Origin of the sequence: Devosia sp. SL43 (genome assembly GCF_021729885.1) — a bacterium.
Classification (GTDB): domain Bacteria; phylum Pseudomonadota; class Alphaproteobacteria; order Rhizobiales; family Devosiaceae; genus Devosia.
The window spans coordinates 685,682-738,409 of record NZ_CP063401.1; the positions used below are offsets into that span (position 1 = coordinate 685,682).

The 52,728-nt window shown below is 61.7% G+C and carries 70 protein-coding genes and 1 tRNA gene (1 of these 71 running past the window's edge); 18 read left to right on the forward strand and 53 right to left on the reverse strand.

The annotated features are described in order from the left end of the window. The 4 genes from IM737_RS03330 to maiA all read right to left on the reverse strand — a co-directional run. On the reverse strand, positions 1-521 hold the start of the coding sequence (locus IM737_RS03330; protein WP_236898322.1) for a DMT family transporter. It extends 544 nt beyond the left edge of the window; 521 of the gene's 1,065 nt are visible here — the first part of the coding sequence; it begins with the start codon at positions 519-521; the stop codon falls past the left edge of the window. A gap of 181 nt (positions 522-702) precedes the next feature. Then, a complete protein-coding gene (gene clpA, locus IM737_RS03335; protein ID WP_236898324.1) occupies positions 703-3,042 on the reverse strand; it encodes an ATP-dependent Clp protease ATP-binding subunit ClpA in 2,340 nt (779 codons plus the stop codon). A 9-nt stretch (positions 3,043-3,051) separates the two neighbouring features. Beyond that, on the reverse strand, positions 3,052-3,474 hold the full coding sequence (gene clpS, locus IM737_RS03340) for an ATP-dependent Clp protease adapter ClpS (RefSeq protein ID WP_442874168.1): 423 nt from the start codon (positions 3,472-3,474) through the stop codon (positions 3,052-3,054). 264 nt (positions 3,475-3,738) lie between these two features. Beyond that, a complete protein-coding gene (maiA, locus tag IM737_RS03345; RefSeq protein WP_236898326.1) occupies positions 3,739-4,365 on the reverse strand; it encodes a maleylacetoacetate isomerase in 627 nt (208 codons plus the stop codon). A gap of 197 nt (positions 4,366-4,562) precedes the next feature. Here maiA and IM737_RS03350 point away from each other — a divergent pair, with 197 nt between their 5' ends. The 3 genes from IM737_RS03350 (at position 4,563) to IM737_RS03360 (ending at position 7,228) form a co-directional block, all read left to right on the forward strand. Continuing rightward, entirely contained in the window at positions 4,563-6,161 is a 1,599-nt protein-coding gene (locus IM737_RS03350) for a serine hydrolase (RefSeq protein WP_236898328.1), read from the forward strand. An 83-nt stretch (positions 6,162-6,244) separates the two neighbouring features. Continuing rightward, a complete protein-coding gene (locus IM737_RS03355; protein ID WP_236898330.1) occupies positions 6,245-6,514 on the forward strand; it encodes a hypothetical protein in 270 nt (89 codons plus the stop codon). Positions 6,515-6,568: 54 nt separating this feature from the next. Then, positions 6,569-7,228, forward strand: coding sequence for a hypothetical protein (locus IM737_RS03360; protein ID WP_236898332.1), 660 nt, complete (start codon positions 6,569-6,571; stop codon positions 7,226-7,228). Here IM737_RS03360 and IM737_RS03365 read toward each other — a convergent pair. The 4 genes from IM737_RS03365 to IM737_RS03380 form a co-directional block, all read right to left on the reverse strand. Further along, a complete protein-coding gene (locus IM737_RS03365; protein WP_236898334.1) occupies positions 7,225-8,127 on the reverse strand; it encodes a division plane positioning ATPase MipZ in 903 nt (300 codons plus the stop codon). The genes IM737_RS03360 and IM737_RS03365 overlap by 4 nt on opposite strands. Positions 8,128-8,362: 235 nt before the next feature. Next, positions 8,363-9,205 (reverse strand): division plane positioning ATPase MipZ, encoded by an 843-nt coding sequence (locus IM737_RS03370; RefSeq protein ID WP_236898336.1) that lies wholly within the window; start codon positions 9,203-9,205, stop codon positions 8,363-8,365. A gap of 101 nt (positions 9,206-9,306) precedes the next feature. Next, the gene (locus IM737_RS03375) at positions 9,307-9,732 is read right to left on the reverse strand and encodes a DUF1489 family protein (protein ID WP_236898338.1); all 426 of its coding nucleotides are present in this window, start codon (positions 9,730-9,732) and stop codon (positions 9,307-9,309) included. Continuing rightward, positions 9,729-10,406, reverse strand: a complete 678-nt coding sequence (locus IM737_RS03380; RefSeq protein WP_236898340.1) for a glutathione S-transferase family protein — start codon at positions 10,404-10,406, stop codon at positions 9,729-9,731. Before IM737_RS03380 ends, IM737_RS03375 begins: the two co-directional genes overlap by 4 nt. Positions 10,407-10,858: 452 nt before the next feature. Here IM737_RS03380 and IM737_RS03385 point away from each other — a divergent pair, with 452 nt between their 5' ends. Further along, a complete protein-coding gene (locus IM737_RS03385) occupies positions 10,859-11,476 on the forward strand; it encodes a shikimate kinase (RefSeq protein ID WP_236898342.1) in 618 nt (205 codons plus the stop codon). On the opposite strand, the gene IM737_RS03390 is transcribed toward IM737_RS03385, so the two are convergent. Further along, entirely contained in the window at positions 11,409-11,963 is a 555-nt protein-coding gene (locus IM737_RS03390) for a chloramphenicol phosphotransferase CPT family protein (RefSeq protein WP_236898344.1), read from the reverse strand. The genes IM737_RS03385 and IM737_RS03390 overlap by 68 nt on opposite strands. Position 11,964: 1 nt before the next feature. Beyond that, positions 11,965-13,380: a magnesium transporter gene (gene mgtE, locus IM737_RS03395; protein ID WP_236898346.1), complete on the reverse strand. Its 1,416-nt coding sequence runs from the start codon at positions 13,378-13,380 to the stop codon at positions 11,965-11,967. 135 nt (positions 13,381-13,515) lie between these two features. On the opposite strand from mgtE, the gene IM737_RS03400 reads away from it, so the two are divergent. The 3 genes from IM737_RS03400 to IM737_RS03410 all read left to right on the forward strand — a co-directional run bounded on the left by IM737_RS03400 (position 13,516) and on the right by IM737_RS03410 (position 15,039). Then, a complete protein-coding gene (locus IM737_RS03400; RefSeq protein ID WP_236898348.1) occupies positions 13,516-13,893 on the forward strand; it encodes an MmcQ/YjbR family DNA-binding protein in 378 nt (125 codons plus the stop codon). 3 nt (positions 13,894-13,896) lie between these two features. Further along, positions 13,897-14,739 carry a hypothetical protein gene (locus tag IM737_RS03405; RefSeq protein WP_236898349.1) on the forward strand — a complete coding sequence of 281 codons (843 nt, stop codon included), beginning with the start codon at positions 13,897-13,899 and terminating at the stop codon, positions 14,737-14,739. Between the two features lie 90 nt (positions 14,740-14,829). After that, on the forward strand, positions 14,830-15,039 hold the full coding sequence (locus tag IM737_RS03410; RefSeq protein WP_236898350.1) for a hypothetical protein: 210 nt from the start codon (positions 14,830-14,832) through the stop codon (positions 15,037-15,039). A 56-nt stretch (positions 15,040-15,095) separates the two neighbouring features. Here IM737_RS03410 and IM737_RS03415 read toward each other — a convergent pair. After that, positions 15,096-15,180 (reverse strand) — tRNA-Leu (locus IM737_RS03415). Positions 15,181-15,431: 251 nt separating this feature from the next. Then, positions 15,432-15,665, reverse strand: a complete 234-nt coding sequence (locus IM737_RS03420) for a FliM/FliN family flagellar motor switch protein (protein WP_236898351.1) — start codon at positions 15,663-15,665, stop codon at positions 15,432-15,434. Positions 15,666-15,745: 80 nt separating this feature from the next. On the opposite strand from IM737_RS03420, the gene lipB reads away from it, so the two are divergent. Both lipB and IM737_RS03430 read left to right on the forward strand, forming a co-directional pair. Further along, positions 15,746-16,507: a lipoyl(octanoyl) transferase LipB gene (gene lipB, locus IM737_RS03425; RefSeq protein ID WP_236899850.1), complete on the forward strand. Its 762-nt coding sequence runs from the start codon at positions 15,746-15,748 to the stop codon at positions 16,505-16,507. Between the two features lie 27 nt (positions 16,508-16,534). Beyond that, positions 16,535-17,065 (forward strand): DUF4282 domain-containing protein, encoded by a 531-nt coding sequence (locus IM737_RS03430; protein WP_236898352.1) that lies wholly within the window; start codon positions 16,535-16,537, stop codon positions 17,063-17,065. 77 nt (positions 17,066-17,142) lie between these two features. Here IM737_RS03430 and IM737_RS03435 read toward each other — a convergent pair whose 3' ends face one another. Then, the gene (locus IM737_RS03435) at positions 17,143-17,526 is read right to left on the reverse strand and encodes a DoxX family protein (protein WP_236898353.1); all 384 of its coding nucleotides are present in this window, start codon (positions 17,524-17,526) and stop codon (positions 17,143-17,145) included. Between the two features lie 255 nt (positions 17,527-17,781). On the opposite strand from IM737_RS03435, the gene rimO reads away from it, so the two are divergent. Both rimO and IM737_RS03445 read left to right on the forward strand, forming a co-directional pair. After that, positions 17,782-19,113, forward strand: coding sequence for a 30S ribosomal protein S12 methylthiotransferase RimO (gene rimO / locus IM737_RS03440; RefSeq protein WP_236898355.1), 1,332 nt, complete (start codon positions 17,782-17,784; stop codon positions 19,111-19,113). A gap of 89 nt (positions 19,114-19,202) precedes the next feature. Then, positions 19,203-20,342: a DUF2235 domain-containing protein gene (locus IM737_RS03445; protein WP_236898357.1), complete on the forward strand. Its 1,140-nt coding sequence runs from the start codon at positions 19,203-19,205 to the stop codon at positions 20,340-20,342. Positions 20,343-20,593: 251 nt separating this feature from the next. Here the strand turns inward: IM737_RS03445 and IM737_RS03450 are convergent, their stop codons facing one another. Further along, positions 20,594-21,532: a phytanoyl-CoA dioxygenase family protein gene (locus IM737_RS03450; protein ID WP_236898359.1), complete on the reverse strand. Its 939-nt coding sequence runs from the start codon at positions 21,530-21,532 to the stop codon at positions 20,594-20,596. A gap of 131 nt (positions 21,533-21,663) precedes the next feature. On the opposite strand from IM737_RS03450, the gene IM737_RS03455 reads away from it, so the two are divergent. Then, positions 21,664-22,515, forward strand: a complete 852-nt coding sequence (locus IM737_RS03455; protein WP_236898361.1) for a helix-turn-helix domain-containing protein — start codon at positions 21,664-21,666, stop codon at positions 22,513-22,515. A 146-nt stretch (positions 22,516-22,661) separates the two neighbouring features. On the opposite strand, the gene IM737_RS03460 is transcribed toward IM737_RS03455, so the two are convergent. Then, positions 22,662-23,576, reverse strand: coding sequence for a phosphotriesterase family protein (locus IM737_RS03460; RefSeq protein WP_236898363.1), 915 nt, complete (start codon positions 23,574-23,576; stop codon positions 22,662-22,664). A gap of 146 nt (positions 23,577-23,722) precedes the next feature. On the opposite strand from IM737_RS03460, the gene folP reads away from it, so the two are divergent. The 3 genes from folP to folK are packed head-to-tail and all read left to right on the forward strand — an operon-like array spanning position 23,723 to position 25,401. Beyond that, positions 23,723-24,574 (forward strand): dihydropteroate synthase, encoded by an 852-nt coding sequence (gene folP, locus IM737_RS03465; RefSeq protein ID WP_236898365.1) that lies wholly within the window; start codon positions 23,723-23,725, stop codon positions 24,572-24,574. 3 nt (positions 24,575-24,577) lie between these two features. Next, positions 24,578-24,958 carry a dihydroneopterin aldolase gene (folB, locus tag IM737_RS03470; protein ID WP_236898367.1) on the forward strand — a complete coding sequence of 127 codons (381 nt, stop codon included), beginning with the start codon at positions 24,578-24,580 and terminating at the stop codon, positions 24,956-24,958. Further along, positions 24,955-25,401, forward strand: coding sequence for a 2-amino-4-hydroxy-6-hydroxymethyldihydropteridine diphosphokinase (gene folK, locus IM737_RS03475; protein WP_236898369.1), 447 nt, complete (start codon positions 24,955-24,957; stop codon positions 25,399-25,401). The genes folB and folK overlap by 4 nt, the downstream gene beginning before the upstream one ends. On the opposite strand, the gene IM737_RS03480 is transcribed toward folK, so the two are convergent. The 5 genes from IM737_RS03480 to IM737_RS03500 all read right to left on the reverse strand — a co-directional run bounded on the left by IM737_RS03480 (position 25,398) and on the right by IM737_RS03500 (position 29,741). Beyond that, a complete protein-coding gene (locus IM737_RS03480) occupies positions 25,398-26,177 on the reverse strand; it encodes an ATP12 family chaperone protein (RefSeq protein ID WP_236898371.1) in 780 nt (259 codons plus the stop codon). The two genes, folK and IM737_RS03480, sit on opposite strands and share 4 nt — an antisense overlap. Next, entirely contained in the window at positions 26,170-26,838 is a 669-nt protein-coding gene (locus tag IM737_RS03485) for an HAD family hydrolase (protein WP_236898373.1), read from the reverse strand. Before IM737_RS03485 ends, IM737_RS03480 begins: the two co-directional genes overlap by 8 nt. Next, positions 26,835-27,821, reverse strand: a complete 987-nt coding sequence (locus IM737_RS03490; protein WP_236898375.1) for an RluA family pseudouridine synthase — start codon at positions 27,819-27,821, stop codon at positions 26,835-26,837. The genes IM737_RS03485 and IM737_RS03490 overlap by 4 nt, the downstream gene beginning before the upstream one ends. After that, entirely contained in the window at positions 27,818-28,198 is a 381-nt protein-coding gene (crcB, locus tag IM737_RS03495) for a fluoride efflux transporter CrcB (RefSeq protein ID WP_236898377.1), read from the reverse strand. The genes IM737_RS03490 and crcB overlap by 4 nt, the downstream gene beginning before the upstream one ends. Positions 28,199-28,421: 223 nt before the next feature. Beyond that, positions 28,422-29,741, reverse strand: coding sequence for a replication-associated recombination protein A (locus IM737_RS03500; protein WP_236898378.1), 1,320 nt, complete (start codon positions 29,739-29,741; stop codon positions 28,422-28,424). 146 nt (positions 29,742-29,887) lie between these two features. On the opposite strand from IM737_RS03500, the gene IM737_RS03505 reads away from it, so the two are divergent. Beyond that, a complete protein-coding gene (locus IM737_RS03505) occupies positions 29,888-30,481 on the forward strand; it encodes a hypothetical protein (protein ID WP_236898379.1) in 594 nt (197 codons plus the stop codon). On the opposite strand, the gene IM737_RS03510 is transcribed toward IM737_RS03505, so the two are convergent. Further along, complete coding sequence (locus IM737_RS03510) at positions 30,482-30,877, reverse strand: hypothetical protein (protein ID WP_236898380.1); 396 nt, start codon at positions 30,875-30,877, stop codon at positions 30,482-30,484. Between the two features lie 308 nt (positions 30,878-31,185). On the opposite strand from IM737_RS03510, the gene IM737_RS03515 reads away from it, so the two are divergent. Then, positions 31,186-32,367 (forward strand): hypothetical protein, encoded by a 1,182-nt coding sequence (locus IM737_RS03515; protein ID WP_236898381.1) that lies wholly within the window; start codon positions 31,186-31,188, stop codon positions 32,365-32,367. A 104-nt stretch (positions 32,368-32,471) separates the two neighbouring features. Further along, positions 32,472-33,008 carry an AAA family ATPase gene (locus tag IM737_RS03520; RefSeq protein ID WP_236898382.1) on the forward strand — a complete coding sequence of 179 codons (537 nt, stop codon included), beginning with the start codon at positions 32,472-32,474 and terminating at the stop codon, positions 33,006-33,008. Between the two features lie 8 nt (positions 33,009-33,016). On the opposite strand, the gene IM737_RS03525 is transcribed toward IM737_RS03520, so the two are convergent. The 32 genes from IM737_RS03525 to rpsL form a co-directional block, all read right to left on the reverse strand. Then, positions 33,017-34,057, reverse strand: a complete 1,041-nt coding sequence (locus tag IM737_RS03525) for an NAD-dependent epimerase/dehydratase family protein (RefSeq protein ID WP_236898383.1) — start codon at positions 34,055-34,057, stop codon at positions 33,017-33,019. An 85-nt stretch (positions 34,058-34,142) separates the two neighbouring features. Next, complete coding sequence (gene rplQ, locus IM737_RS03530; RefSeq protein WP_236898384.1) at positions 34,143-34,568, reverse strand: 50S ribosomal protein L17; 426 nt, start codon at positions 34,566-34,568, stop codon at positions 34,143-34,145. A gap of 32 nt (positions 34,569-34,600) precedes the next feature. Next, positions 34,601-35,626 (reverse strand): DNA-directed RNA polymerase subunit alpha, encoded by a 1,026-nt coding sequence (locus IM737_RS03535; protein ID WP_236899851.1) that lies wholly within the window; start codon positions 35,624-35,626, stop codon positions 34,601-34,603. A 101-nt stretch (positions 35,627-35,727) separates the two neighbouring features. Further along, positions 35,728-36,120, reverse strand: coding sequence for a 30S ribosomal protein S11 (gene rpsK / locus IM737_RS03540; protein WP_201653410.1), 393 nt, complete (start codon positions 36,118-36,120; stop codon positions 35,728-35,730). Positions 36,121-36,198: 78 nt separating this feature from the next. Next, positions 36,199-36,567: a 30S ribosomal protein S13 gene (gene rpsM, locus IM737_RS03545; protein WP_236898385.1), complete on the reverse strand. Its 369-nt coding sequence runs from the start codon at positions 36,565-36,567 to the stop codon at positions 36,199-36,201. Between the two features lie 178 nt (positions 36,568-36,745). After that, a complete protein-coding gene (locus IM737_RS03550; RefSeq protein ID WP_236898387.1) occupies positions 36,746-37,309 on the reverse strand; it encodes an adenylate kinase in 564 nt (187 codons plus the stop codon). Further along, complete coding sequence (secY, locus tag IM737_RS03555; protein WP_236898389.1) at positions 37,306-38,643, reverse strand: preprotein translocase subunit SecY; 1,338 nt, start codon at positions 38,641-38,643, stop codon at positions 37,306-37,308. The genes IM737_RS03550 and secY overlap by 4 nt, the downstream gene beginning before the upstream one ends. Positions 38,644-38,771: 128 nt before the next feature. Continuing rightward, entirely contained in the window at positions 38,772-39,272 is a 501-nt protein-coding gene (rplO, locus tag IM737_RS03560) for a 50S ribosomal protein L15 (protein ID WP_236898391.1), read from the reverse strand. 16 nt (positions 39,273-39,288) lie between these two features. Next, positions 39,289-39,477 carry a 50S ribosomal protein L30 gene (gene rpmD, locus IM737_RS03565; RefSeq protein ID WP_236898393.1) on the reverse strand — a complete coding sequence of 63 codons (189 nt, stop codon included), beginning with the start codon at positions 39,475-39,477 and terminating at the stop codon, positions 39,289-39,291. Between the two features lie 23 nt (positions 39,478-39,500). Continuing rightward, positions 39,501-40,034 (reverse strand): 30S ribosomal protein S5, encoded by a 534-nt coding sequence (gene rpsE, locus IM737_RS03570; protein WP_236898395.1) that lies wholly within the window; start codon positions 40,032-40,034, stop codon positions 39,501-39,503. Between the two features lie 23 nt (positions 40,035-40,057). After that, positions 40,058-40,420: a 50S ribosomal protein L18 gene (gene rplR, locus IM737_RS03575; RefSeq protein ID WP_236898397.1), complete on the reverse strand. Its 363-nt coding sequence runs from the start codon at positions 40,418-40,420 to the stop codon at positions 40,058-40,060. 12 nt (positions 40,421-40,432) lie between these two features. Continuing rightward, on the reverse strand, positions 40,433-40,966 hold the full coding sequence (gene rplF, locus IM737_RS03580; RefSeq protein WP_236898399.1) for a 50S ribosomal protein L6: 534 nt from the start codon (positions 40,964-40,966) through the stop codon (positions 40,433-40,435). Between the two features lie 50 nt (positions 40,967-41,016). Beyond that, the gene (gene rpsH / locus IM737_RS03585) at positions 41,017-41,415 is read right to left on the reverse strand and encodes a 30S ribosomal protein S8 (protein WP_201653384.1); all 399 of its coding nucleotides are present in this window, start codon (positions 41,413-41,415) and stop codon (positions 41,017-41,019) included. A 12-nt stretch (positions 41,416-41,427) separates the two neighbouring features. After that, positions 41,428-41,733 (reverse strand): 30S ribosomal protein S14, encoded by a 306-nt coding sequence (gene rpsN, locus IM737_RS03590; RefSeq protein ID WP_236898401.1) that lies wholly within the window; start codon positions 41,731-41,733, stop codon positions 41,428-41,430. A 30-nt stretch (positions 41,734-41,763) separates the two neighbouring features. Next, entirely contained in the window at positions 41,764-42,321 is a 558-nt protein-coding gene (gene rplE / locus IM737_RS03595) for a 50S ribosomal protein L5 (protein ID WP_236898402.1), read from the reverse strand. Then, complete coding sequence (rplX, locus tag IM737_RS03600; protein ID WP_193335639.1) at positions 42,314-42,625, reverse strand: 50S ribosomal protein L24; 312 nt, start codon at positions 42,623-42,625, stop codon at positions 42,314-42,316. The genes rplE and rplX overlap by 8 nt, the downstream gene beginning before the upstream one ends. Then, complete coding sequence (gene rplN, locus IM737_RS03605; RefSeq protein ID WP_046138380.1) at positions 42,625-42,993, reverse strand: 50S ribosomal protein L14; 369 nt, start codon at positions 42,991-42,993, stop codon at positions 42,625-42,627. Before rplN ends, rplX begins: the two co-directional genes overlap by 1 nt. Next, positions 42,990-43,247 carry a 30S ribosomal protein S17 gene (gene rpsQ, locus IM737_RS03610; protein WP_236898404.1) on the reverse strand — a complete coding sequence of 86 codons (258 nt, stop codon included), beginning with the start codon at positions 43,245-43,247 and terminating at the stop codon, positions 42,990-42,992. The genes rplN and rpsQ overlap by 4 nt, the downstream gene beginning before the upstream one ends. A 12-nt stretch (positions 43,248-43,259) precedes the next feature. Then, positions 43,260-43,454, reverse strand: a complete 195-nt coding sequence (gene rpmC, locus IM737_RS03615; protein ID WP_236898406.1) for a 50S ribosomal protein L29 — start codon at positions 43,452-43,454, stop codon at positions 43,260-43,262. An 11-nt stretch (positions 43,455-43,465) separates the two neighbouring features. Continuing rightward, positions 43,466-43,879, reverse strand: a complete 414-nt coding sequence (rplP, locus tag IM737_RS03620; protein WP_236898409.1) for a 50S ribosomal protein L16 — start codon at positions 43,877-43,879, stop codon at positions 43,466-43,468. Between the two features lie 15 nt (positions 43,880-43,894). Further along, positions 43,895-44,644: a 30S ribosomal protein S3 gene (rpsC, locus tag IM737_RS03625; protein ID WP_236898411.1), complete on the reverse strand. Its 750-nt coding sequence runs from the start codon at positions 44,642-44,644 to the stop codon at positions 43,895-43,897. Further along, positions 44,644-45,024 (reverse strand): 50S ribosomal protein L22, encoded by a 381-nt coding sequence (gene rplV / locus IM737_RS03630; protein WP_236898413.1) that lies wholly within the window; start codon positions 45,022-45,024, stop codon positions 44,644-44,646. Before rplV ends, rpsC begins: the two co-directional genes overlap by 1 nt. A 1-nt stretch (position 45,025) precedes the next feature. After that, positions 45,026-45,304: a 30S ribosomal protein S19 gene (gene rpsS, locus IM737_RS03635; protein WP_236898415.1), complete on the reverse strand. Its 279-nt coding sequence runs from the start codon at positions 45,302-45,304 to the stop codon at positions 45,026-45,028. Between the two features lie 3 nt (positions 45,305-45,307). Beyond that, positions 45,308-46,147, reverse strand: coding sequence for a 50S ribosomal protein L2 (rplB, locus tag IM737_RS03640; RefSeq protein WP_236898417.1), 840 nt, complete (start codon positions 46,145-46,147; stop codon positions 45,308-45,310). An 18-nt stretch (positions 46,148-46,165) separates the two neighbouring features. Continuing rightward, complete coding sequence (locus IM737_RS03645; RefSeq protein WP_236898420.1) at positions 46,166-46,459, reverse strand: 50S ribosomal protein L23; 294 nt, start codon at positions 46,457-46,459, stop codon at positions 46,166-46,168. After that, the gene (rplD, locus tag IM737_RS03650; RefSeq protein WP_236898422.1) at positions 46,456-47,076 is read right to left on the reverse strand and encodes a 50S ribosomal protein L4; all 621 of its coding nucleotides are present in this window, start codon (positions 47,074-47,076) and stop codon (positions 46,456-46,458) included. The genes IM737_RS03645 and rplD overlap by 4 nt, the downstream gene beginning before the upstream one ends. Next, the gene (rplC, locus tag IM737_RS03655; RefSeq protein WP_236898424.1) at positions 47,077-47,778 is read right to left on the reverse strand and encodes a 50S ribosomal protein L3; all 702 of its coding nucleotides are present in this window, start codon (positions 47,776-47,778) and stop codon (positions 47,077-47,079) included. Between the two features lie 84 nt (positions 47,779-47,862). Then, positions 47,863-48,171 (reverse strand): 30S ribosomal protein S10, encoded by a 309-nt coding sequence (rpsJ, locus tag IM737_RS03660; RefSeq protein ID WP_035102617.1) that lies wholly within the window; start codon positions 48,169-48,171, stop codon positions 47,863-47,865. A 68-nt stretch (positions 48,172-48,239) separates the two neighbouring features. Further along, positions 48,240-49,430, reverse strand: a complete 1,191-nt coding sequence (gene tuf / locus IM737_RS03665; RefSeq protein ID WP_236898426.1) for an elongation factor Tu — start codon at positions 49,428-49,430, stop codon at positions 48,240-48,242. Between the two features lie 72 nt (positions 49,431-49,502). After that, on the reverse strand, positions 49,503-51,593 hold the full coding sequence (gene fusA / locus IM737_RS03670) for an elongation factor G (protein WP_236898427.1): 2,091 nt from the start codon (positions 51,591-51,593) through the stop codon (positions 49,503-49,505). 12 nt (positions 51,594-51,605) lie between these two features. After that, positions 51,606-52,076, reverse strand: coding sequence for a 30S ribosomal protein S7 (gene rpsG, locus IM737_RS03675; RefSeq protein WP_236898428.1), 471 nt, complete (start codon positions 52,074-52,076; stop codon positions 51,606-51,608). 12 nt (positions 52,077-52,088) lie between these two features. Beyond that, complete coding sequence (rpsL, locus tag IM737_RS03680) at positions 52,089-52,460, reverse strand: 30S ribosomal protein S12 (RefSeq protein ID WP_046136734.1); 372 nt, start codon at positions 52,458-52,460, stop codon at positions 52,089-52,091. Positions 52,461-52,728: the final 268 nt, after the last annotated feature.

Genomic DNA, 52,728 nt, shown 5'->3' on the forward strand with positions numbered 1-52,728 from the left:
TTGTCGATGCCCCAACTCAGGCAGGCCGCGGCGATGAACATGCTGCCCGTGTCAAAGCTCAGGCCATCGCCGGTCCATGACAGCAGCACCGCTCCAGCAAGAATGGATGCCGCACCCAGGACGAGTTGCCGGTCGACGTTCTCCCTGAACACGATCCAGGCAATAGCCATGGTGGCTAGGCCTTCAAGGTTCAGCAGTAGCGATCCCGATGAGGCGCTGGTCTGCGACAGACCGAGCATCAAGAACAGGGGAGCGACCATGCCACCAAATACGATCACTGCGGCAAGCCATGGCAGGTCGGATCGGCGCAGCGGCGCCTCGAGCGACGGCAGTCGTATCAATGGGCGACCGACATGGATGATGGCCAGTCCGAGGCCAGCTCCGAGGTAGAGAACACCCGCCAGCAGCCACGGATCGACCGAACCGATCAGAAGCTTGGAAAGCGGCGCGGAAGCGCCGAAGAGGACTGCCGAGCCGAGAGCAAGTGGCACTCCAGGCCAAAGAATAGACGCTATAGTCATGCCTCAGACTAGCGGAACGTCGGCAATCTGCCAACGGAGCTGGTTGGCTGTGGGGTGCCAGGGAGATAACCAGAAGGTTGTAAGCTTCAGTACCGATGCGCCGATAAGCTGTCAGTCCGCTAGCGCCCATAAAAGCTTATCGCCAACAAAAAAAGGCCCGGATCGCTCCGGGCCTCTTATCTTAGCTCTTGTCCGCCGTCGCCTTGGGCTTCTTCGGCTTCGGCAGCGCCTTGGGCTTGGCCGGCCGCGGCGGCACCGCGATCAGTTCCAGCTTGGCTTCGCTGCCTTCGCCGACAACCGCCACGGTGACCGTCCCGCCATTGACCAGTTCGCCGAACAGCACCTGATCGGCCAGGGGCTTCTTGATGTATTCCTGGATCACGCGGCCCAAGGGACGCGCACCCATGCGTTCGTCGTAGCCGCGTTCGGCCAGCCAGTCGGCGGCTTCCGGCTGCAGAATGATCGTGACGCCGCGTTCGGCCAGCTGGCCTTCGAGCTGCAGCACGAACTTTTCGACGACGCGACGGACGACTTCCCGCGGCAGCGGCGCGAAGGAGATGATCGCGTCGAGGCGGTTGCGGAATTCCGGTGTGAACAGGCGGTTGATCGCCTCTTCGTCATCGCCCTGCTCGCGCTTGCGGCCGAAGCCGATCGGCGCCTTCTGCAGGTCCATGGCGCCCACATTGGACGTCATGATCAGGATGACATTGCGGAAATCCACCGACTTGCCGGTGTGATCGGTCAGCTTGCCGTGATCCATCACCTGCAACAGGATGTTGTAGAGATCCGGATGCGCCTTCTCGATTTCGTCGAGCAGCACCACGCAATGCGGGTTTTGATCGACGGCGTCGGTCAAAAGACCACCCTGGTCGAACCCGACATAGCCCGGCGGGGCACCGATCAGGCGCGACACGGTGTGGCGCTCCATATATTCGGACATGTCGAAGCGCTTGAGCTCGACGCCCAGCGTATCCGCCAATTGCTTGGCCGCCTCGGTCTTGCCGACGCCGGTCGGGCCGGTGAACAGGTACGAGCCGATCGGCTTTTCCGGTTCACGCAGCCCGGCACGGGCCAGCTTGATGGCCGACGAGAGGGCGGTGATGGCCGCATCCTGGCCGAACACTACGGTCTTGAGATTGCGCTCGAGACCGCTGAGCAACTCGGCATCGGACTTGGAGACCGACTTGGGCGGGATGCGGGCGATCGTGGCGATAGTCGCCTCGATATCCTCCACATCGATGATCTTCTTGCGCTTGTCCTCGGTCACCAGCATCTGGCTGGCGCCGGTTTCGTCGAGCACGTCGATCGCCTTGTCGGGGAGCTTGCGGTCGTTGATATAGCGCGCGCTCAGCTCTACCGCCGCCTTGAGGGCATCGTCGGTGTACTTGATCTTGTGGAACTCTTCGAAATACGGCCGCAGACCCTTCACGATCTCGATCGCATCGGGGACGGACGGCTCGTTGACGTCGATCTTCTGGAAGCGGCGGACCAAAGCCCGGTCCTTCTCGAAGAACTGACGGTATTCCTTGTAGGTGGTCGAGCCGATGCAGCGGATCGCGCCGGAAGCCAGCGCTGGCTTCAGCAGGTTGGACGCATCGAGCGCACCGCCCGAGGTCGCGCCGGCGCCGATCATGGTGTGGATTTCGTCGATGAACAGCACCGAGTTCGGCAGCTTTTCGAGCTCCTTCATCACGGCCTTAAGGCGTTCCTCGAAGTCGCCGCGATAGCGGGTGCCGGCCAGCAGCGAGCCCATATCGAGCGAGTAGATAACGGCTTCCTTGAGCACCTCGGGCACGTCGCCCTCGATGATCTTGCGAGCCAGCCCTTCGGCAATGGCCGTCTTGCCCACGCCGGCATCGCCGACATAGAGCGGATTGTTCTTGGAGCGGCGGCACAGGATCTGGATGGTCCGGCGCAGTTCGGCGTCGCGACCGATCAGCGGGTCGATCTTGCCGGCGCGCGCCTTCTCGTTGAGGTTGACGCAGAAATCGGCGAGCGCCGAACTCTTCTTGGCTTCGGCTCCGCCTTCGTTATGGCTCTCGCCATCGTCGGCACCACGCACCTTGCGCTCCTCGCTGGGACCGGACTTGGTGATCCCGTGGCTGATGAAATTGACCGCGTCTAGCCGGCTCATGTCCTGCTGTTCGAGGAAATAGGCGGCATGGCTCTCGCGCTCGGCAAAGATGGCCACGAGCACATTGGCCCCGGTCACTTCTTCGCGGCCCGATGACTGGACATGGATCACCGCGCGCTGGATGACGCGCTGGAAGGCGGCCGTCGGCCGCGCATCCTGGCCGTTGGCCACGATCAGGCTGTCCAGCTCTTCATTGATGAAATCTTCGAGGTCGCTCTTGAGCGCGTCGACATCGACGTCGCAGCCGGTGAGCACGGCGATCGTTTCACGGTCGTCGGTCAGGGCCAGCAGCAGGTGTTCGAGCGTAGCGAACTCATGGTTGCGCTCACGCGCCAAGTTCATCGCCTGATGCAGAGCCTTTTCAAGTCCGCGGGAAAATGAGGGCATATGATGTTCCTATTGCTTTTCCATCACGCATTGCAGCGGATGCTGGTTCTTGCGTGCCGTATCCATGACGCGGGTCACCTTGGTTTCGGCGACCTCGTATGGATATACGCCGCACTCACCCACCCCCTTTTGGTGAACGTGCAGCATGATCTGCATGGCTTCTTCACGTGGTTTGTTGAAGACGTCCTGCAAGACCAGAATGACGAATTCCATCGGCGTGTAGTCGTCATTGAGGAGCAGCACCCGATAAAGGCTTGGGCGCTTGGTTTTGGGACGGGTTTTCGTAATCGTCCCGGTTTCGGTGCCGCCTTTGCCTTCCCTGCCACCCTTGCCGGGATCGTCCTCCTTTGGCCCCGCATGGGCAGGCATCGGCTCCAGGCGCAACGCGACTGGGGCCTCATCGGTCAAAGCGAGGAGGTCATTGGCAATCATGGATGGCATTCTGTCGTGAGGAAAACGAAGCAGCATGGTGAGGAGCAGTATGTAAGCAAAAGATGGTCGATGTTAAGGGGTGATGGTTCGCGATTTTGTGACTGGACGGTTTAGTTTGGTTGGACCGCTTGCAGCAGCACTCGATCGTCACCCTCGGGCCTGACCCGAGTGCACTTCACTTAGCCATCTCACCGAAAGTGCAGAGCCCTCGGGTCAAGCCCGAGGGTGACGGCCGTTGGGTGGGGCGTGGACCAACGGCTAACACTAAGGGGAATAGTCAGGCTGCGCCTCGGGGCGAGCCGCCGCGAACGCCGGCAGGTCCGCGCAGCGCGCCTCGACCTCCAACAACAGCGAATACGCCGCAAGTGGCACACTCAACCGTCTTGCCGCAGCCATCTGCGGCACTAGGTGCAGGTCGGCCCAGCCAGGCGCCTCGCCATAGCAGAACGGAAACGCCGTCTCGCGTCGGGCCAGAAGGGCTTCAAGTGAGGCAAGGCCCAGACCCTGCCAATGCAGAACCCACTCGACCACCCCCTCCTCCGACACGCCCAGTGTTGTCAGTCGCTTGCGAACGCGGTTGACGGTCAAGGCATGCATCTCCGACGCCACGATGGCACCAAAGGCTAGCGACTGTGCACGCAGCACCGGATCGGAGGGCAGGATCGGCCGCTCGGGAAAGCGGTTTTCCAGGAAATCGAGAATGGCAGCCGATTGCGTGATGATCGCCCCGTCGATCTCAAGCGCCGGCATGAGGCCTTGCGGATTGATCCGCGCATACTCGCCGCGAGGCAAGCCACCAATGCCAACATACTCATAATCCAGCGCCTTTAGATTGAGCGCTATCCGCACCCGCTCGCCTGCCGAATTCTGAGCCTTCGTATAAAGCTTCATCGTCACCCCTCACCCATCCGTGACCACCTTTCCACACCCAGGCCAAATTCGTTCGCATTTTACGGAATGGTAACGGCGGGCCGGTATTCTCTCCGCGTTACTGGATCATTCGGGCGCGTGGGGCTCAACCCGGATCATCCATGCTTTGTAGTTGCGTAAGGGCACAGAAGTGCCCGAGAGTAAAATTGGAGTACCGGGTGGCTTCCCAGGCGAAAACCCCATGGCGCGTCGTTTTGATCCGCGCCTTTGCCGCACTTCTCGTTGCCGTAGCAGTGACGGCGCATGCAACAGCGCCCGCTCAAGCCATTGAAAACCTTCGCAGATATGCCGGCATCGTCGTCGATGCCAAGTCCGGCCAGGTGATGTACGAGGAAAATGGGGACAGCAAACGCTACCCCGCCTCCGTCGCCAAGGTGATGACGCTCTATGTTCTGTTCCAGGAGCTGAGCGCTGGCAATCTGCGTCTCTCCACCAAGATGACGGTGTCGCGCCATGCCGCCGCCGCCGTACCCACCAAGCTCGGCCTGCGTGCCGGCGCCGAAATCTCCGTCGAAGACGCCATCAAGTCGCTGGTGACGCTGTCGGCCAACGACATGGCCCGCGTCATTGCCGAGCATATCTCCGGTTCGGAAGAAAAATTCGCCGAGCGCATGACCGCGACGGCCCGCGCGCTGGGCATGCGCAACACCACCTATCGCAACGCCTCGGGCCTGCCCGATGGCGGCCAGCTGACCACGGTGCGCGACCAGGCCATCCTGGGCATCGCCATCTACCAGCACTTCCCCGACTATTACGAGTTCTTCCAGACCCGCAGCTTCAGCTACGGTCGCTCGACCTATGGCAACCACAACCGCGTGCTCGGCTATATGGGCGCCGTCGACGGCATCAAGACCGGCTATATCAACGCCGCCGGTTCCAACCTGCTGACCGCCGCCCGCAAGGATGGCCGCCACATCGTCGTCGTCGCCTTCGGCTTCAATTCGGCCGGCGCCCGCGACGAAAAGGTGCGCCAGCTCGTTGCCAACTACCTGCCCAAGGCCCGCAGCGGCACCTATCTCGCTCAGATCCCGATGCCCGGTCGCCAGGGCGGTGGCAATGTGCAGGTCGCCGTGGCGCAGTCGCCGTCGGCAACGCCGGTCTTTGTCATGCCCATGCCCCTGCCCGGCTTCCGTCTGGCCCAGCTGGTCGCCGCCAATGGCGCGCAGCCACAGGCACCCGCTATCCAGGCCATGCCTGAAGAAGTCGTCGTCGCCACTGCCGCGCCGGTTCCGGCACCAGTGCCAGCCGATCTGGGCCTGCAGCCTGCCGTCGCTGCCGCCAGCGCCCTCGCCGCGCCAAGCCAGGCCCCCGTGCCAGCCTATCCGAGCCAGGACGTTATCGGCGCCTGGCTGAGCGACACCTACAATCTGGGCGCCCCGCCCACTGCTCTCGGCCAGACCGTGCCCTCTGCGCCGCTCGGCTACGTGCCGACCCCACCCGCTGGCCAGGCCCCTCAGCCTGTTGACCTGATGACGTCGGGCTCGGTGCAGACCGCTGATGCCAGCGTCGCACCTGGTGGTTGGGTCGTGCAGATCGGCGCCGGCCCCTCCGAGGAAAGCGCCCGCGCCATGCTGGCCGATGCCGCCGGCAAGGCCGGTAGCCTGGGTGACTTCCGCTCCTATGTGGAGCGGTTCGAAAAGAACGGCCAGGTCTTCTTCCGCGCCCGTTTCGTCGGCTTCGGCGGGCGCGACGACGCGACGGCCATGTGCAACCAGCTCAAGCAGCAGAATCTGAGCTGCCTGGCCATGCAGAGCTAAGTCGAACGAAAAACGAGCCGGGGTCCATGGGACCACCGGCCACCCCGGGGAAGCAAATTGGTGCCTGTGTTTGGAGTAGCCCAATGAGCGAACGTACTGCCCTGACCGAGCTGGCCAATTTTGTCGGCCGCTCGAGTCTGTTGACCGACGACATGGCCGCGCGCAATCGCGTCTTGGCCGGAATGACCGGCCGCATGCTGCCCAAGAAGCGGACAGTGGGCGACCTGCTGGGCGTCGTGCTGGCCCTGTCTGCCCGCACCCGCCGCATGGTGCAGGAGCCGGTCAGCGTCGATATAGACGTCTTCGCCCCCGGCGGCGCCCGCGCCTTGCGCATGAGTTTCGGCCCGCGCTGAGCAGTTTGCTTCGGCACCACAATGAACTAGCCTCCGGTATCTCCGGAGGACAGCATGCGTCTGATATCAGCCACCTCGATCCTTCTGCTGGCCACTGCGCCCGCCTTCGCCGATTGCGACGCCTATGGCGATATCCGCGCGCCGGACTTCGCGCCCGAAGCAGCGACCGTCAGCGAGCTCAGCACCCTGGTGATCCTCGATAGCGGCATGGCGCTGTCGAGTGGAGACCGGGTGATCGTCACCTCGCAGCTCGATGACCAATTCTCCTGCGTCGTCCGGCCCGGATCGACCTCCGGCTACCAACCCGATTCCGGTATGGTGCTCACTACTCTGCTAGAGCCCGACAACCAACGCGGCGACGATTGGTTGGGCGAATGGCAGGGCAATCCCGAGCAGTTCCTGACCATCGAGCAGGCCGAGGACATTCTCGACATATCAGGCAACGCCACCTGGGGCATGTCCGACCCGGAGCGCGTGGAAAGCGGCGGAATCAATGTCGGCGAGTTCGTTGCCTCAGCCAGACCCAAGAAGGGCCGCATCGCCTTCACCCTGGACTATGCCGAGGGACAGACCCTGCCCTATGACCCCGAGAGCGACAGCTGCTCGGTGCGACTATGGCTGGCTGGCGAATTCCTGGTCGCCTCGGACAATGACCGCTGCGGCGGCATGAACGTGACCTTCACCGGCTATTACAGCCGCAAGTCCACCGACTAGACGTCGCTCGCCATGTGGACAAAGCGCTCTGCGTCGCTGGCTTGAACCTTGCTCGATGCCAGCGCCTTGCGTGCCTCGGCACGCTCGCTGGTCGGCAGGTTGAGTGCGGCCACGAGATTGCGATACTCCAGCCGCGCGCTCATATGCGACATCGAGGGCACGCCACCCAGCATCGCGTCGTCGAGCGGATCGAACACTGTCATGCCCATCGGGAACAGCGAGCGGAAAATCACCCGTTCGGCAATGCCATCGGCAACCCGGCAGCCCAGCCGCAGCGCGATGCGTTCGAGCATGGTCTGCACCTGCCGCATATTGCGCGACGACAGCATGGAGATGCGGTTGCGCACCAGTACCCAGTCGATGGTCCTGCCGTCGATTGCCATGCGCTCAGAGCGGGCGCGCTGCACCAGTCTGGCATAGTGGCTCATCTCGCGCGGTTCGCCCGTCACCGGGTCGATATGGGCCATGACGTTGAGGTCGATCAGGCTGTCATTGACCGGCGTCACCAGCGTATCGGCCAACGAATGTGCCAGGCGCGTCAGGTTGGTATCGAAGCCGGGCGTGTCGATCACCAGGAAATCGGCATCGTCCTCGACCTCGGCGATGGCCTGCCGGAACAGGTCGAACTCGACGCGATGATTTTCCCGCAGCGAGTCGCCGCGCGCCACCGGCAGGTGGAAATGCGTGGTATGCGGCATCTGCAGGCCGCGGTTCTTGGCCCAGTCGCGTCGGTTGCGCACATAGTGGGTCAGCGTCTGCTGGCGGCTGTCCACATCGATGGAAGCGACCTTGAAGCCGAGATAGAGCAGGTAAATGGCCAGATGGAAGGCCGTGGTCGACTTGCCCGACCCGCCCTTCTCATTCCCCACCACAATGACATGCACGCCCTGCCCGGCCACAACAAGCTCCATCCCTGGGCTGAATTGTCCGGCTTGTGCGGGTCGCTGGCAAGGCGAGAATGGTGAATAATAGTTAAACGCTTAACGCCGGCGGATCAGTGTGGCACGCCTTCGTGTTTCGAGGCGCTGAAGAGCGCACCTCACCATGAAGGCTACTGGAACATCGCACCAACAGTAGCCCTCATGGTGAGGTGCGAGTTCTTCACGAGCCTCGAACCGCGAGGGCGTGGCAAGATCAGGCCGACAGCCGGATCGGCTCCTGTGCGCTGCGGATCGGCAGGTTGAGCGAGGCCACCAGGTTCCGGTATTCCTGTCGTGCCGCGACATGGGAGACGGTCGACATTTCTCCGCCCTCTTCCTCGAAGGGATCGAACACGGTCATGCCGCTTGGGAACAGCGAGCGGAAGATGACGCGCTCGGCGATCCCGTCGGCCACCCGGCAACCGAAACGGGTGGCGATAGATTCGAGTGTCGTATGCACCTGGCGGGCGTTGCGCGAGCCGAGTACGGAGATGCGATTGCGCACCAGCACCCAATCCACCGCCTCGCCGGTTGCGGCCAACCGCTCGGAGCGGGCGCGCTGCACCAGCCGGGCATAGTGGCTGGTCTCGATCGGCTGGTTGGTCTCGGGGTCGACGCGGGCCAGCACGTTGATATCGATCAGGCTGTCATTGACCGGCGTCACCAGCGTATCGGCCAGCGAATGCGCCAGCCGGGTCAGGTTGGTGTCGAAGCCGGGCGTGTCGATGACCAGAAAATCCACCTGGTCTTCCACTTCCCCAACGGCGCGGCGGAACACGTCGAACTCGGCCTTGTCGTTTTCCCTGACGGAATCGCCCCAGGCCGAGGGCAGATGAAAATGCCGTGGACACGGCAGCTTGACGCCGCGCTCCTGCATCTGGGCGCGGCGGTTGCGGACATAGTGAGTAAAGGTCTGCTGGCGGCTATCGACATCGATCGTCGCCACGCTATGGCCGGCATGCAGCAGATAGACGGCCAGGTGGAACGCCGTGGTCGACTTGCCAGAGCCGCCCTTCTCGTTTCCCACCACAATGACATGCGCACCGCCACGCGCCATCGCCGCCCCCCAAATCAGTGTTGCACCACTGATGTCTAACAACGGCCGGTATGGTTAATGGGGAGTTAAGAGAAGGCCTCCGGGCAGTTGGTGACGCCGCGCTAAATCAGCCCCAGCTTGGCCAAATCTGCCGCCAGCGCCAGCGACTCGGCATTTTCGTTGGCTCCGACATCGGGCGGCGCATCCTCCGGCCGCAGATAGCGCCAGCCCTGAAAGGGGCGCTTGGGATAAGGCACCGTGCGGATCATGTCGCGGGACATGATGATATCGCAGTAATCGATGCCCTCGGCATTGGTGTAGCGCGCCAGCCGCAGGATCGGCTGCCGGCACACCACCTGCCCCGCGATCACCCAGTAGATCGAGGATAGACCCTCCATCTCGGCGGCCCGCTTGGGCATCATGCGGGTGCGATGGACGTGGACATCCTCGCCATAGTCGGCATCCCACCAATGGGCCCGCTCGTCGCGATAGCTCTCCAGCTCTTCGAGGCTCGAAACGCCCACGCAGAGCTTGATCATGTGGATCATGCCAGCGTTCCCGGCTTGACCCGGCCCTGGATCACGTCGATCTCGTCGTCGTCGACAATCCATGGCTCCTTCAGCGCTTGCGCCAGCCAGTCCTGGAAGGCCGGCAGGCCGTAGATCGCCTCGACATAGGCTGCGACGACATCGGACACCGGCAGCGCATAGGTGCGGATGCGCGTCGCCACCGGCGCGAACATGGCATCGGCGGCGGTGAAGGCGCCAAACAGATACGGACCGCCCGAGCGCGCCAGCAGATCGCCCCAGAGCGTTTCCAGCCGATGCAGGTCTCTGGCGATGCTATCGACACTGACCTTGCCTGGATGCGACGCCCGCAGGTTCATCGGCGCATGGCTGCGCAAAGCCGCGAAGCCCGCATGCATTTCGGCGGCCGCCGCGCGCGCCAGCGCCCGCTGCTGGATATCGAGAGGCCATATCGCCTTGCCCGGGTGGAGATCGGCCACGTATTCGATGATGGCAATGGTCTCCGGCACAGCGAGATCACCATCGAATAGCACCGGCACTCGTCCGGTGGGTGAGCGGGTGGCGAGATACTCACGAAACCCTTCGGCCCCAAGTTGCACGACCTCGTCGGAGAACGGAATCTCGAAATGCTTGAGCACCAGCCAGGGCCGCAGCGACCAGCTGGAATAATTGCGATTGCCGATCAACAGCTTCATGACTGCCTCCTGCCAAACAAGAAGGGCGCCCCAGTGGCCCGGGCGCCCTTCTGAACCTTATGAGTGAAAAACTCTAGCGCCTCAAAGCGCGATCAGGAAAAGTTGGAAGACTTTTCCGCTTCGATCGCGTCTTTAGACGCCAGCAACGACGGAGAAAACCAATCCCATCGACAGCAGACAGACCAGGGTCCAAGTCGCTGCCCGCCACAGATTTGTGGCCTTCGGTTGACTTCGCATATATCGCTCCTTGTCAGCCGTTCACTCCGGAAACTGTCTGGTGTTACCCGCACACAGCACCCGGTGATGAATCGTTAACTGCGTCATAAATGCGTTGCAAGCAGCAAAGTTGCCACACTCCACAGGAGCGTGATCGAACGCGGTTAAGACCATGACCGGGTAACCGATGGCATTTTCTGCACCACCTAAATCTCGGGTGGCGCTAGGATTGTCGGGTGAGTCCAACAGCCAAATTCACCGTCAGAAGACGACCAGAACCTGGGGAAAACATCTTCCTCATCGGACCGGGCGGTGTCGGAAAATCGACGCTGGGCGCCAATCTGGCGCGGCTGAGCGGCTATCCGCTCGTCGATCTCGACCTCGAATTCTGCCAGCGCATCGCCATCATCGGCCCGTTCATCGTCGAACACGGCTATGAAGCCTATCGCGCCGCCAATCTTGCATTGGCGCAGGAACTGGTGGGCGGCATCGAGCGGCCTTCGATCTTCGTCACATCTTCGGGGTTCCTGGTCGCGCCGCCGCACTCAAGCGACTACCAGGCCGCCGTGGCGCTTATTGGTACCGGCTACAGCATAGGACTTCTGCCCTCGCTCGGTATCGCTGAGGCCACCGACATCGTCGTCGGCAGGCAACTTGGCCGCGGCTTTGGATTGGAACGCGAAACTGAGGTCACGAAGTTCCAGAAGCGCTTCGCCATCTACAGCGTCCTAGGCGACATGCATGTGGTCTCGGCCGCACCGCCAGACCGGATCACGAAGGCCGTCACTACCGCTCTTTGCTGGCCAGCCGTGCAAACACAGAGTCGCCGGTCCGGGACGTCCAACTGTCAATGATCGCAGCCACGTTCTCTGCTGCATCCCTGTCGGATTGAACCTCGAAGTCATACGACAGGCCGCGGTGGATGGTCTCGAAATCCCTGGCTGCACTGCCGACCGGCCTGTCCCCTCGCAGGGCCTCGCGGCGGATCAACTCGTCGAGTGGGCAATGGACGCCCACGAAGAACACATCGAACGGAGAAAGCAGCTCAACAAGCTGCTCCAGCCAGCCATTGGTATCGAGAATGTGCTCAAGGATCAGATTGTTGCCAGCCGCGACATAGGCCGCCAGCGAGCGGTGGAAACCATCGAAGAACGGCGCCCGCGCGGCTTTCCAGTCGAACTCACCGCTCTTGAAGCGCTGCGTCGGCAACACGCCGGCATCGCGGAGATGGTCAATCGAGATATGCCAGAATGGCAGAGGCAAATTGGCCTGCAAGCCAGCCGCAATGGTCGACTTGCCGCTGCTTGAAGCGCCATGCAGGAAGATGATGCTGGCCGTCATTTCAGAACAGCCCGAACCACAGCCCAGCAATCCCCAGGAACGCGAAGAACCCAACCATGTCGGTGACGGTCGTCACGAAAACGGCGGAAGCGATGGCGGGGTCGGCCTTGAACTTGTCGAGGGTCAGCGGGATCAGGATACCCGCCGTGCCGGCCACGACGAGGTTGATGACCATGGCCAAGGCGATGACCACGCCCAGTTGCAGGTCATTGAACCGCACCCATGTCACCAGGCCGATCAGGATAGCGAAGATGACGCCATTGGCGCAGCCAACCACCATTTCGCGGGTGATGAGACGCCGCAGGCGGCGGCCGTCGAGCTCGCGCATGGCCAGCGCCCGAACGGTCACCGTCATGGTCTGCGTGCCGGCATTGCCGCCCATCGACGCTACGATCGGCATCAGCACGGCCAGCGCCACCATCTGGTCGATGGTCGCTCCGAAGAGGCCAATGACGAATGACACGGCGACGGCCGTGATCAGGTTGATCACCAGCCAAGGCACGCGGCTGCGCACCGTGTCGACGGTGGAGTCCGAAATGTCCTCGTCGCCCACGCCGGCGAGCAGCTTGATATCCTCATCCGCCTCTTCGTGGATGACGTCGACGATATCGTCGATTGTCAGCACGCCCACCAGACGCTTGCTCTCGTCCACCACACCGACCTCGACCAGGTCATAGCGCTCGAAGTCGCGCGCGGCCTCTTCCTGGTCCTCGTTGGCATAGACGAGCACGAAATTGGTGTTCATCAGCTCTTCGATCGGCGTGGCGCGCTGCGCCCGCAGGAACTTGTCGAGCGGCAAAGTTCCGAGCACCTGGTAGGCCGCATCCACCACATAGATCTGATAAAATTCGTCCGGCAGATCAGCCTCGCGCCGCAGATAGTCGATGGTCTGCCCAACCGTCCAGAACGGCGGAATGGCGATGAAATCGGTCTGCATCCGCCGTCCGGCGGATTCTTCCGGGAAATCGAGACTGCGCTTGAGGCTGAGGCGCTCGAAGGTCGGCAGCTTGGCCAGGACTTCGTCCCGGTCCACCTGCTCCATGTCCTCGAGAATGGCCACCGCGTCGTCATTGTCGAGGCCCGAAACGCCGCGCGCGATATCCGCGTTGGGCAATTCCTCCATCAGCTCGACGCGGACGGATTCGTCGACCTCGGTCAGCGCCGAATAGTCGAACCGATCACCCAGAATCCGCACCAGGCCAAGCCGCTCGTCGGCATCGAGCGATTCCAGCACATCGCCCACATCGGCGGCATGCAGCGGCTCCATGACCGTGAAAATGTCCTCGGAGCGGTGCGCAGCCACGAACGCCCGCAGCCGTTCGAGCCACAGAGGACTGATGCGGTCTTCGCTGTCGCGAAGCGCATTGGGATCAATCCCGGCCTCAGGGCCAGGCTCAGTCTCGGTATCTGTGCTCATCGGGAGCCCTTTGTGTGTCAAAGGTTTCGGGGGCGAGCCAAGCTGTAGCCAATCGCCCCGCGATGCGCCAGACTAAGCCGAGGCGATTTGAAGCGGTTAAGCGGAATTCTTCAGAATACTGAGGAGCAGCGGACCATGCCCACCCAACCTGATCTGGACGACGTCTTCACCCGCGTCGAAGCGCTGGCAACAGCGCGCAACCTGCCCGGCATCACCCGCGCCACCAGCTACGGCACGCCCTCGCTCAAGGTGCGCGACAAGAGCTTCGTCCGGCTCAAGGACGCCGCGACGCTGGTGCTGCTCTGCCCATCCGAGCAGAAGACGCTGCTGATGGAAATCTCGCCCGACATCTATTTCGAGACCGACCACTATGTCGGCTATCCGGCCGTGCTCATTCAGCTGGCAGTCATCTCCGATGAGGAATTATCGCTACGGCTGGAAGATGCCTGGCGCTTCAAGGCGCCCAGAACGCTTGCCGCCCAGCGCCCGATGACCATTCCGGAATCCCACTGACCCATGCGCACGCTTACCGCCCTGCTTCTGCTGCCGCTTTTGGCAGCGCCCGCCCTTGCCCAGAGCACCAGCATCGAGCTGACCGACACCGTGCCGGGCTTTGCCGGCCTCACCTACTTTGACCTCGCCCGCACGATTGCGCCCGATCTGGAACAGGTCGACGGCCATTATGAGGGCGTGATCACCACGCCGGTGCGCAACCTTGCCTATGCCGACGAGGCACCGATACCGGCCCTGTCGGTGTCGTTCTACCGCGGCAACGTCGTGAGCTTCAGCAGCGACGGCATCGAGATGCTGGCGCTGATGGTGTCGGCCAACGCCGCGGAAACTGGCACGCCGGGCGCGGCCGTCCTTGCCATCTTCGACCCGGCGCATCCCGGGTCGCCGATCGACATCGCCGACGTCGCATCCGACCAATTCACCGGCTTCGACGATCCAAGCACCGTGTCGCTTGGCAATGAGGAAGACGGCTTGATCGTCTCCAGCTCGCATTTCAATTCCAGCCAGGGCTATCGCATGTCCGCAGTGATCGCCCTGGTGGACGGGAAACTCACCGAAATGACCGAGGTGTTCACCTTGAACGAGAACTATTGCGGCATACGCCGCGAACAATTGCATTCCATCGCCCCGCTGATCAGCGATAGCGACGACCGCTGGCACCCATTTGTCGTGACAGTAACCGAGGTCACCACGGTCGGCGTCACCGACTGCGACCCAATGCCTGTCGCCATGACTGGAACCCGCGCCGTGGCTGCGACGTTCAGTTGGTCTGCCGAGTCCGGCCGCTATGAACCCGATTCGACTGCCCTGGACGATCTGAACGCCGAGACAGAAGCCCGTTTCTAATCGGCCCCATCTTCGCCCTATTGCAGCGATTAGTTCACAGACGTTTGAACACCAAGATCGACAACAAGAATCAAAATCACAGGAGATCCTATGTCCAAGACCCTTCTCGCGCCCATCGCGATCGTCGTTGCGATGGCCCTCGCCGCCTGCGGCGGCAGCGCCCCGGCCGACACTGCTCCGGCTGCCGAACCTGCAGCGCCGGCTGACACAATGGCTCCGGCTGAGCCTGCCGCGCCTGCAGCCGATCCTGCAGCACCCGCTGCTGACCCGGCTGCCGCTCCGGCAACCACCACGCCATAAACGAAAAGGGCCGCCCCGAAGGGCGGCCCTTTTTCTTGCTCATCCAGAGGATGATTTGGTGCGGTCGAGAAGACTCGAACTTCCACGTCTTGCGACACAGCGACCTCAACGCTGCGCGTCTACCAATTCCGCCACGACCGCACGCTTGGTAGAGCTACGCCCGGAGGCGAAGCGAGTGGGGATGTAGCAAAGGTCTACCCCAACCTCAAGCGGTTAAATCGAGATTTGCTCCAGGACTGTGGAGAGGCAAGCCCTGAATTGCCCACCCAGCCTCAGTCGTCACCCTAGGGCTTGACCCGAGGGCCCTTCACTTGCTGCGCGCTTCGTAAGTACAGAGCCCTCGGGTCACGCCCGAGGGTGACGGCCGGTGGGGCTGGACAATCAGCGGATGACTACCCCCGGCGGAACACCTTCTCGGATATCTGCACCCGCAGGTGGCCGTCTTCCACGCTCACCTCGCCATGGGCGATCAGAGTGTTGTTGGCGTAGATGTTGAGCGGATCGTTTTCCGTGGCGTCGAGTTCGATCACCGCACCACGGCCCATGCGCAGCAAATGGTGGATGGGCATGGTCGTCGCGCCGAGTTCGACGGTGATGTCCACTTCAATATTGTCTAATGTGCTCATAGATAGATAGCGAACCCCGGCGCGGCCGAAACGATACGACCGCTGAATCTGTTGTGAGTGATCCTCTGGTACCCATGGTTATGGAAGCGTTAACGGCAAGCGATCCAGCCTGCGAAAGTCGTAACAAACTGGCACGCATCGATGCTCGCCCGGTCGAATGGATCATTTCACCCACACCGGTGCCCTACCCCGTGGCGCTGGAGGCCATGCGCGCCCGTGCCGCAGCCATTGCCGTCGGCGAGGCCGAAGAGGCGGTGTGGCTGCTCGAGCATCCGCCGCTCTACACGTCAGGCACCTCGGCCAAGCCGGATGACCTGCTGTCGGATCGATTCCCCGTCTATGACGCTGGCCGTGGCGGCCAATACACCTATCACGGCCCTGGCCAGCGGGTTGCCTATGTCATGCTCGACCTGACCCAGCGCGGCCGCGACATCCGCTGCCTCGTGCAGGGGCTGGAAGATTGGGTGGTCGATACCCTGGCGGCCCACAATATCGCTGCCGAGAGCAAGCCGGCGCCGCGCATCGGTGTGTGGGTCAAGCGGCCTGACAAGGGCATGCTCAGGGAAGACAAGATTGCCGCCATCGGCGTGCGCGTCTCCAAATGGGTGACCTTTCACGGCGTTTCGCTGAATGTGTCGCCCGATCTCACGCACTACGACGGCATCGTCCCCTGCGGCATCACCGACCAGGGCGTGACCAGCTTTGAGGATCTGGGCCATCTGGTCTCGATGCCGGAGGTCGATTCGGTGCTAAAGAGCTGCTTCGAGCGTCGCTTCGGCCCAACCATTTCTGCATCCGAGGAAAGCCTTGTCAGGGCTATCCCGGCTGGCCAAGTTGCGTAACAGTCGAATCGAGCCTTGGAGAGAGCGATGACCCTGGACGATCTGAAGCGCCTGTTTACCCGCCAGACCCTGTTCCGGCTCGACGCGATCCTCTCACCCCGGCTGGTGCCGATCCTATACGCACTTGGCCTGGCTGGCATCCTGCTCTGGGCGGTCAGCCACCTGTTCTGGAGCTTCGGCTTCGGTTTTGGCAACGGATTGTGGGGCCTGCTCGAAATCGCCGTGTTCGGCCTGCTCTCGCTGGTGGTGCTGCGGATTTCCTGCGAGGCGCTGCTGGTCTGGTTCAAGACGCATGAGCAGAGCGGCGATACGGTCAACCGCTCGCGCTATTCGGCCTCCCTGCTCGATGAAGTCCGCGACGCCATTCGCGACCTGGCCGAAGAAGGCGAGGATGTCGACTATGCCGAGGCCGACGAATACATCACCCCGGCAACCGAGCCGGCGCCCTATGTGTCGCCATCAGGCACGATCGACCGCGAGCCAGCCTCCGCACCTGGCGAGAGCTTCAAGCCCCGCCGCACAGCAAGGCGCACCCCGCCGCCGAAGAATGTGACCTGACGCTGGGCCACGGAAAAACGAAAGGGCCGCCGTGACACTGTCGCGGCGGCCTTCTTCATTCCAGCGGGGCCAGAAACTTACTTCTTGTTGACGCTCCAGGCGCCGGGGCCGACGAAGACCAGATACAGGAACACGAAGCAGAACAGGATCGCAGCGTCGCCGCCATTGTTGGTCGGGATCAGGCCGCCCATGCCGACATGCACCATCCAATAGGCAACGGCCATAGTGCCCGATGCGATGAACGCGGCGGGACGGGTGAAGAAGCCGACGAGGATCAGGATGCCGGTGACGATTTCGATGAGGCCCGCAGCGCCGAACAGCGTCATCAGCGGGGGCGTGCCGCCTTCCATGGCGGGAAAGCCGATGACCTTCTGGGTGCCGTGCAGGATGAACAGCAGGGCAGTAACGATACGCAGCACGGCGAGGGCCTGCGGCGCGTAAGCGGAGAGACGATCGAACATTGTGGCTCCTTTGAGCATTGGGATGCTGCGCCACCCCAATCGGCGCACAGACGAAAGCCCCACTAAAGCAATCGGTTGCATCCCGGTACCGGCCCGATCATGGACGCACTGTTCACCCGCGTGAACGTTCAAGTCCCCGTGTTCGCCATAATGGGAAGGCCAGCCCCGCGTCCGGCGGGAGACAGTCACATTGCGTAACCGTCAAACTTTCTGTATGACGCCGCCAACAAATCCAACATTGGAATTCCCGCTCATATGAGCCAAGCGCCAAAAATTGGCCTCGTCAGCCTCGGCTGCCCCAAAGCCCTCGTCGATAGCGAACGCATCATGTCTACGCTGCGCTCGCAGGGCTATTCGTTCAGCCGCGACTATGCCGGCGCCGACATCGTCCTCGTCAATACCTGCGGCTTCCTCGATTCCGCCAAGCAGGAATCGCTCGAGGCCATCGGCGAAGCCCTCAACGAAAACGGCCGCGTCATTGTCACCGGCTGCCTGGGCGTCGAAGAAGAACTCATCCGCAAGACCCATCCGTCGGTGCTCGCCATTTCGGGCCCGCACCAATACGAGAACGTCGTCGCCGCCGTACACGAGCACCTGCCGCCCGTGCCCAACAAGTTCGTTGACCTAGTACCGGAAGCCGGCCTCAAGCTGACGCCGCGCCACTACGCCTATCTTAAGATTTCCGAGGGCTGCAATAACCGCTGCTCGTTCTGCATCATCCCGCAGATCCGCGGCGACCTGGCCTCGCGTCCTGCGGCAGGCATCCTAGGCGAAGCCGAGGGCTTGATCCGCTCGGGCGTCAAGGAACTGCTGGTGATCAGCCAGGATACCTCAGCCTACGGCATCGACATCAAATATGCCGAGAGCAACTATCGCGGTCGTCCGGTCAAGGCGAAGTTCTATGACCTTGCCAAGGAACTCGGCCAGCTCGGCGCCTGGGTGCGCCTGCACTATGTGTACCCCTACCCGCATGTCGATGCGGTGATGGAGCTGATGGCCGATGGCCTGGTGCTGCCCTATCTCGACATCCCGTTCCAGCATGCGTCTCCCAAGGTGCTCAAGGCGATGCGTCGCCCGGCGCATCAGGAAAAGACCTTGAATCGAATTCTCGACTGGAAGCGTCAAGTCCCTGATCTGACTGTGCGTTCCAACTTCATCGTCGGCTTCCCCGGCGAAACCGAAGACGATTTCGAGATGATGCTCGACTTCATCGAGGAAGCCGAGATCGACCGCGCCGGCTGCTTCAAATACGAGCCCGTCACCGGCGCCCCGGCCAACGAACTCGACGGCATTGTCCCAGACGATGTCGCGCAGGATCGCTGGGAACGGCTGATGGAAGTGGCACAGACCGTCTCGGCCGGCCAGCTCGCCAAGAAGGTCGGCCGCACCATCCAGGTGCTGGTGGACGACGTGCAACCCGAGACCAACAAGGCCATCGCCCGCTCCAAGTGGGATGCCCCCGAGATCGACGGCCAGGTGATCATCGCCAATGCCAATGGCATCAAGCCGGGCGACATGATCGACGTGGTGGTGACCGATAGCGACGAATACGACCTGTTCGCCGAGCCGGCCAAGCCGCTGAACTAAGCGAGTTCGTGACAAGTGCGCAGTTATGCGCAAGTTTACCCGGCATTTGGGGGAGTGCCGGGTAGCGCGAGCTGCCGGGCAAGGTTTCAGTGAAGCGCATTGCCATCTTCTGCGACGGCACATGGAACACTATGGCCTCGCCCGAGCCGACCAACGTCGTCATCGCCGCGCGAGCGGTGCAGTCGGTCGCCGCCGATGGCGTCACCCAGGTTACCTACTACAACGAGGGTGTCGGCACGACCTATCTGATCGCGCCGGGACTTGAGGCGCGCCTCGCGGGTGCCTTCGGCTTCGGCCTGTTCGACAAGATCGCCGATGCCTACCGCTTCCTGGTCCTCAACTATCAGCCCGGCGACGACATCTACATTTTTGGCTTTTCCCGCGGGGCCTATACAGCGCGGTCGCTGGCCGGAATGATCCGCAAATGCGGCGTGCTGCGCAAGGAAAACGCCGCCCAGATCGGCCGCGCCTTCAGCTTCTACAAGAGCCCGGATGTACGGCCCAGCGGCGTCGAAGCCCACCGCTTCCGCAACGAACTCTCTCACCCCGCTGTGCTCAAGGTCCGCAACCGTACCGGCGAGACCGGGCGGGCGGATGATGGCGACTTCTCCATCGCCTATCTCGGCGTATGGGACACCGTCGGTGCCCTGGGTATCCCGAGCTATCTGCCGCTGTCCGGCCGACTGAACGGCGTCAACCGCTACCGTTTCCACGATGCCGAACTCAGCTCACTGATCGGATCGGCGCGCCATGCCCTGGCCATCGACGAAAACCGCCGCCCCTTTGAGGCCACCCAGTGGAGCAATCTCGACCAGCTCAACGCCATGCCCGGCCGCGCCGGAAACTATCAGCAGCTCTGGTTCCCCGGTGATCACGGCTCGGTCGGCGGCGGTGGCGATATCAGAGGGCTGTCCAACGAGGCCCTGATCTGGGTTGTCGAAGGCGCACGCGAAGCAGGGCTCGGTCTTGACGACCGATCCCTTGCGCCGTACGCCGCCACGCGCGATTTCCGTGCACCGACGTCCAATATCAGCACCATCCTCGGCCTGCGCCAAAGGCTGATCCAGCAGGTCATCTACCCCCGCGCGCCCCGGCAGGTCCCCAAGGACAAGAGCGTACTATCCCAAAGCGCCATGCAACGCCTCGCCTATCGCTCCGAGGATGCCAGCTGGAAGCCGTATCGCCCGTTCAGCCTGTCGGCCCTGTTCGCCGATCTGGGCCTCGACTAGCAGCGGAACGAGGCCACGGCGGCTGGTGGTAGGGTGGTAGCCTCTCCCTCGGGCGGAGCTCTCATTCTGGACTCATAATCCATCAACCGGGTCATTCCGGCGAAGGCCGGAATCCATGTCCGTCAGACACCGCAGACTGAGCGTCCTTGGCGACATGCGGACATGGATCCCGGCCTTCGCCAGGATGACGTCCCGAAAATCGCACGATCAAGGCGTCTAGAGCGAACACTCCCCACAAGGAGTAAGAAGGCTCAATGCCAGCTCTTCAGCCCCAGCAGCTTCTCACCCAGCGGCGTCAGCTTGGCCGTCGTCGCATTCTTCTTCTCCCACTCGCGGGGATCGCCGGGAAACGCATCACGTTGCGGGTGGTCAAGCTCGCGCCACAGCCGGATACGCTCGGTGCGCTCGACGACGTTCGCCTCGTCAGCCGGGAACATCGAGATATATTGCGCCATCCGCACCCGGTCCTTGGAGTGGTTCGGCCGCACGCCATGCGCCAGCAGCGTGTTGAAGATCATGAGGTCACCCGGCTCCATCTCGATATTGGTGATCTTGAGCCCCGTGGTGTCGGGATGCATCGGATCGCGGTCGGCCGGCTGGGTCTTCACCCAGTTATCGAAGTCGTAGAACAGCTCGGGGATGCACTGGAAGCCGCCGACATCGCCATCCTGCTTGACTAGGCTTAGCACGCCCTGCACGCCGATGGGCAGCGGGTCGAGCGAGGTATCGCTGTCCCAGTGAATAAAGCCGTTGGGGTTACCATGCACCTTTTTGGGCACATTGAGATTGGCCCGGTCGATGCTGGTCCACAGCTCTTCCATGTCCCAGATGTCGACGAAGGCGTCATAGATGCGCTGCTCTTGTCTGTTGTCCCACAGATACTGGTGGTTGTAGATCTCGACCATGCCGGTGCCATTGAGCTCCTTCATGATGTGGTCGCGGCGCTGCGGCGCGTACCAGGTGGTCTGGTCGCCGGGATCCTTCTCGTCAAACTCCCAGAGCAAAGCCTTGAGCCGCTCGACATTGTCCGGCGGCACCGCACCGCGAACAATCACATAGCCTTTCGTCACCCAATGCTCCCAATCGGCGGGGCTCAGCACCCGCAAGGGCAGCTTCTTGACGATGTCCTTGAGCTGGGTGGTCACCACCTGCGTGGTCGGATGGCTGTCGCGTTTGGTGGTCGGCTGCATGTCTCGCTCCCATTTGCGGTCCCCTTCGGGCTTGCTGATGGGATGAAGTTAGCTGCGTCATGCCAGACTGGCTTGCCCATGGCTGGCCGGTATTGATACTATTCTGGCGTCATTGAGTAATCACGCGCCATATGAAGCCCTATCTGGAGCATCTGACCACTGACGAAGGCGCCTCCTGGGCCACGCTCAACCGTCGCCTCGACGATGGCATTCCCTTCCAGTGGCATCATCACCCTGAATTCGAACTGACGCTGACCCTCAATTCCAGCGGCCAGCGCTTCATCGGCGACCATATCGGCCGCTATGAGCCGGGCGACCTGGTGCTGATCGGCCCTTACCTGCCCCACACCTGGCATTCGCTGGACCGGCCGGACCCGGCCGAGCCACATATCGCGCTGGTCATGTGGTTCCTGCCCGAATGGGCCGAACGGCTCACCGCCAATGCGGAGCTGCGCGCCGTCGCCGCCATGCTGTCGCGCGCCGCCAATGGCCTGCAATTCTCTGCCAATACCGCCCTGGCCGTCCGGCCACAGATCGAGGAACTGTTCGCGCTGCCGCCGGTGGAGCGTTTCCTGCGCCTCGTCACGGTTTTGACGCGCCTGGCCGACGACGAGGCCATGCCGCTCTCCGCAACCGCGCCCGAACTGGCATCGGCTTCGGTTGATCGCGGCCGCATCGACCGCGTCCTCAACCACATCCACAACCACTTCGCCGAGCCGATCACCATCGCCCAACTCGCCGACATCGCAGCCCTGAGCCCTTCCGGCCTGCATCGCACCTTCCTGCGCCATACGCGGCAAACGGTGAGCCAGTATCTGATCCGTCTGCGCATTGGGCGCGCCTGCGCGCTGCTGTCATCGGGCTCGCTGCCGATTGGCACCATCGCTGGCGAGGTGGGCTATGACTCACTGGCCAATTTTAATCGCCAGTTCAAGGCGCTGAAGGGGACGACGCCGCGGGCGTATCGGGCGGCGTTCCTCTGACTGTGTGGGCACTAGCTACCTACCCACCCACCGGCCGTCACCCTCGGGCCTGACCCGAGGGATCTACACTTGCCGGACGGAGGGTAAGTACAACGCCCTCGGGTCAAGCCCGAGGGTGACGATCGAGTTTTCAATGGCGTCGCGTGCTACCGCGCAAACGCCGCGAACGGGTTGTCGTGCGTCAGTCGCACAATCGTCGCCTCATCCACCCCGGCAGCCCGCAGCTTCGGCAGCACGCTCTCCACCAGATGCGTATACGGCTTAGGCACCCCGCCACCCGGCAAGGCCGGGTCAAACCAGCCCATGTCGTGGCTGAGCAGCAATTGCCCGCCCAGCCCGGCCTCCAGAGCCCGCAGGATGCGCGGCACACTCTCTTCGTCGGGTACCCAGCCCAGATTGTCATATTCGACCCACGCACCGCGCCCAGCCACTACCTTGTGCATCTCGAAGTCCGGCTCTGCCTGGGTATGGATCGAGATAAACCGGCTGGCGGTGTAGCCCTCGGCCTCGATGATATCGAGCTGGTCCATCACCACTCGGCCCTTGATCGTATGCGATCCGATCACCGCACCCGTTGCCTTGCCGGCTCGCGCCGCCGCCCGCAGGATACGTGCCTCGATAGGCGTAATGCCATCATCGCCTGCGCTGATCTTGATCCACGCGGCCCTGACGCCGGTATCGCCAACGCCGTCGTTGAGATCGCGCAGCATGGCCGCTTCAAGCTCGGCTTCGCTGGCCTTGCTCACCCACTCCGGAATCCAGGGCTCGCGATAATTGCCCGTCGGCACCACGATCGGAAAATTCGTCGCCTTCGACACGGCCAAGTCGAGATCGACCCGCAACCCCACGCCGCCAGTGGAGCATTCCACCAGCGCCGTGATCCCCTGCGCCTTGATCGCCTCGATCTGCGGCGCCATCAGCGCCACCACCGCTCCCGCGTCGGCCTCTGCATAGCCGGGCTGATCGGGCGTCCGCAGGTCGACGAACACATGCTCGTGCGGCAGGATCATCCCGAGTTGGTCCTTGGTCATTGGCCCAAGGGTGGTGAAAAGCTGCTTCATCAAATCCTCCTACCATTCGACTTTTATACGACTACCTAGCACGGCCTCATGGTGCGACAAGCACCAAGAGGCCTACTCTGGCGCTGGTTGTTCGAGTAGACCTCATTCTGGGCCTGTCGAAAGACGGGGCGTCACCACGAGCTGCCATGCATACCAACCACACCATCGCCCTGCCCGACCGACCACCGTTGATCCTCGGCCAAACAGCCCTGGTCATGGGTATCCTCAACGTCACGCCGGACAGCTTTTCCGATGGCGGGCAGCACAATCTGGTGGCCAGCGCGGTCGCGCATGCTCGGCAAATGATCGCCGAAGGCGCCGACATCATCGATATCGGCGGCGAAAGCACGCGGCCCGGCGCCGAGACGGTCGGCGTGCAGCAGGAGCTCGACCGCGTCATGCCGGTTATCGACGCACTGGTGGCTGCCGGCATCACGGCACCAATCTCGATCGATACCTACAAGCCACTGGTCGCCGACCAGGCCATCCAGGCCGGCGCCTGCATCATCAACGACGTTCACGGCCTGCAGGGGGCACCCGAGATGGCCGACGTCGCGGCGACCTATGGCGTCCCCGTCATCGCCATGCACTGGCAAAAGGACCGCGACCGCTCCGTTCCGCTGGTCGACGACATGCTCCGTTATTTTGCGGCCACGATAGCCCGTGCGGAAGCGGCGGGGATAAGTCGGGCCAGTCTGGTGCTCGATCCCGGCTTTGGCTTCGGCAAGACGCTTCGCGAGAACTACGCGCTGCTGCAAGACCTCCAGCATGCTTGCCCGGAAGGGTTTCCCATCCTCGTCGGCACGTCGCGCAAGTCGATGATCGGTAAGCTGTTGGAAAATCAGCCAGAACAGCGCCTGGCGGGCACAATCGCCACCAATGTGCTCGGCTATGTCAATGGCGGGCATATCTTCCGCGTGCATGACGTCAAGGCGAACCGCGACGCCCTTCGCGTGGCGCAGGCAACGCTGTATGGTCCACCCGCGCAACTGGAATAGCACATGGCCGAGCCGTACACAGGCGACCGTATCATCCTGAAAGACCTAGGCTTTTACGGCTACCACGGCGTCTTCGCCGAGGAAGCCAAGCTCGGGCAGCGATTCTTTATCGATCTCGAACTGGGCACCGACCTCACTGCGCCCGCCGTTACCGATGACCTAGCGACGGGGATATCCTACGCCGACATCTACGACGTGGTGAAAGCCGCTTTCGAAGACCAGCGCATGAAGCTGCTGGAGGCTGTCGCACAGAACGTCGTCGAGGCGATTTTCCAGCGTTTTGATGGGGTTACCTGGGTCGTCATCCGCCTGCGCAAACCAGAAGCGCCGATTGCAATGGTTCGCGGCGAAGCCGCCATCGAACTGCACCGGAAACGTCAATGACCTCAAAGGCTTGGCTCAGCCTCGGCGCCAATATCGGCGATCCCCCGGCTCAACTCGCCGAAGCGATCCGTCGCATAGGCGAAAACCCTGATATTGCCGTCGCCGCACAGTCATCCGTGCTGATCACCAAGCCCTGGGGCAAGACCGATCAGCCCGACTTTGCCAACATGGCCATATCGATCGAGACGACACTCAAACCCATTGATTTGCTTGACGTTTTGCTTGGCATCGAGCTTGCCATGGGCCGCGTCCGCGACGAGGTTTGGGGCCCAAGGCTGATCGATATCGACATCATCGCCTATGACCGTATCGAGCTCAAGACCCCACGCCTGACCCTGCCCCACGCCCATGCCCACGAGCGCAGCTTCGTCCTCGATCCGTTGCGACAGATCGACGAAAATGTGGCCGATTGGGTACTGGAAAGCGCCGCACGACCGCGCTAGGCGCGCAGTGCCTCCAGCACGGCGACGGCGATATCGAACTCGACGCGACGCATGGCGCGACGCTCGGCGGCCTCTTCGTCCTGACCCCATTGCGAGATCTGGTAATCCTCGTCGACATGCGCAGCCGTCCAGACCTGGTCGGGCGAAAACAGCTTGTTCCACAAGCCGATAGTCAGAAGTCCTGAACCGGTAAGTCCGGTAATCGACACAAGTGCGGTCAGCACCAACAGGTTCTCATCAACCAGCGACTCGGCAAGCCGATCCAGCGTCGACTTCGGCTGTGGCTGATGGCGAACACCCGTCGTGGGCTGGAAGCTGACGCCGAAATGGCGGGCCAGAACAACCAGCGCCTTGTCCCAGGCCAGCTCCTGCTCTGATACCAGCTCCTGCGGGCTTTCGGCTCGGTACAGTAGCAGGTCGCCGGCGGCGAATTTTATGATTTCCTCGCGGAAGGCCGGGACGCTGGCTTCGCCGCTCTCGATGGCGGAGTTGATCAGGCGGACCATCGGCATGGTGGCGGGGTTGATGAATTCGCCCTGCGCCGCCCATTCTTCGGCCATGGCGGTAGCAATCGCAGCGGCCGGGACGACTACTGGCAGCTTCTTGCCCGGCGTGCGGACCGGTCTTCCGTCCAGGGTGACGACAAAACCGCCATCAACCGGGCCGGCTGCCACGTCCTTGTAGAAGCGCTTGGGCAGTTCGACCCTGTTGAGGTGCTGGGCCCGGCCGTAGCCGTCATCGAGATGTTTCTGGATATCTTCCAGCTGGTCACGCATGGGCTTTTTCTTCCAGAACGCGTTCGATGGTGTCGTAAAGGTCTTCGAAGCTGTCGACGCTGGCGGTGGCACCGGCGACACGCAGGGCATCGACCGGTTGCAGTCCCCAGGACACGGCAATCGAGCGCACGCCGGCCGCATTGGCCATTTCGATATCGAACACGGCGTCGCCGATCATCACAGTCTCCTCCGCCGCAGCACCCACGGCTTCCATCGCGGAATGCAGCATACCCGGATGCGGCTTGGAGGGGTTGTTATCGGCCGACTGCAAACTGACGAAATAGTGGCCGATGTCGTTCTGCGCCAAGGTCTTGTCGAGCCCAACCTTGCCCTTGCCGGTGGCAATCGCCAGCATTGTCTCCGGCCGCTGGCTCAGCCGATCCAGCAAGGCACGCGCGCCGTCGAACATCGGCATCTTGCCCGGACCGGAAGCGTTGGCAGCGGCGCGGTAGGCGTCGAAGAGCCCCTGGATGATCTGGGGATCATCACTACCCGACACCGCACTCAGATAGATTGGCAACGACAAACCGACATTGGCACGGATCGCCTCCAGCGACGGAGCAGGCAGACCCATGACCGCGAATGCCTTCAGGACGCGCGCTGCAATCTCAGCTCCGCTATCGATCAGCGTTCCGTCCATGTCGAAGACGACCAGACTCATGCACCATCCTCCGGATCGCCGCTGACGTCGTAGCGATCAGGGTCGAAGCCGAGGGTTTCGAAGCTCTGGCGCATATGCGGTGGCAGCGGCGCCGAGATATCGAGCCGCTTGCCGTTGCGCAGCGGGATGGCGATGCGGCGGGCATGCAGATGCAGGCCCTCGGCCAGGCCGGGAGCGCCCTGCCAGTTCTCGATGTTGAAGTAGCGCGGATCGCCGATGATCGGCGTGCCGAGCTGCGCCATGTGGACGCGCAACTGATGCGTGCGCCCGGTGACAGGCTTGAGCGTGACCCAGGCGAAGCGTTTGCTGGCGGTATCGGTGGTCGAATAGTAGCTCAGGGAATGCTGCGCATTGGGCGCACCATTCCTGACCACCACCATCTGCTCACCATCATCAGTGCTCTGGCGGGCGAGGAAGCAGGAGATTTCGCCCTGCTGCGGATGTGGATTGCCGGCGACTATGGCCCAGTAGATTTTCCGCGCCGAGCGCGAGCGGAACACATTGCCGAAATGGCTGGCCGCCTGCTTGGTCTTGGCGACGACAAGGCAACCCGAGGTATCGCGATCGAGACGATGCACCAAACGCGGTGGTTCGCCCTTCTTGTTGGGCAGGCTTTTTAGCATACCGTCAAGATGGCGCGTCTGCCCGCTGCCGCCCTGCACGGCTAGGCCATGCGGCTTGTTGAAGACGTAGATGTCATCGTCCTCGTAGAGGATCAAATCCTTGAGGAACAGCGCATCGGCGTCATTGAGTTTGACCGGCTTGACGGTATCGGGATCGTCGATCGGCGGAATACGAACGGTCTGGCCGCCGACGAGGCGGGTGCTGGTGGTCACCTTGGCCTTGTCGACCTTGACCTCGCCATTGCGGATCAGCTTCTGCAGCCGTCCGAAGCCGAGCTGGGGGAAATGCGTGGCGAACCAGCGATCCAGACGCATCCCGTCTTCGTCGTCATTTACCTGCCGCTGTTGAACGCCACTCATGCCACGCCTCGGGTCACCAAAAGCCCGAGATAAAGCCCAATGAGACAAACCACAACCGACAACAGCACATAAGCGCCCGCCATCAACCATTCGCCGCGCTCAATCAGCACGATGGTGTCGAGCGAAAAGGACGAAAAGGTGGTGAAGCCTCCGAGAATGCCGACGGCGACGAACAGACGGGCGTTTTCCTGCCAGGCGGGGAGGAAGCGCGCCATGAGGCCAACAAACAGCCCCATGGCGAGGGAGCCGATGATGTTGATCAGCATAGTCGCCAGCGGGAAGGACATCGGCCAGAGGCGGCCGACGAGGCTGCCAACACCGAAACGCGCCATGGCGCCAATCGCGCCGCCAGCGCCGACGAGGAGGAAGGGATACATGACGGACCGTCTCTTTTGACACTATCTCTCAGTCGATACCCTCCCCCTTGAGGGGAGGGATCAAGGGAGGGGGTGGGCCAAGCGCACCGAGTATGCGGAACCATACCCCCTTCCTGCTCGATTCAACGGACTTAGCAAACGCTAAGCCCTATCTCGCTTCCCTCCCCGCATGGGGGAGGGTGAACTCCACTCTTAGCCCTCGCTGCCAGGCGGATGGGCGGATCTATTGCCCCTCAGACTCCCGCTTGGCTGCCCTTAGCCGTTCGAAATAATCGATACGCTTCTTCAAGTCCCGCTCGAAGCCTCGCTCCACCGGCTCATAGAATTTCTGGCGGCCGATCTTCTCGGGAAAATACTCCTGGCCGGAGAAGGCCTCGGGCGTGTCGTGGTCGTAGATATAGCCGTCGCCATAGCCAGAGCCCTTCATGAGCTTGGTGGGGGCGTTTAGGATGACCATGGGCGGCATGGGTGAGCCGGTGGACTTGGCGACGCTCACGGCGCCCTTGTAGGCCGTGTAGACGGCATTGGATTTGGGAGCGAGCGCAAGATAGACGACGACCTGCGCCAGCGCCAGCTCGCCCTCGGGCGAGCCCAGCATCTGGAAGGCATCGCGCCCCGCCACCGCTTGCGGCAGAGCCTGCGGATCGGCCAGCCCGATATCCTCCACCGCCATGCGGATCAGCCGGCGGGCGAGGAACAGGGGATCCTCGCCGGCGTCGAGCATGCGGGCGAAATAATAGAGCGCGGCGTCGGGATCGGAGCCGCGGATAGTCTTGTGCAGGGCCGAGATGAGATTGTAGTGGCCGTCCTGCGCCTTGTCGTAGATCGGCGCGCGGCGCTGCACGACCGTCAGGAGGCCAGCCGCATCGAGGATTTCGTCCGGCTTGGCAGAAGCGAGCACTTCTTCAACCAGGCCTAGCAAAGCCCGGCCGTCGCCGTCGGCGAGAGTCAGCAGAGTGGTACGGGCCTCAGGCTCCAAAGGGAGCGCAGCTCCGGTCAGTTCCTCGGCGCGCTGCACCAGCTTTTCGAGGTCTTCGGGGCCAAGCGACTCGAACCGCAGCACCTGGCTGCGGGAGAGCAGCGCCGCATTGAGTTCGAAGGAGGGATTTTCTGTAGTAGCGCCAACCAGAACGATGGTGCCGTCTTCCATCACCGGCAGGAAGCCATCCTGCTGCGCCCGGTTGAAACGATGGATTTCATCGACAAACAGCAGCGTCTTGTGGCCACTGAGGCGCTCGAAGCGGGCCTTCTCGAATACCTTCTTGAGGTCAGCCACGCCCGAGAAGACAGCCGATATCTGCACGAACGTATAGTCGATCTGGTCGGCCAGCAGCCGCGCTACCGTGGTCTTGCCGGTTCCGGGCGGTCCCCACAGGATCAGCGAGCCGAGCCGGCCAGTGGCGATCATCCGGCGCAGGGTGCCATCAGGGCCAAGCAGGTGGGTCTGGCCGATGACCTCGTCAAGCGAACGCGGCCGCAGCTGGTCGGCCAGCGGGCGTGCAGTGTCGTTGTCGGTGGGATCGGCGGCGAAGAGGTCGGACATGAGTGGATTCTAGCGGATTGGAGATTTGACTTACACCTTGAACGCGTGCGGTGTCACCTGAACCAGAGGAGCCAGGGCCGTTCAGCCAATCGACAGCTTCGATGTTCTAGGCTCTACTCTCTCCATTGCAAGTCAGGGTCATGTCTATGTCGATGCTTCGCCTCGCCGCCGCCGTCGTTGTCTCATTCGGATTGGCTGCACCGGCCATGGCACAGGACATTGAGGACTATCTCGACATCCCCGGCCCGATCACCTTCGAAGGCACCGATTTCGAGCTGGCCTGGACCAGCCACCCAGCACCTGCCTATTACAAGCAGGAATACGTGCCGGCCGGCCAGGTCGTGGAAGCCTATGTCGAGATGTTCATGATCGACGTGCTGACCGAGGGCCAGGATCCGGAAAGCGCGGCGGCAGGGATGATTGCCGGGCTGGACGAGCGCAAGGCCAATGGCGACCCCGTGATCAATTACGACATGATCTCCAACGAGGCGACCGGCGAGCTGATCCTCGATTTCCTGATTAGCGACACCAGCAGCGGCGAGATTATCGTCGAGTGGAATGCCTATCGCTACTCGCCCACGGCGGACGGTTCGGGCCTGACCCTGTTTGCCATCAGCCGTCGCGGCTATGGCGAGGATGGCGCCACCCAGTTCCTTGAGGGGCTGACAAGCTGGCGCGAAACCTCGATCCAGGAACTGGCCGTGATGGACTTGCCGCCTGTCACCATCGTGGCGGACTAGTCAGTAGCAACTGTCCACTAGCTCATCGACGTGGAGCGTCGTGCCTTCCTCCTCAATGATGAGGTCACCGCGGATGACCCAGCAGGTCGGGCCGTCAGTGGGATCGTTCATTGCGGCGATGATCTTCTTGGACGCGACAATCTCGGGTGGCACCTCGTCGCTCCAGATAACGACGCCATCGGCCGCCGGACTTTCGGCGGCCAGCACGAAATAGTTCGGGCATGGAGTCGTAACGCATTGAACCGGCTGGTATTCGTAGCGCAGGTATTGTGGCGCGTCAGGCGGGACCACCCGAGTGATCTCGCCAAATTCGTTGACATAGACGGTCGTCTGGTCCTCGGCCATGGCCGGCTGCATGAGGGCTACGACGGCGATGACAATGGCGATCGGCTTCATTGGGTGTTCTCCGCAGGGCGCAGTCCCTGATCCTGACATGCACGCGTAACGCCGCGTGGATGTACGCACCCTGAACGCGCCGATTGGCCCAGCCGCTGCCGATACAGCGCGTCACCCGCCCATCGCGCTGCAGGATGATCTTCCGGGCGCGGTTGGAGGCAGTGTGAAACGCCCGGGTTCCGGCGTGAAAATGGCGTCACGCAGACGTCGCAATTGCCGTCCAAATAATTGTTTGCGTGAGGGGTCGCATGGCCCTATATGCAGCGCTCCTTTTTCTTGCATCCCAGCCCCGAAAGGCCAGTCGTCCAATGACCACCGAGCCGAAGCACGTCTATCCGAACACCTCCGCACTGATTGCGGCGGAAGAGCCGGATTTCCCGGCATTCCTGTTCTCCGAGCGCGAGCTTCACAAGGCCACGAAGGTCTTCCGGAAGGGCTTCGACGGGCTGCTGACCTATGCCGTCAAGTGCAACCCATCCCCGCACATCATCGCCCAGCTGCATCGCGAAGGTTTGAAGGCGTTCGACGTCGCCTCCAACACCGAGATGGAGCTGGTGCGCGACAATGCCCCTGGCGCGGCGATGCACTACAACAACCCGATCAAGAACAAGCGCGAGATCGAGCGCGCCTACGAAGAGTTCGGCGTCCGTAGCTTCACCATCGACCACCCCCAGCAGCTCGACCAGCTCGCTGCCGTGGTGTCGCCCTCTCGCGATGTCGAAGTGACCACCCGTTTCAAGGCCGGCAAGGCGCTCAAGTCCTATGACTTCGGCATCAAGTTCGGCGTGATGGAACAGGGCGCGGCGGAAATCGTCAGCGCCGTCGATGCAATGGGCTTCACGCCCAGCTTGTGCTTCCACGTCGGCAGCCAGTGCGAAGACGCCTATGCCTATGAGCGCCACATCGCGGCAGCCTCTCGCATCGTCGAAGAGAGCAAGATCGAGCTCAAGCGCCTCAATATCGGCGGTGGCTATCCGGCCCCCTACCCGACCAGCGAAGCGCCGCCGATGGATTATTATTTCGAGACCATCTCGCAGGCCGTGACCGACCATTTCGGCGACAAGAACAAGCCCGAGCTCATCATCGAGCCCGGCCGTGCGCTTGTCACGTCATCGACGTCCCTCCTCCTCCGCGTCAAGCATCAGCGCGGCGGTCAGTCGGTCTATGTCAATGACGGCGCCTATGGCAGCCTGATGGAGGTCAAGTTCATGCACTTCACCCCACCGGTGCGCGTCTGGCGCGGCCCGCGCGTGCATGACAACAACCAGGAATTCTCCGAATTCACCATCTGGGGCCCCACCTGCGACAGCTATGACGTGCTGCCACAGGTCTTCACGCTACCGGCCGATATCGACGAAGACGACTGGATCGAATTCGGCCTGATGGGCGCCTATACCCAGGCCTCGCTGACCCCCTTCAACGGCTTCGACCGCCGTGACCAGTTCTGGGTCGAGGAAGGCTATACCGGCAAGGACCAGCAGCCGGAGTAAGCGGACTACCACTCAAGCACCACAATCCCCGCTTCGGCGGGGATTTTCGTCTCTGCCAGACCAGCCTTTCCACCCCGATCCCTCCAAGACATATCGGAACTGAAATGCACCCTGTCCTTCCCCTGGCGGATCTCGGCCGTCGCATCGTCATCTTCGGGCCATCCAATGCCGGCAAATCAACGCTGGCCGAAGCCCTGGCGCGCAAGCTCGGCGTCCCGGTGGTACATCTCGATCAGTTGCACCACACCCCCAATACCGACTGGGTACCCCGCCCCAGAGACGAGTTTCACGCGCTGCAGCGCGAGGCCATAGCCGGCGATGCATGGGTGATGGACGGCAACTACAGCGCACTGGTCGAAGAGCGACTGGCGCGGGCAACCGGGGCAATTGTCCTGGACGACAATCACTGGCTGCGGCTGGGCCGCTATTTCAACCGCACCTTGTTTCAGCGCTATCGACCCGGGGCGCTCGCAGGCAACAAGGACAGCATCAAGTGGTCGATGATCCACTGGGTCGCCATCGCGTCAAGACGCAATGCAGCGCGCTATCGCCAGATGGTGGAAGCGACAGAGCTTCCTCGGGTGTTTTGTAGCTCGATGGGTGAGGTCAAATCATTGCATCGCGCATGGGGGCTGTCCTAGCCACAACGCTACCCCTGCTTGGGGTTAAGCAGTCCAAGCCGCACAGCGCTCTCCGCTGATGCCAAAATCGCGTCCTGGCCCGAGATAAACGGCCGCCCCAACAGCTTTTCGCCCTTGTCGCGCGAATAATGCTTCTCGTTACCGATGTCGTTGATGATCTGGCGCGTCGGGCCGCCGAAGCGGGCGAGCAGCTTGATGATCCAGTCGGGCACGATCTTCTGGGTGATCTGGCGATCGGGGTACGCCTCGGCGAGAATGCGCCCCACTTGCGGGAATGGCACATAGTCCGATGTCGCCAGATAGCGATGGCCGACGGATGCCGGCTGCTGCAGCGCCGCGACATGCATCGCCGCCACGTCCCTGACGTCGATAATCGAGAAGCCGTTGCTGGGCAAAGCCGGCATGGCGCCATCAAGCAGACCGGTGACCATGCCCAGCGAGATGCTGGCGTCATCGTCGAGCGCCGGTCCAAGAATGGCGCCGGGATGGATTGTCGTCAGATCCAGCTCTTCAGAGCGGGCATAGGCCCAGGCAGCGCGCTCGGCCTTGGTCTTGCCGATGCAATAGGCCCAGGTGAACTTCATGGCGTCGAGGTTGGTGAAGTGTTCCTCGGTATAGATGCGCTTGCCAATGGTATGGCCGTGACCATAGCCGACAGTGGCGATCGATGAGGTCATGACGATGCGCTTGACCCCGGCCAGGGTGGCGAAGCGCATCACGCGTTCCGTGCCTTCCACAGCAGGACCGATCACCTTCTGCGGGTCCTTGGGCTCCTCTGCGAGAATCTGGGCCGCCACGTGGCAGATGGCGTTGATCCGCAGCATGGCCTCCAGCCAACCGTGATCGCGCATCAAGTCGAGCTTGGCGAAGGTGAGCTTGTAGAGAATATCCTCTCCCAGCTCGGCCCTTACCGCCGCCCGCACCGCCTCGGCCTTGGCCTCGGACCGGACCGTACCGCGAACGCTGAAGCCCGCGCGCAGCAACTCGATGACGGTCCATTTGCCGACAAAGCCACTCGCACCCGTAACCAGAACCTGACCAGTTCGCATTTCAGTCCCCACGCGCCAAAACAAAAGGGCGGCCACGGAATGAACCGCAGCCGCCCTGAAATGTCTATCCGAATAGAGACCCCGCTTACGCGGCTTCGTATTCGTCCTCGTCGCGCGCCTGCACCGGGCCGCTGTCGAGGCCCTTGGCGTTGACGTCGCGATCGACGAACTCGATCACGGCCAGCGGGGCATTGTCGCCGTAGCGGAAGCCAGCCTTCATGATGCGGATATAGCCGCCCTGACGTTCCTTGTAGCGCGGGCCAAGCACGGCGAAGAGCTTCGCCACCTGACCTTCGTCACGGATCTGGGCAATCGCCTGACGACGAGCGTGCAGGTCGCCGCGCTTGCCGAGGGTGATCAGCTTCTCGACGATCGGACGCAGATCCTTCGCCTTGGGCAGGGTGGTAACGATCTGCTCGTGCTTGATCAGCGCGGCCGACATATTGGCGAACATTGCCTTGCGGTGGCTGGCAGTCCGGTTGAGTTTGCGGCCTGAATTACCGTGGCGCATGGTTGTCTCCTAAAGTGCTTGGCAGCGCGCGATCAATAATGATCTTCGTAGCGCTTGGCGAGGTCATCGATATTCTCGGGTGGCCAGTTGGCAACGTCCATTCCGAGATGAAGCCCCATCTGTGCCAGGACTTCCTTGATTTCGTTGAGCGACTTGCGGCCGAAATTCGGCGTCCGCAGCATCTCGGCTTCCGTCTTCTGGATGAGGTCGCCGATATAGACGATGTTGTCGTTCTTGAGGCAGTTGGCCGAGCGGACTGACAGTTCGAGCTCGTCGACCTTCTTGAGCAGCGCCGGGTTGAAGGCCAGTTCGGGAACCGAATCCTGGGCCTTTTCCTTGCTGGGCTCTTCGAAATTCACGAAAACCGACAGCTGATCCTGGAGGATGCGCGCGGCATAGGCCACGGCGTCTTCCGGCGAGATCGCGCCGTTGGTCTCGACCTGCAGGGTCAACTTGTCCTTGTCGAGGCTTTCGCCCGCACGGGTCGCATCGACCTTGTAGCTCACACGACGAACCGGCGAGAACAGCGAGTCGACCGGGATGAAACCGATCGGCGCGTCTTCAGGACGGTTCTTGTCGGCGGCAACGTAACCCTTGCCGGTATCGACGGTGAACTCGATGTTGATCTCGGCGCCGTCGTCGAGGTGGCAGATCACCAGCTCGGGGTTCAGCACTTCGATATCGCCGGTGACCTTGATGTCGCCGGCCGTCACGGCGCCCGGACCCTGACGGGACAGAGCAAGACGCTTCGGGCCTTCGCCACCCATCTTCAGCGCAATTTCCTTCACGTTGAGGACGAGGTCGGTAATGTCTTCCCGCACGCCCGGAAGCGACGAGAATTCATGCAGGATGCCGTCAATCTGGATTGCAGTCACTGCCGCGCCCTGGAGCGACGACAGCAGCACGCGACGCAGGGCGTTACCAAGGGTAAGCCCGTAACCGCGCTCAAGCGGCTCGGCAACTACCGAGGCCACGCGCGCGTTGTCGCTGCCCGAAACAATCTCCAGCTTGGTCGGCTTGATCAGTTCTTGCCAGTTCCTCTGGATCGTCACGGTTATGTCCTTTCAAAATCGCGGCTCCAGCCCGAGCCGCTCCGCCGCAAACGCAATAAGACTCCCGGCCCATTCAATCGGCCGGGAGACTTTCTAGTCTGTCTAAATTAGACGCGGCGCCGCTTGCGCGGGCGGCAGCCATTGTGCGGGATCGAGGTCACGTCACGGATCGAGGTCACGTTGAAACCGGCGGCCTGGAGAGCACGCAGCGCCGATTCACGACCCGAACCCGGGCCACGCACTTCGACCTCAAGGGTCTTCATGCCGTGTTCCTGAGCCTTCTTGGCAGCATCTTCAGCAGCAACCTGGGCTGCATAAGGGGTCGACTTGCGCGAGCCCTTGAAACCCATGACACCCGACGAGGACCACGAAATCGTGTTGCCCTGCATGTCGGCGATGGTGACCATGGTATTGTTGAACGAAGCATTCACGTGGGCAACGCCCGACGTGATGTTCTTGCGTTCCTTGCGCTTGACGCGCGCGACTTCAGCTTTAGCCATTGTATTCCTCTAGACGATATCAGCGCTGCCGTTAGCGAGATGCCCCAGCAGCTACATCGAAGAACCCGAGACGGGTTCTTACTTCTTCTTGCCGGCGATCGGCTTGGCCGGACCCTTGCGGGTGCGGGCATTGGTGTGGGTGCGCTGGCCACGGACCGGGAGGCCGCGACGGTGGCGCAGGCCACGGTAGTTCCCGAGATCCATGAGCCGCTTGATGTTCATCGCCACGTTGCGGCGAAGGTCACCTTCCACGACGTAGTCGCGGTCGATGGTCTCACGGATCTGGATGACTTCCGCGTCGGTCAGTTCGTTGACGCGACGATCGGCAGGAATGCCAACCTTGGTGCAGATATCCTCGGCGAACTTGTCGCCGATCCCGTGGATATACTGCAGCGCGATAACGACGCGCTTATTGGTCGGGATATTGACGCCAGCAATACGTGCCACGTCTGCTCTCCTTCAGTTGGCGCGAACCATCACGGCTGGCGCCCTTATAACAACAAGGGACCGAATTCGACCCCCAACTTCCTGAGGAACCGAATCCAGCCCAATAATCCATGAGACTGAAGCGGTTCTTTAAGGGCTCGATTCCGCGGAGTCAACCGCGAAGTCAAGCCCCCAAATTCTAGTGCGTGATCGCGGCCTTGATGGCTGCAGTCACTTGCTCGACCGGCTCCATGCCGTCGACGGTCTTCACCAGGCCACGCGCGCGGTAGTAATCCACCAGCGGTGCGGTGTCGTTCTTGTAGACATCGAGGCGCTTGCGGATCACCTCCGGATTGTCATCCGGGCGGTTGCTCTCCTTGGCGCGGTTGATGACACGCGACACAAGGACATCGGCATCGGCTGTCATCTCGATCACGGCGTCGAGTTTGATGCCCTTTTCCGCCAGCATCCCATCGAGCGCTTCGGCCTGGCCGATCGTGCGCGGGAAACCGTCAAGGATGAAACCCGGCTTGCAGTCCTCTGCGTCGAGGCGCTCCGACACGATACCGTTGACGATATCGTTGGACACCAGATCGCCGCGATCCATGACTTCCTTGGCAGCCAACCCCAGCGGCGTCCGGTTCTGGATCGCCAAGCGGAGGATGTCACCAGTCGAAAGCTGGGGGATGCCGTAGGCCTCGACCAACAGCTTGGCCTGAGTCCCCTTCCCCGCTCCCGGCGGTCCGAGCAAAATCAACCTCATCGACGCTTGCCTCCTCCAAGACGGGACTTCTTCACGAGCCCCTCGTATTGTTGCGCGATCAGGTGCGATTGTATCTGCGACACGGTGTCGAGGGTCACAGTCACCATGATCAGCAGCGAGGTGCCGCCAATGAACTGGCTGACCGCCAGCTGGTTGTGCACAATCTCGGGGATCAATGCCACCACCGTCAGGTAGAGAGCGCCGACAACCGTGATGCGCGTCAGCACGTAGTCGATGTGCTGCGCGGTGCGTTCACCCGGACGAATGCCCGGAATGAAGCCGCCGGAGCGCTTGAGATTGTCAGCGGTTTCCTGCGGATTGAACACGATCGCCGTATAGAAGAAGGCGAAGAAGATGATGAAGAACGCGAACAGCGCCAGATAGAGCGGCTGACCGCGGCCCAGCAAGGCCGTGACCGTCTGCAGCCAGACCGGCGCGTTACCCTGCGCCGCAAAGGACGCAATGGTGGCCGGCAGCAGCAGCAGCGACGAACCGAAAATCACCGGGATAACGCCGGAGGTATTCAGCTTGAGCGGCAGATGCGAGCTGTCGCCCTGGAACATCTTGTTGCCGACCTGGCGCTTCGGATATTGGATCAGCAAGCGGCGCTGAGCGCGCTCGAAGAACACGATCCCCGCAATCACCACTAGAGCAAGCACCAGCACACCGAACACGGCCAACGGCGGCAAGGCACCGGTGCGGGCCAGTTCCAGAGTCTGGACGATCGTGGTCGGCAGGTTAGCGACGATACCGGCAAAGATGATCAACGAAATGCCGTTGCCGACACCGCGCGAGGTGATCTGCTCGCCCAGCCACATCAGGAACATCGTGCCACCCACCAGGGTAATCACGGTCGAGACGCGGAAGAACCAGCCCGGATTGAGCACGACGCCCTGGCTCGCTTCCAGACCAACGGCAATGCCATAGGCCTGCACGGCGCAGAACACGACCGCCAGATAACGGGTGTACTGGTTCATCTTGCGACGGCCGGCCTCACCCTCTTTCTTGAGGGCTTCCAGGCGCGGCGATGCGGTCGCGATGACCTGAACCACGATCGAGGCGGTGATGTAGGGAATAAGGTTCAGCGCAAAGATCGCCATGCGCTCGACGGCGCCACCGGCGAACATGTTGAACATGCCGATAATGCCCTGCTGCGACTGTTCGAACGTCGCGCGGAACGCATCGGGATCGATGCCCGGAACCGGAATGAAAGTACCCAGACGATAGACAAGCAGCGCGCCCAGTGTGAACCAGATGCGCTGCTGCAGGGCTTTCGCCTTGGAAAACGTCGAGAAATTGAGATTACGTGCGAGCTGTTCGGCTGCGGACGCCATGTATCGCTCCCTATGGCTTCAAGGCCAGGTGCGCTCGGAGCGCTGGCAGCGGATGCATCCACTTGTCCCAACGCAACAAACCAAAAAAGCGCACCCGACCAATGGGCCGGGTGCGCCGTTCCCGGTGATTAACCGGCGTATGGGGTCTTCTTCCACGGCGCCTTGGCCGGGATGATATCGAGCTTGCCGCCAGCAGATTCAATAGCTGCAGTTGCACCGGCCGTTGCGTAGTTCACCTTGAAGGTGACCTTCTTGGCGGTGAAGCCAGCCGAACCGATCAGGCGGACGCCGTCCTTGACGCGACGGATGACGCGAGCGGCGATCAGCGCCTCAGCGTCGATGACACCCTTGATGTCAAGCTTGCCGGAGTCGATGTAAGCCTGGATGCGGTCGATGCGGACCTCGTTCCAGTCACCTGGATTGAGAGCATTGAAGCCGCGCTTTGGCATACGCATGTGAAGGGGCATCTGGCCGCCTTCGAAGCCGTTGATCGCCACGCCCGAGCGTGCCGTCTGGCCCTTGCCGCCGCGACCGCCGGTCTTGCCCTTGCCGGAGCCGATGCCGCGACCAACGCGGATACGGACCTTGTTGGCGCCGGGATTGTCGCGAAGTTCGTTCAAACGAGTCATTTGATCGCCTTCTCTCTTATTCGCCGACGACGCGGACGAGGTGCGGGATCTTGTTGATCATGCCGCGAACCTCGGGCGTATCAATAAGCTCGCGCTCTTTGTTCATCTTGTTGAGCCCGAGACCGATCAGGGTCGCGCGCTGCACATTGTCACGCCGGATCGGCGAACCGATCTGCTTGACGATAAGGGTCTTTTTCTCAGCCATGATTTATCTCCTGACCTGAGCTATCAGCCTTCGACCGAGGCTTCGCCGCGGCGAGCCTGCAGTTCGGAGACTTTGAGGCCGCGACGCGACGCGACCGAGCGCGGGCTGTCGACGCGCTTGAGCGCATCGAAGGTGGCCCGCACCATGTTGTATGGGTTGGCAGTGCCCTGCGACTTGGCAACGATATCGTTGATGCCTAGCGTTTCGAACACGGCGCGCATAGGACCGCCGGCAATGATGCCGGTACCGGGAACGGCTGCACGCAGGATAACCTTGCCGGCGCCATGGCGACCCTGCACGTCGTGGTGCAGCGTGCGGGCATCGCGCAGCGGCACGCGGATCATCGTGCGCTTGGCGGCTTCGGTAGCCTTGCGGATTGCTTCTGGAACTTCGCGGGCCTTGCCGTGACCAAAGCCAACGCGGCCCTTCTGGTCACCGACCACAACCAGTGCGGCGAAGCCGAAGCGACGGCCACCCTTGACGACCTTGGCCACACGGTTGATGTGGACCAGGCGATCGACGAATTCGCTGTCGCGTTCTTGAACGTCTCTGCTCATAATGTTTCTTTCCTTGTCCGTGCCTAGAACTGCAGGCCGCCCTCACGGGCAGCGTCTGCAAGGGCCTTCACACGGCCATGATAGATGTATGCGCCACGATCGAAGATCACCTCGGCGACGCCCGCCTTGGTGCCGCGCTCGGCGATCAGCTTGCCAATGACGGCAGCTGCTTCAGCCGAACCGCCATTCTTGACGGAAGCCTTGACGTCCTTGTCGAGCGTCGAAGCTGCGGCCAGCGTGCGGCCATTCGCGTCGTCGATGATCTGGGCGTAGATATTCTTGTCCGAACGGAAAACCGACAGACGCGGACGACCGAAGGCACGAGCCTTGAGCGCCTTGCGGACACGAGCCTTGCGGCGGTCCGCACCTTTTGCAGAAATTGCCATAGGTGGCGCTCCTTACTTCTTCTTGCCTTCTTTGCGGAACACTTGCTCGCCAAGGTACCGCACACCCTTGCCCTTGTAGGGCTCGGGCTTGCGCCAGGCGCGAATGTTCGCAGCGACTTGGCCAACCTGCTGCTTGTCGATACCGGTGATGACGATTTCCGTCGGTGCCGGTACGGCAAGCGTGATGCCCTGGGGGGCCTGATAGATGACTTCGTGGCTGAAACCAAGCGACAGCTTGATATCCTTGCCCTGCATGGCGGCGCGATAGCCAACGCCCTGGATCGCCAGCTTCTTTTCGAAGCCAGCCGATACACCGGTGACCATGTTCTGGATCAGTGCACGGGTGGTACCCCAGGCAGCGCGAGCCAGCTTGGTGTCGTTCGCCGGCGAGATCACGACGCCATCGGCGCCATTCTCGGCATTGACGACGTCCATGAGCTCGATGCTCAACTCGCCCTTGGGGCCCTTGGCGGTGACGGTGCGACCATTGATGGTGACTGTGACGCCGTTTACCGGTGCAACCGGTTTTTTGCCAGTACGTGACATTCTAGTTCAATCCTTGAGTAATCGTCTTACCGCGGATCCAAGGCAAAGCCTTAGAACACGCGGCAGAGTACCTCGCCACCAACGTTGGCAGCCTTGGCTTCGTGGTCGGCCATCACACCCTTGGGGGTGGAGAGGATCGAAACACCCAAGCCATTGGCAACCTGCGGAATATTCTTGACGGAGGCGTAGACGCGACGGCCAGGACGCGAAACGCGCTCGATCGTGCGGATAACGCCTTCATTGTCCGAATACTTGAGTTCAATCTCGTACTCGGAAGCACCGTTTTCGAACTTGGTCTCCGAGTAGCCGCGGATGAAACCCTCGGACTGGAGAACATCCAGCACCCGACCACGCAGGGTCGAAGCCGGAGTCGAAACGGAATTCTTGCGACGCATCTGGGCGTTGCGGATACGGGTCAGCATATCGCCGATTGGATCGGAAAAGCTCATCTTGGTTTCTCCTTACCAGCTCGACTTCACGAGACCCGGGATCTGGCCCAGGTTACCCAGCTGACGCAGAGCGATACGGCTCAGCTTCAGCTTGCGGTAGTAGCCGCGGGGACGACCCGAGACTTCGCAACGGTTACGGACGCGGACCTTGGCGGAATTGCGCGGCAGCTCGGCCAGCTTGAGCTGGGCTGCGAAGCGCTCGTCCATGGGGATCGACTGATCCTTGGTCTTTGCCTTGAGAGCGGCGCGCTTGCCAGCATACTGCTTGGCGAGCGCTGCGCGCTTGTTGTTCTTTTCGATGGAGCTGGTCTTTGCCATGTCCTGATCCTTGTTCCCTTCCCTGTCCGCTTACTGGCGGAAGGGGAAGTTGAATGCCTTGAGCAGCGCGCGCGCTTCATCATCGGTCTTGGCCGTCGTGGCGATCACGATGTCCATGCCCCAAACCTGATCGATCTGATCATAGTTGATTTCGGGGAAAATGATGTGTTCCTTGATGCCCATGGCATAGTTGCCACGGCCGTCAAAGGAGTTGGGGTTCAGCCCACGGAAGTCGCGAACGCGCGGCAGGGCGATGTTCACGAGACGATCAAGAAACTCGTACATACGAGTCTTGCGCAGCGTGACCTTCACGCCCAGCGGCATGTCTTCACGAACCTTGAAGCCGGCGATCGACTTGCGGGCGAAGGTGATCACAGGCTTCTGGCCAGCGATCTTCTCCAGCTCGGCAGCGGCCGACTTCACCTTCTTGGTGTCGTTGACGGCTTCGCCGACGCCCATGTTCAGCACGATCTTATCGAGCTTGGGCAGCTGCATGACGTTCTTGTAGCCGAACTGCTCGGTCAGAACCTTGCGGATATTCTCGTCGTACTCGGTACGAAGGCGAGGAGTGTAAGCGGTCTCAGCCATCGATCGAATCTCCGGTCGACTTGGCGACGCGAGTCTTCACGCCGTCTTTGATCTGGAAACCGACGCGGCTGGGCTTGCCATCCTTGTCGGCGATCGCGAGGTTGGACAGATGGATCGGCGCTTCCTTGGTGAAGATGCCGGCATCGGTCGACGCGGTCTGCTTGGTGTGGCGCTTGACCAGGTTGATACCCTGGACGAGAGCCTTGGTTTCGGTCGGAATGACGGACAGGACCTGGCCGGTCTTGCCCTTGTCCTTGCCGGTCAGGACGACAACCTTGTCGCCCTTCTTGATCTTGGCGGCCATTACAGCACCTCTGGAGCGAGCGAGATGATCTTCATGTGGTTCTTGGCGCGGAGTTCGCGCGGAACCGGTCCGAAGATGCGGGTGCCGATCGGCTCTTTCTGATTGTTGATCAGAACCGCGGCGTTCTTGTCGAAACGGATCACCGTGCCATCGGGGCGGCGGATGTCGAACGCGGTGCGAACCACCACGGCCTTCATGACCTGACCCTTCTTAACACGGCCACGCGGAATCGCGTCCTTGACCGAAACGACGATGATGTCGCCGACGGAAGCGTACTTCCGGTGCGAGCCGCCAAGTACCTTGATGCACATGACACGCTTCGCGCCCGAATTATCGGCCACGTCGAGATTGGACTGCATCTGGATCATGGCGTAACGCCTTCCTGCTGAGCCTTATCCGCGACAAGCGTCCAGCGCTTGTTCTTGGAAATCGGTGCGCATTCCTCGATCCACACGATCTGACCGACCTTGGCCACATTGGCCTCGTCGTGAGCGTGGTACTTCTTGGACCGGCGCACGGTCTTCTTCATCACCGGATGCGTGAAACGGCGCTCAACGCGCACCACGACCGTCTTCTCATTGGCGTCGGAGACAACCGTCCCCTGCAATACGCGCTTTGGCATGGTCGCGGCTCCTTACTTCGCTGCGTTCTTTTCGGCCAGGATCGTCTTGATCCGCGCGATATCGCGGCGGACCTTTTTGACCTGGGTCGGCTTTTCCAGCTGCTGGGTAGCGCGCTGGAAACGCAGGTTGAACTGTTCTTTCTTGAGGTCGACGAGCTGGTCTTTCAGTTCGTCTGCGGTCTTGGCCCGCACATCACTGGCTTTCATGCTCATCGTCCTTAGTCGGCAATGCGGGTAACAACCCGCGTCATGATCGGGAGCTTCATCGCGCCGAGACGCAGAGCTTCCTTGGCAACGTCCTCGGGGACGCCGTCGATCTCGAATACAATACGACCGGGCTTCACGCGGGCGGCCCAGAGTTCAACCGAACCCTTGCCCTTACCCATACGAACTTCGGTCGGCTTCTTGGTGACCGGCAGATCCGGGAAAATACGGATCCACACACGGCCCTGGCGCTTCATCTCGCGAGTGATGGCGCGGCGGGCCGCTTCGATCTGGCGAGCAGTAACGCGCTCGGGTTCGGTCGCCTTGAGGGCATACTGGCCGAAAGCCAGCTCGGTACCGCCCTTGGCAACGCCATGGATACGGCCCTTGTGGGCCTTGCGGAACTTGGTCTTCTTAGGTTGCAGCATAATGAACTAACCTTCTTATGCGCGTTCGCGGTCACGGTCGCCGCGCTCACGGCGCGGTTCGCGATCGCTGCGTTCTTGACGCTGGCCACCCATGTCGGCGCCTTCAGTGGCGCGACGTTCATGAGCAGTGGGATCATGCTCGAGAACTTCGCCCTTGAAGATCCAGACCTTGATACCGATGATGCCGTACGTGGTCTCGGCCTCGGCAGTGCCGTAGTCGATGTCAGCACGCAGCGTGTGCAGCGGAACGCGACCTTCGCGGTACCATTCGGTACGAGCGATGTCGGCACCACCCAGACGACCACCAACGTTCACGCGGATGCCGCCGGCGCCCATACGGATCGCGGTCTGCACAGCGCGCTTCATGGCGCGACGGAAGGCAACGCGGCGTTCCAGCTGCTGGGCAATGCCCTGGGCAACGAGGGTCGCGTCGGTTTCCGGCTTGCGCACTTCAACGATGTTGATGTGCACTTCGCTGTCGGTGAACTTCTTCACCTTGGCGCGGATCTTGTCGATGTCAGCGCCCTTCTTGCCGATCACGATGCCCGGACGGGCAGTGTGGATCGACACGCGGCACTTGCGGTGCGGGCGCTCGATGACGATCTTGGACACTGCGGCGGCCTTGAGGTCCTCCAGCAGCATCGTGCGGATCTTCAGGTCTTCCTGAAGCAGCGTGCCGTACTCGCCCTTGTTGGCGAACCAGCGGCTGTCCCACGTGCGGTTGATACCGAGGCGGAAGCCGATTGGATTGATCTTCTGACCCATTATGCGGCCTCCTCAACTTGCCGGACGACGATCGTGAGATGCGCGAACGGCTTCTGGATCTGCGACGAGCGACCACGACCGCGGGCCGTGAAACGCTTCATGACCAGCGAATTGCCAACGAAAGCTTCGGCAACGACGAGGGCGTCGGTATCGAGACCATGGTTGTTCTCGGCATTGGCGATGGCGCTCTCGAGCACCTTCCGCACCTGGCCGGAGATGCGCTTGTGGCTGAATTCGAGTTCGGCCAGAGCCTTCTCGACCTTCTTGCCACGGATCAACTGCGCGACGAGGTTCAGCTTCTGAGGGCTGATGCGCAGCATGCGCAGAACAGCCTTAGCCTCGTTGTCCTTGAGAGCGCGCTCAGTTTTTGGCTTGCCCATCTTACTTCCTCTTGGCCTTCTTGTCGGCCGCATGACCGTAATAGGTACGGGTCGGTGCGAATTCGCCGAACTTGTGGCCGATCATGTCTTCAGTGACGGAGACCGGGATGTGCTTGTGGCCGTTGTGGACACCAAAGGTGACACCCACAAACTGCGGCAGCACGGTCGAACGGCGGCTCCAGATCTTGACCACATCGTTGCGGCCAGACGCGAGGGCCTTCTCGGCCTTCTTGAGCATGTAGCCGTCGACGAACGGCCCCTTCCAGATTGAACGGGTCATGGCTTACCTGCCCTTCTTCACGTGACGCGAGCGAACGATGAACTTGTCCGTCGCCTTGTTGCTGCGGGTCTTCTTGCCCTTGGTCGGCTTACCCCATGGAGTAACCGGATGACGGCCACCAGAGGTACGGCCTTCACCACCACCATGCGGGTGGTCGATCGGGTTCATGGTCACGCCGCGGTTAACGGGCTTGCGACCCAGCCAACGGCTACGACCGGCCTTGCCGAGCGAGGTGTTGGAGTGATCCTGGTTCGACACGGCACCAACGGTGGCAAGGCACGAGCCATGCACGCGGCGCTGTTCGCCCGAGTTCAGGCGAAGGATCGCCCAACCCTGGTCACGACCGACATACTGGGCATAAGCACCAGCCGAACGGGCAACCTGGCCACCCTTGCGGGGCTTCAGCTCGATATTGTGCACGATCGTACCGACCGGCATGCGCTCGAGCGGCATGGCGTTGCCCGGCTTCACGTCGACAGTGTTCATCGACGAGATGACCTTGTCGCCAGCCGACAGGCGCTGCGGTGCCACGATATAGGCGAGCTCGCCGTCTTCGTACTTCACCAGAGCGATCCAGGCGGTACGGTTCGGATCATACTCGAGACGTTCGATCGTCCCGACCTGGTCGAACTTGACGCGCTTGAAGTCGATCATGCGGTAGGTGCGCTTGTGACCGCCACCGCGATGGAACGAGGTGATGCGACCGCGATTGTTGCGACCACCGGACTTGGACAGACCTTCGGTCAGAGTCTTGACCGGCTTGCCCTTCCACAGTTCCGAACGATCGGTCGTAATAAGGGTACGACGGCCTTCGGAGGTGGGGTTGTAAGTTTTTAGAGCCATTTTGTTCTGTCTCTTCCCTTAGAGGCCGGTCGAAATATCGATCGACTGGCCGTCGACGAGGGTCACGATCGCCTTCTTGACGTCGTTGCGCGTGCCAATCTTGCCACGGAAGCGCTTCACCTTGCCCTTGCGGACGAGAGTGTTCACTGCCTTGACCTTGACCGAGAAGAGCTGCTCAACGGCAGCCTTGATTTCGGTCTTGCTGGCATCGATCGCCACGTCGAAAACGACCTGGTTGTGCTCCGAAGCCATCGTCGACTTTTCAGTCACGACGGGGTTACGGACGATGTCGTAAGCGCTGAGCTTGTTCATGCGAACCTCGCTTCCAGCGCTTCCAGCGCTGCCTTGGTCAGGACGAGCTTGTCGCGCTTGAGGATCGACACAACGTTGATCCCCTGCACCGGCAGGACGTCGATATGGGGAATGTTGCGTGCCGACAGGGCAAAGTTCTGATCCACGGCTGCGCCGTCGATGATCAGCGCATTGGTCCATTCCAGCTTGCCGAAGGTGGCCAGCAGACCAGCGGTCTTGGCTTCCTTCTGCGAGACGGTGTCGACCACGATCAGCGAGCCCGACTTGGCCTTGGAGGACAGCGCATGCTTGAGAGCAAGAGCGCGGACCTTCTTGGGCAGGTCGATGGCGTGGCTGCGCGGGGTCGGACCGAATGCACGGCCGCCGCCACGGAACTGCGGAGCCTTGCGATCGCCATGGCGAGCGCCGCCCGAGCCCTTCTGCTTCACGAACTTCTTGCCCGTGCGCACGCCTTCGGAACGATGCTTCACGTCATGCGTGCCGGCCATCGCCTTGAGCTGCTGGTAGCGAACCATGCGGTGCAGGATGTCCTGACGGACTTCCAGACCGAAGACGTCGTCGGCGAGCTGGATCGAGCCAGCGGCCTTGCCGTCGAGGGTTGTGACCTTGAGTTCCATTTAGTTACCTTCCCCCGCGACTTCAGCGGCGGCCTTGAACGAGCCCGGGAAGGCAGCGCCCTTGGGGGCCGGCTTCTTCACCGCGTCCTTGATCATGATCCAAGCGCCCTTGGCGCCCGGAACCGAACCCTGGATCATGATCAAACCGCGCTCGACGTCGGTCTTGACGACCTTGACGTTCTGCGTGGTGATGCGACGATCGCCCATGTGGCCCGGCATCTTCTTATTCTTGAAGGTCTTACCTGGGTCCTGACGACCACCGGTAGAACCGATCGAGCGGTGCGACACCGACACGCCGTGCGTTGCACGCAGGCCGCCGAAGTTCCAGCGCTTCATACCGCCGGCAAAGCCCTTACCGATCGAAGTACCGGTGACGTCCACCAGCTGGCCTTCGATGAAATGGTCTGCCTGGAGCGTAGCGCCGACCTCGATGAGGTTGGCTTCGTCCACGCGGAACTCAGCGACATGGCGCTTGGGTTCGACCTTGGCGACGGCAAACTGGCCGCGCTCGGCCTTGGTCGTGTTCTTGACCTTGGCCTGGCCTGCGCCAAGCTGCAGGGCGACATAGCCGTCCTTTTCAGCAGTCCGCTGGCCCACCACCTGGCAGTTCTGCAGTTCCAGCACAGTCACTGGAACGTGCGAGCCGTCCTCAGCGAAAATGCGGGTCATGCCCAGCTTCTGTGCGATCAATCCAGAACGCATCGGTTATTACCTTCTCTCTTGGCGTCGTACCGGGTCGTGGTTTCAGAGGACCCTGTTATCTGGTACGCGCGGAAAACTTCTTGTTTAGAGCTTGATTTCGACGTCGACGCCGGCGGCGAGATCGAGCTTCATCAGGGCGTCGACCGTCTGCGGGGTCGGATCCACGATGTCGAGGAGACGCTTGTGGGTCCGGATCTCGAACTGCTCACGCGCCTTCTTGTCGATGTGGGGCGAGCGGTTGACGGTAAACTTGTCGATTCGCGTCGGCAGCGGGATCGGACCGCGAACCTGCGCGCCCGTACGCTTGGCCGTCGAGACGATCTCGCGCGTCGAAGCGTCGAGAACGCGATGGTCAAACGCCTTGAGGCGAATGCGAATATTCTGACCGTTCATCTTTGTAAATCCTGGCGAAAATGGATCGCGGCGCGCCGTTTCGCGCGCCGCGAATGTCTCAGTGAGGCTTACTTCAGGATCGTGGCGACGACGCCCGAACCAACCGTACGGCCACCTTCACGGATCGCGAAGCGCAGCTTCTCTTCCATGGCGATCGGCACGATCAGCTGAACGTTGATGTTCAGGTTGTCGCCCGGCATCACCATTTCGGTGCCTTCTGGCAGGGTCACGATGCCAGTCACGTCCGTGGTACGGAAGTAGAACTGGGGACGGTAGTTGCCGAAGAACGGGGTGTGACGACCACCCTCTTCCTTGGTCAGGATGTAGACTTCAGCGGTGAAGTCGGTGTGCGGGGTCACGGAGCCTGGCTTGCAGAGAACCTGACCGCGCTCAACCTGCGTGCGGTCGATACCACGGATCAGCGCGCCGACGTTGTCGCCAGCCTGGCCCGAGTCGAGCAGCTTGCGGAACATTTCGACACCGGTAACGGTGGTCTTCTGGGTTGCCTTGATGCCGACGATTTCGACTTCTTCGCCAACCTTGACGATACCGCGCTCAACGCGACCGGTCACAACCGTACCGCGACCCGAGATCGAGAACACGTCTTCGATCGGGAGCAGGAACGGCTGGTCAACCGGACGTTCCGGCTGCGGGATGTAGGCGTCGACAGCAGCCATCAGCTCGAGAACGGCGTCGTGGCCGAGCTTCTTGTCGGAATCTTCGAGAGCGGCCAGAGCCGAACCCTTGATGATCGGAACGTCGTCGCCCGGGAATTCATAGGACGACAGCAGTTCGCGGACTTCCAGCTCAACGAGCTCGAGCAGTTCCGGATCGTCGACCATGTCGCACTTGTTCAGGAACACAACCAGAGCCGGCACGCCAACCTGACGGGCAAGCAGGATGTGCTCGCGGGTCTGGGGCATCGGGCCGTCGGCAGCCGACACGACCAGGATCGCGCCGTCCATCTGGGCAGCGCCGGTGATCATGTTCTTCACATAGTCGGCGTGGCCAGGGCAATCCACGTGAGCGTAGTGACGGTTGGCCGTCTCGTACTCGACGTGGGCGGTGTTGATGGTGATGCCGCGTGCCTTCTCTTCAGGGGCAGCGTCGATCTGGTCGTACGCCTTGAAGGTCGCGCCACCGGTCTCAGCCAGCACCTTGGTGATCGCTGCGGTCAGCGAGGTCTTGCCATGGTCGACGTGACCGATGGTGCCGATGTTGCAGTGAGGCTTATTGCGGGAAAACTTTTCCTTGCCCATCGCTTCTCTCCGTATTCGTTAGCCCTGCGGCCAACCTTGAGTTTCAGTTTCTTGTTAAGGCGTACTTCGCGGTTAAGCGTACTTGGCCTGGACTTCGTCGGCGACGGCCTGCGGCACCTGCTCGTAGTGATCGAACGTCATCGAGTACTGTGCACGACCCTGGCTCATGGAGCGCAGCGAGTTCACATAACCGAACATGTTCGCGAGCGGCACGTAGGCATTCACGACCTGGAGGATGCCACGGCCTTCAGTGCCGTGGATCTGACCGCGCCGGGAATTCAGGTCGCCGATGACGTCGCCCATGTAATCTTCGGGCGTGACAACTTCAACCTTCATGATCGGCTCGAGGATCTTCGGCGACGCCTTGCGCAGAGCTTCGTTGAAGCCCGCACGACCGGCGATTTCGAAAGCCAGGACCGAGGAGTCCACGTCGTGGTAGGCGCCTTCAGTCAGCGTCACCTTCACGTCGACGATCGGGAACCCGATCAGCGGACCTGCTGGCATAACCGACTTCACGCCCTTTTCGACGCCCGGGATATATTCCTTGGGCACCGAACCGCCGACGACGGCGTTGACGAATTCCAGACCCTTGCCGACTTCGCCCGGCTCAACAGTGAGCTTGACGCGAGCGAACTGGCCCGAACCACCCGACTGCTTCTTGTGGGTATAGTCCACATTGGCCTGCTTGGTGATCGTCTCGCGGTAAGCCACCTGCGGCTGACCGATATTGGCTTCGACCTTGAACTCGCGACGCATACGGTCGACGAGGATGTCGAGGTGAAGTTCGCCCATACCGGAAATGATGGTCTGGCCGGATTCTTCGTCGGTCTTGACGCGGAACGTCGGGTCTTCAGCAGCCAGGCGGTTCAGGGCGAGGCCCATCTTTTCCTGGTCAGCCTTGGACTTCGGCTCGACAGAGATGTCGATAACCGGTTCCGGGAAGATCATGCGCTCAAGGATAACCTGAGCATTCTGCGGGCAGAGGGTATCACCAGTGGTGGTATCCTTGAGGCCAACGATGGCGACGATGTCGCCAGCAAAGGCTTCCGTGATCTGCTCGCGGCTGTTTGCGTGCATCTGGAACAGACGACCAACGCGCTCGCGCTTTTCCTTGACGGTGTTCTCGAGCATCATGCCCTGCTCGAGCTTGCCCGAGTAGATGCGGCAGAAGGTCAGCGTACCCATATGCGGGTCGTTGGCGATCTTGAACGCCAGCATGGCCAGCGGCTCGTTGTCGTCAGCATGACGCTCGATCGGCTGCTCGGTCTTGGCGTCGATACCCTGGATAGCAGGAACGTCGCCCGGAGCCGGCAGGAAGTCGATAACGCCGTCGAGCAGGGGCTGCACGCCCTTGTTCTTGAAGGCCGAACCGGCAAACACCAGGAAGAACTTCGCATCGATCGTGCCGCGACGCAGCAGGCGACGGATGGTGTCGTTGTTCGGCAGGTCGCCGTTGAGATAGGCTTCCATGGCGTCGTCATCGACTTCCACGGCAGCTTCGATCATCGCTTCGCGGTACTTCACGGCCGCAGCCTTGAGGTCTTCCGGAATCTCGACGACGTCCCACTGGGCGCCCAGCTCTTCGTTGCGCCAGACGAGGGCGTTCATCTCGATCAGATCGACGATGCCCTTGAACTCGTTCTCGGCACCGATCGGCAGTTGGACAGGAACGGCCTTGGCGCCGAGGCGCGAGCCAACCATCTCGACGCAGCGATAGAAATCGGCGCCGATCTTGTCCATCTTGTTCACGAAGATCAGACGCGGAACGTTGTACTTGTCGGCCTGACGCCAGACGGTCTCGGTCTGGGGCTCCACACCGGCGTTCGCATCGAGCAGCGCAACGGCACCGTCGAGCACGCGGAGCGAACGCTCGACTTCGATGGTGAAGTCCACGTGGCCGGGGGTGTCGATGATGTTGAAGCGGTGCATGACGCCATCACGGTCTTTCCAGAACGTGGTGGTGGCAGCGGACGTGATGGTGATGCCGCGTTCCTGTTCCTGCTCCATCCAGTCCATGGTCGCGGCGCCGTCGTGGACTTCGCCGATCTTGTGGGACTTGCCGGTGTAGTAGAGGATGCGTTCGGTCGTGGTCGTCTTGCCAGCATCAATGTGAGCCATGATGCCGAAGTTACGATAGAGATTAATCGGGTATTCGCGTGCCATGGGGCGCTCCTACTACCAGCGGTAGTGCGAGAAGGCACGGTTGGCATCAGCCATACGGTGCGTATCTTCGCGCTTCTTGACAGCCTGACCGCGGCCATTGAGAGCGTCCATGAGTTCGCCCGACAGGCGTTCACGCATGGTGTTCTCACCGCGCTTGCGGGCGGATTCGATCAGCCAGCGAATGGCCAGGGCCTGCTGACGATCGGTGCGGACTTCAACCGGAACCTGGTAGGTGGCGCCGCCAACGCGACGCGACCGGACTTCAACCGACGGGCGGATGTTGTCGAGGGCGGTGTGGAACACGGTGACCGGATCCTGCTTGACCTTGGCTTCGACGATTTCGAATGCGCCGTAAACGATGCTTTCGGCAGCCGACTTCTTGCCGTCCTTCATGAGCGAGTTCATGAACTTGGTCAGGACGAGATCGCCATACTTGGCGTCAGGGATAACGTCGCGTTTTTCAGCGCGGTGACGACGGGACATATCTCGATCTCCTTACTTCGGACGCTTCGCGCCGTACTTCGAACGGCGCTGCTTGCGGTCCTTGACGCTCTGCGTGTCAAGGACACCGCGGAGCACGTGGTAGCGAACGCCCGGAAGGTCGCGAACGCGGCCGCCACGGATCAGGACCACAGAGTGTTCCTGCAGGTTGTGGCCTTCGCCCGGGATATACGAGATGACTTCGCGCGAGTTCGTCAGACGAACCTTGGCAACCTTGCGGAGAGCCGAGTTCGGCTTCTTCGGGGTCGTCGTATAAACGCGGGAGCAAACGCCGCGCTTCTGCGGATTTGCTTCCATGGCCGGAACCTTGTTCCGCTTTGGCTTGCTGGCGCGTGGTTTGCGGATCAGCTGATTAATGGTGGGCATTGCGCTCTTTCCATCGTCCAAATTTCGGTGTCGCCAACCGGGCAACGCCTAAGTTCTTGTTTCGCGGCCTTCCGAAACCGGAAAAGCTGCTGTGCGGTCCAGACCAAGCAAACCAAAACGGCGCTCATCCGACCCGATTAGGGGTACGGCGGCGCCTTAATTGCAGCGGACCACCCACGAAAATGGGCAGTCATGCGCACAAGGATTTACGTCGTCTAGTTACCCGACAGTGTGTTTGAGTGTCCTGGATGCCCGCACAAGATGGCAG

What these genes read in the sequence shown, in the direction of transcription:
- rplN (WP_046138380.1), bottom strand. Translation starts at nt 42,993, where the DNA reads ATGATCCAGATGCAGTCCAATCTCGACGTGGCCGATAATTCGGGCGCG.
- rplC (WP_236898424.1), bottom strand. Translation starts at nt 47,778, where the DNA reads ATGCGTTCTGGATTGATCGCACAGAAGCTGGGCATGACCCGCATTTTC.
- IM737_RS03460 (WP_236898363.1), bottom strand. Translation starts at nt 23,576, where the DNA reads ATGAAGCAGCTTTTCACCACCCTTGGGCCAATGACCAAGGACCAACTC.
- IM737_RS03525 (WP_236898383.1), bottom strand. Translation starts at nt 34,057, where the DNA reads ATGCGAACTGGTCAGGTTCTGGTTACGGGTGCGAGTGGCTTTGTCGGC.
- IM737_RS03480 (WP_236898371.1), bottom strand. Translation starts at nt 26,177, where the DNA reads ATGCGTGACCAGCTGGAAGATATCCAGAAACATCTCGATGACGGCTAC.
- rpsN (WP_236898401.1), bottom strand. Translation starts at nt 41,733, where the DNA reads ATGGCAAAGACCAGCTCCATCGAAAAGAACAACAAGCGCGCAGCGCTC.
- IM737_RS03510 (WP_236898380.1), bottom strand. Translation starts at nt 30,877, where the DNA reads ATGAAGCCGATCGCCATTGTCATCGCCGTCGTAGCCCTCATGCAGCCG.
- IM737_RS03505 (WP_236898379.1), top strand. Translation starts at nt 29,888, where the DNA reads ATGTCGATGCTTCGCCTCGCCGCCGCCGTCGTTGTCTCATTCGGATTG.
- IM737_RS03360 (WP_236898332.1), top strand. Translation starts at nt 6,569, where the DNA reads ATGCGTCTGATATCAGCCACCTCGATCCTTCTGCTGGCCACTGCGCCC.
- IM737_RS03435 (WP_236898353.1), bottom strand. Translation starts at nt 17,526, where the DNA reads ATGTTCGATCGTCTCTCCGCTTACGCGCCGCAGGCCCTCGCCGTGCTG.
- IM737_RS03520 (WP_236898382.1), top strand. Translation starts at nt 32,472, where the DNA reads ATGCACCCTGTCCTTCCCCTGGCGGATCTCGGCCGTCGCATCGTCATC.
- IM737_RS03380 (WP_236898340.1), bottom strand. Translation starts at nt 10,406, where the DNA reads ATGAAGCTGTTGATCGGCAATCGCAATTATTCCAGCTGGTCGCTGCGG.
- IM737_RS03410 (WP_236898350.1), top strand. Translation starts at nt 14,830, where the DNA reads ATGTCCAAGACCCTTCTCGCGCCCATCGCGATCGTCGTTGCGATGGCC.
- rplV (WP_236898413.1), bottom strand. Translation starts at nt 45,024, where the DNA reads ATGGGCAAGCCAAAAACTGAGCGCGCTCTCAAGGACAACGAGGCTAAG.
- rpmC (WP_236898406.1), bottom strand. Translation starts at nt 43,454, where the DNA reads ATGAAAGCCAGTGATGTGCGGGCCAAGACCGCAGACGAACTGAAAGAC.
- rplB (WP_236898417.1), bottom strand. Translation starts at nt 46,147, where the DNA reads ATGGCTCTAAAAACTTACAACCCCACCTCCGAAGGCCGTCGTACCCTT.
- rpsE (WP_236898395.1), bottom strand. Translation starts at nt 40,034, where the DNA reads ATGAGCAGAGACGTTCAAGAACGCGACAGCGAATTCGTCGATCGCCTG.
- rpsH (WP_201653384.1), bottom strand. Translation starts at nt 41,415, where the DNA reads ATGAGCTTTTCCGATCCAATCGGCGATATGCTGACCCGTATCCGCAAC.
- rplX (WP_193335639.1), bottom strand. Translation starts at nt 42,625, where the DNA reads ATGGCCGCCAAGATCAAGAAGGGCGACAAGGTTGTCGTCCTGACCGGC.
- clpS (WP_442874168.1), bottom strand. Translation starts at nt 3,474, where the DNA reads ATGATTGCCAATGACCTCCTCGCTTTGACCGATGAGGCCCCAGTCGCG.
- IM737_RS03515 (WP_236898381.1), top strand. Translation starts at nt 31,186, where the DNA reads ATGACCACCGAGCCGAAGCACGTCTATCCGAACACCTCCGCACTGATT.
- rplE (WP_236898402.1), bottom strand. Translation starts at nt 42,321, where the DNA reads ATGGCTGAGACCGCTTACACTCCTCGCCTTCGTACCGAGTACGACGAG.
- rpmD (WP_236898393.1), bottom strand. Translation starts at nt 39,477, where the DNA reads ATGGCTGAGAAAAAGACCCTTATCGTCAAGCAGATCGGTTCGCCGATC.
- IM737_RS03430 (WP_236898352.1), top strand. Translation starts at nt 16,535, where the DNA reads ATGACCCTGGACGATCTGAAGCGCCTGTTTACCCGCCAGACCCTGTTC.
- rplD (WP_236898422.1), bottom strand. Translation starts at nt 47,076, where the DNA reads ATGGAACTCAAGGTCACAACCCTCGACGGCAAGGCCGCTGGCTCGATC.
- rpsS (WP_236898415.1), bottom strand. Translation starts at nt 45,304, where the DNA reads ATGACCCGTTCAATCTGGAAGGGGCCGTTCGTCGACGGCTACATGCTC.
- IM737_RS03400 (WP_236898348.1), top strand. Translation starts at nt 13,516, where the DNA reads ATGCCCACCCAACCTGATCTGGACGACGTCTTCACCCGCGTCGAAGCG.
- fusA (WP_236898427.1), bottom strand. Translation starts at nt 51,593, where the DNA reads ATGGCACGCGAATACCCGATTAATCTCTATCGTAACTTCGGCATCATG.
- crcB (WP_236898377.1), bottom strand. Translation starts at nt 28,198, where the DNA reads ATGTATCCCTTCCTCCTCGTCGGCGCTGGCGGCGCGATTGGCGCCATG.
- tuf (WP_236898426.1), bottom strand. Translation starts at nt 49,430, where the DNA reads ATGGGCAAGGAAAAGTTTTCCCGCAATAAGCCTCACTGCAACATCGGC.
- IM737_RS03375 (WP_236898338.1), bottom strand. Translation starts at nt 9,732, where the DNA reads ATGATCCACATGATCAAGCTCTGCGTGGGCGTTTCGAGCCTCGAAGAG.
- rplQ (WP_236898384.1), bottom strand. Translation starts at nt 34,568, where the DNA reads ATGCGCCACGGTAATTCAGGCCGCAAACTCAACCGGACTGCCAGCCAC.
- IM737_RS03645 (WP_236898420.1), bottom strand. Translation starts at nt 46,459, where the DNA reads ATGAACAAGCTCAGCGCTTACGACATCGTCCGTAACCCCGTCGTGACT.
- IM737_RS03405 (WP_236898349.1), top strand. Translation starts at nt 13,897, where the DNA reads ATGCGCACGCTTACCGCCCTGCTTCTGCTGCCGCTTTTGGCAGCGCCC.
- mgtE (WP_236898346.1), bottom strand. Translation starts at nt 13,380, where the DNA reads ATGAGCACAGATACCGAGACTGAGCCTGGCCCTGAGGCCGGGATTGAT.
- rplO (WP_236898391.1), bottom strand. Translation starts at nt 39,272, where the DNA reads ATGACTCGTTTGAACGAACTTCGCGACAATCCCGGCGCCAACAAGGTC.
- maiA (WP_236898326.1), bottom strand. Translation starts at nt 4,365, where the DNA reads ATGAAGCTTTATACGAAGGCTCAGAATTCGGCAGGCGAGCGGGTGCGG.
- rpsG (WP_236898428.1), bottom strand. Translation starts at nt 52,076, where the DNA reads ATGTCCCGTCGTCACCGCGCTGAAAAACGCGACGTTATCCCTGACGCC.
- clpA (WP_236898324.1), bottom strand. Translation starts at nt 3,042, where the DNA reads ATGCCCTCATTTTCCCGCGGACTTGAAAAGGCTCTGCATCAGGCGATG.
- secY (WP_236898389.1), bottom strand. Translation starts at nt 38,643, where the DNA reads ATGGCGTCCGCAGCCGAACAGCTCGCACGTAATCTCAATTTCTCGACG.
- rpsC (WP_236898411.1), bottom strand. Translation starts at nt 44,644, where the DNA reads ATGGGTCAGAAGATCAATCCAATCGGCTTCCGCCTCGGTATCAACCGC.
- rpsK (WP_201653410.1), bottom strand. Translation starts at nt 36,120, where the DNA reads ATGGCTAAAGCTGAAGTCGCGCGCGTCAAGCGCAAGGAACGCAAGAAC.
- IM737_RS03355 (WP_236898330.1), top strand. Translation starts at nt 6,245, where the DNA reads ATGAGCGAACGTACTGCCCTGACCGAGCTGGCCAATTTTGTCGGCCGC.
- IM737_RS03455 (WP_236898361.1), top strand. Translation starts at nt 21,664, where the DNA reads ATGAAGCCCTATCTGGAGCATCTGACCACTGACGAAGGCGCCTCCTGG.
- folB (WP_236898367.1), top strand. Translation starts at nt 24,578, where the DNA reads ATGGCCGAGCCGTACACAGGCGACCGTATCATCCTGAAAGACCTAGGC.
- IM737_RS03490 (WP_236898375.1), bottom strand. Translation starts at nt 27,821, where the DNA reads ATGAGTGGCGTTCAACAGCGGCAGGTAAATGACGACGAAGACGGGATG.
- rplR (WP_236898397.1), bottom strand. Translation starts at nt 40,420, where the DNA reads ATGGCAATTTCTGCAAAAGGTGCGGACCGCCGCAAGGCTCGTGTCCGC.
- IM737_RS03370 (WP_236898336.1), bottom strand. Translation starts at nt 9,205, where the DNA reads ATGGCGCGTGGCGGTGCGCATGTCATTGTGGTGGGAAACGAGAAGGGC.
- rimO (WP_236898355.1), top strand. Translation starts at nt 17,782, where the DNA reads ATGAGCCAAGCGCCAAAAATTGGCCTCGTCAGCCTCGGCTGCCCCAAA.
- IM737_RS03420 (WP_236898351.1), bottom strand. Translation starts at nt 15,665, where the DNA reads ATGAGCACATTAGACAATATTGAAGTGGACATCACCGTCGAACTCGGC.
- rpsL (WP_046136734.1), bottom strand. Translation starts at nt 52,460, where the DNA reads ATGCCCACCATTAATCAGCTGATCCGCAAACCACGCGCCAGCAAGCCA.
- IM737_RS03550 (WP_236898387.1), bottom strand. Translation starts at nt 37,309, where the DNA reads ATGAGGTTGATTTTGCTCGGACCGCCGGGAGCGGGGAAGGGGACTCAG.
- folP (WP_236898365.1), top strand. Translation starts at nt 23,723, where the DNA reads ATGCATACCAACCACACCATCGCCCTGCCCGACCGACCACCGTTGATC.
- rpsQ (WP_236898404.1), bottom strand. Translation starts at nt 43,247, where the DNA reads ATGCCAAAGCGCGTATTGCAGGGGACGGTTGTCTCCGACGCCAATGAG.
- rpsJ (WP_035102617.1), bottom strand. Translation starts at nt 48,171, where the DNA reads ATGAACGGTCAGAATATTCGCATTCGCCTCAAGGCGTTTGACCATCGC.
- rplP (WP_236898409.1), bottom strand. Translation starts at nt 43,879, where the DNA reads ATGCTGCAACCTAAGAAGACCAAGTTCCGCAAGGCCCACAAGGGCCGT.
- rplF (WP_236898399.1), bottom strand. Translation starts at nt 40,966, where the DNA reads ATGTCACGTACTGGCAAAAAACCGGTTGCACCGGTAAACGGCGTCACA.
- IM737_RS03485 (WP_236898373.1), bottom strand. Translation starts at nt 26,838, where the DNA reads ATGAGTCTGGTCGTCTTCGACATGGACGGAACGCTGATCGATAGCGGA.
- lipB (WP_236899850.1), top strand. Translation starts at nt 15,746, where the DNA reads ATGGAAGCGTTAACGGCAAGCGATCCAGCCTGCGAAAGTCGTAACAAA.
- IM737_RS03390 (WP_236898344.1), bottom strand. Translation starts at nt 11,963, where the DNA reads ATGACGGCCAGCATCATCTTCCTGCATGGCGCTTCAAGCAGCGGCAAG.
- IM737_RS03500 (WP_236898378.1), bottom strand. Translation starts at nt 29,741, where the DNA reads ATGTCCGACCTCTTCGCCGCCGATCCCACCGACAACGACACTGCACGC.
- IM737_RS03450 (WP_236898359.1), bottom strand. Translation starts at nt 21,532, where the DNA reads ATGCAGCCGACCACCAAACGCGACAGCCATCCGACCACGCAGGTGGTG.
- folK (WP_236898369.1), top strand. Translation starts at nt 24,955, where the DNA reads ATGACCTCAAAGGCTTGGCTCAGCCTCGGCGCCAATATCGGCGATCCC.